Raw genomic sequence first — 57,671 nt, forward strand, 5'->3', positions numbered from 1 at the left:
CGGCGGCTTTTTCCCAGGCATCATATTTTTCGGCAAACTGCTCATAATTGACGACGATGAGCAGATCATAATCCGAGAGGTAGCCGCTCTTTCTATCCTCTACCCAGTTGCCGCGCGCGTAAGAGCCGAAGAGGATGAGCTTCAAGAGGCGTCCGCGTTTGGCCTTTTCCGAGAGCTTGGTTTTCAGGGACTCGTCAAATTCATCAAACAGGATTTGCGCGATGCGCTGCAATTCGCGGCGCTTCTTTTCGGGCAAATGGCTCAGACGCTCGATGTCCATTTCACAATCCTTGCAACTCCCGAAAGGTGGCAGGGCAAACGCTCACCTGCCCCAACCGCCTGTCTGCCTTAGCAGAACAATCCCGGTTTCGGGAAGGGCCGTTTCGTGGTGTTGGGTGGTGCGGCACAAACCGGCTCTGCTGCGTGTGGTTTGGTCACGCCGGGCTGGGAAGCCGTGCTCAGGCCGGAAAAATGGCCGCGGCGGCGGTGCAGCCGAAACATGGGCCTGCATGGCCCGGAGTTTCGCAGCTGCCTTCGGGTTCGATTTTCTGCTACTTCTCGAACGCTATGGGCGGCGGCATCCCGTTCCGCTCAAGATGCCATGCGCGCAAACTAAAGGTTCTGATAGGACCGACAATAACGCTCGACCATTGTTTCGGCGCGCATTTCCGCCTGATATCGCGCCGCAGCCTTGGCTCCGTGATCGACCCTATCAGCGCTACCATCGACATACGCATTCATGGCGCTCATCATCGCCGAGGCATCTTCTGGTGGCACAACGATGCCTGTCTCGCCATGCCTGTTTACAAAGCTTGTTCCCGTGCCGATCTCGCAGGATATCATCGGTTTGCCAAACATTGCCGCTTCCACCAGCGAAAGCCCATAGGCTTCAGACCTGAGGTGCGACGGAAAGACAAAAGCGGTGCACAGTTCCAGCAGCGCCGCCTTATCAAGGTCAGTGATGGAACCAAGAAAATGCACGTTGGTTAGGCCGGCCTCTGAAACCTGCGCTTTCAACTCGCGCTCCATAGGTCCTTCGCCAGCAATGAGAATATCAGCATTGACGTGCTTTGCCGCTTTGATCAGCGTATGCAGACCCTTGTAGTATCGCAGCACGCCGACAAACAGAAAGAACGGCTTTGGGAAGCGCATCTTCCAACCATCCTTCAGGGCTGTGGGTGCGCGGGGATAATCCGCTTCATCCAGGCCAATCGGTATGATTTCCGTCTTATCTCGGTAACGTTGCAGCACTTCGCTGCTTTCCAGATAATTTGGCGATGTCGCCACGATACGGGTGACGCTCGACAGAAACCGGTGCATTAGCGGCTTGTACAGCTGCAGCAGGAGCTTCTGCTTCACGATATCAGAATGGTAGGTGACGATCGTAGGCTTACCCGGTGGATGCAGCAGGTGCAGCAGATCCATAAACGGCCAAGGAAAGTGATAATGGACGATATCTGCCTTGGCGCTCAACGCCTTGAACTTCGAAAATGCATCGCGCGAAAAACCGGTTGACGCAAACTCAAATGTAAGACGAGCCTTGTAGGCCATATGGCCATCGAACTTGACGGTATTCCCTACCGGATCATGGCTGAGGGAGAGCACGTCTGACTGGATGCCATGCGCCAGGGCGCCTTTTGCTATGGCGTGAATCGTTCGCTCAACACCGCCAAATGAATCTGGATAATAGGTCTTAAAGACGTGAAGAATGCGCATTTTCAAGACCTCAAATTATCCGCTGTGGCGCTTTTTAAAGCGACGAAGCCGCACGTCAATACCATGGCAAGGCCCGCTTATGCATGAGACATCGACTGTTTCCCTGACAGAAAGGGAGGCCAGTCTGTCTCGGTCACTCATCGTAATTATCGTGTCGCTCTATCGCCTTTGCCACCACCAGATACCGTCGAGAGGATAAGCGCCAAATCGCTGAGGAGTCCTTGTTCTTCGATATACATCGCATCGGCCTCAGCTAACTGCGCGGGGGTGGACATATCGATCTCCCTGATTTGGGCAAGCCCCGTTACACCCGGCCTGACGGCAAAGACATTCCGCTGCCGACGCTCCGCGATGACGTCCGTTTGATTAGGCAAACACGGTCTTGGCCCGACGAGACTCATATCCCCCCTCAACACATTGATGAGCTGGGGTATTTCGTCCAGCTTACTGGACCTCAATTTTTTACCCAGCGGAGTAATCCAGGACTGCTGCGCATCATGCGAGCCGACGTGTGGTGTTCCAACCGCCATGGTGCGGAATTTTATGCAGGTAAACACGCGCTCGTTGCGACCTACGCGCTCTTGCAGGAAAAACGCACCGCCTGAGGAATCCCGGCGAATGAGAATGATCAGGACAATGAACACCGGCGAAAACACGATGAGTCCGGCTGCGGAGGCCACGATATCAAACAGCCGTTTGGTGAAGTTCTTCATGCGATCGGGCACCTGTTCGCCTTGGGTTTGGAGCAATGTCTGTCTGGATCAAGGAGCAATCTAGACCGAGCGGCGTAGCCCATCGTCAGTCGATAATGGGGGAGTCCAGCCTAATATTCGTTTGGTTTCAGAACAGTCTGCCTCCAGGCTATCCACGAGCCGGCCGACGACATCGCGTTTTCCTGTCACCGCTCCCACCGCTCGCAGGAATGAAGGTGGCACCGGAAACAACATCGCGCGGCGTCCGCTTGCCGCAGCGATCTTGCGGATTAAATCCGCTGTTGAAAGTGCGGCGCCGTCTGCGGCCATCAGGACGTGTCCGCCAGCTGAGGGTTCCAGCGCGGCAGTGACGATAAGATCGGCCAGATTGTCGACATGGATGACGGATCTTCGATTGTCTAGTGCGCCAAACGGAAGTGGGGCGCCGCTTTTGACCAGTTTGACCAGAGCATTGAAGCTTCCCCGCGCGCCCTTGCCATAGACCAAGGGAGGGCGAATGATGACAATCTCCATGCCGGTAGCCCGACCGATCTCTCTGATACGGTTTTCCGCTTCCAGTTTGGACCTGCCGTAATCCGTTTCCGGCGCTGGCAGGCTTTGCGCGGTAAAGGGTTTGCCCGTCTGCGAGCGTTCACCGTTCACCTTGATGGTGCTGACGAACACAAAACGCTTCACGCCCGCTGCCGCTGATTGCTCAGCGAGGCGTGTCGTGCCATCGACATTCACAACCCTCATCGTCTCACCTTCGGCGGTGGTGCCATCGATGACGTTCTGATTGTGGGCGGCCAGATGAAGGACGGTGTCTGCTCCCGCAAGAGCGCTGCGCCAGTCTGTCGAACCGTCTATATTGCCGACAGCAATATGGTCACCGCCAGGCTTCCGGCTGGTCGCAGCAAATGGCAAATTCCGCCCACGAAGCATCTGGACCAGAGATCTACCGACAAAGCCCGTGGCGCCGGTCACAAGAAACATCTTCGCCTCCTGAGTTTCGGCTTATGTGGGTGTCTTGGAAACGTCACAGTTTCTTTGCCCATCCTGCACAAACACGTGGTCTACGATCTTGTCAAAAGGTGTGTAGTCTTCCACAAGCTCGGAAAGAAGCAGCTTTACCGCTGCCGCATCACCGCCAGCAACCGTGGTGACAAGAGTGTCCAGCTTGGGCTTCAGCACCGGCCATGCGAGCAGTTTTTCCCGCGCCCGCATGACTTTAAGGTGCTCAGTCGGTTCGGGATTATTGCCAATGAGCATCTCCTCGTAAAGTTTCTCACCGGGGCGCAGGCCTGTCATGACGATACGGATATCGCCATCGGGATGGCGCTCATCCTGAACGGTGTGGCCGGAAAGCTCGACCATGCGACGCGCCAGATCCATGATCTTGATAGGCTCGCCCATGTCCAACACGAACACATCTCCGCCCGTGCCCATTGCACCCGCCTGAACGACAAGCTGCGTGGCCTCGGAAATGGTCATGAAGAAACGCGTTATATCCTGATGGGTCAGCGTAATGGGGCCGCCTTCATGGATTTGCCTTCGAAACAAAGGAACGACGGAACCGGATGAGCCGAGAACATTGCCAAATCGCACCATCGATAAAACCGTCTGCGAACCATCAGCAGCCAGAGCCTGCAAACACATTTCCGCCAGCCGTTTGGTCGCGCCCATCACATTCGTAGGCCGGACCGCCTTGTCAGTGCTGACAAGTATGAAATTCGATGCCCCCGCATCAATGGCCGCCTTTGCAACGGTCAGAGTGCCGAAGACGTTTGTCTTGACACCCTCTACAGGATTCTGCTCCACCAGAGGAACGTGCTTATATGCGGCAGCATGATAGATTGTCGCGGGCTTCCATGTCTGCATAATCTTCGAGATACGGGTCTCGTCGCATACATCGGCGAGCAAAGGAATGATTTGCGGGCAGCTATCACCGTGTTTCAGAAGCTCGGCTTCCAGAGAGTAGAGGCCGAACTCGCTTTGATCGAGCAGGATCAGCATCGAAGGCTCGGATTTTATAAGCCCTCGACACAACTCACTGCCGATTGAGCCAGCGGCGCCTGTGACAAGCACCACCTTGCCCCTGACGTTTCTATCAAGCAACTCCTGGTTTGGCAGTACCGGCTCACGCCCCAGAAGATCCTCAACATCCAGCTCCTGCATATCCGCTGTCTGGCCTTTTCCAATCGCAAGTTCGCTGACATTGGGCACAGTGCGAACCGCGACACGCGCGCCGCGCAGTTCTTCTATGATGTCATTGCGTCGCTTCCGATCTACTTTTGGAAGAGCAAGCAGAACAGTGCTGATGTCTAGCGCGCCACAAATATCGACTATTTGCTCTGGCTTAAAGACCTTGACCCCACCGATGAGGCTGCCCTGAAGGTTCTTGTCATCATCGAGGTAGCCACAGAGACAAAAGTCCAGGCTTTGATTGAGGACGCTGGCAAACTGCCTGCCTTCAAACCCAGCTCCGTAGATCAGAACGTTACGCCGACTGGATTGCTTCAGAATGCGGTTGTATGCCTCAGATAAGAAATATCGCGCCGTAAACCGTGACAAGGCTATTGCAATCAACAACAATAAGGGCTGCAAGATGCCGACCGTACGCGGTATCCCGGGAAAGCTCACCGCGGTGAATATGGCCATAAAGGCTAGACCATAAATCGCCACGGCCTTGATAACGGCGATGAAAGCAGCCCACCCCATAAACCTGAATATGGCCCGGTAGAGGCCCACAGTGATAAAAATGGGCAGTGCGATGGCAAGCGAGACCGGAATGGTCAGCAGCTGGATTCCAGAGAGCGCAACCCAGTCATTCAGGCGAAAGCAAAATGCCAGCCAGATCGTCAGCACGCAAAAAGAGGCATCAACGACAAGTGCCAAAGCGCGCTTCGTTGATCGCGGCAAATTAAGTATTTGCTGTATATATTTATCTTCGATCACGCGTATGTCTGCCTTTTGCGGTCCATACTTGCCTCAGCGACCGTAGCTCCGGATTGAGGAGTACTTTCAACGTCAGGGCGCGCCATTTTCATACTTATTGTACACGCAAAGCAGACAGCGCTAAAAAGCAGCACGTAAGATTCGCCCAGCGCTAACCGGTTATTTGAGTTGCTTAAAATCGTGAAGGCAAAATAGATGGCACAAACAAAGTAACACAAGAAAGCGCTTTTGCTGAGAAGCCCCTGTTTTGATGCACGAAAGACGCGATAGATGCTTGCTACAAATATCAGTCCATAAATGGCTAAGCCAACAAAACCATGCCGAACGAGAACCTCGAGGTAGCCATTATGCATGAGTGTATAAGGGATGCCTGCGTAGTGCGTCGTGTGCCAGATAGCCAGCCAATGATTACCGCTTCCAAAAATGGGCGATGCCGCAATGATTTCGGATGCATTTGACCACAGTTGAAGACGTTCATCGACACTGAAGGGCGTTTCAGGAGATGCAATGGCGTCGCCCAAAATGCTGGACACGGAGCGACCGCCCATAAAGTCATCATACAGCGTAACGACTGTTTTCGCTGTAGGGCCAACCACCGCCAGAATATTCTGGTGGGCAAGAAAAACGCCTGACCCCAGAAGCAAAACACCGGCCACCAGTGATACCAAAACCTCTTTTCTGCGTAGAAAAAGAAATGCGCTGGACACGATCAGGAGAAAGGTGGGTATGAGCGCCAGCCAGACCCCTTTGGATTTAGAACCCCAAATATTAAAAAGCGCGATTGCGATGACGAGCATCGCAATTGAAGTCACGGCGGTTCGCACAGCACGAGTGCTACCCACCTCATAATGGTGTGACGCCCAGTAGAAGGCACCAATGACGAGAAAGCCGCAGCCAACGGCACCGTGGATCGGGTTTTGATGGAACAGAGGGAAAATACGCTCGCCGGTGAGCGCCCGAGCAAAGTCGGTAGATATCAAAAGAAGCAAAAGCGCGACACAGAAGAAACAGGCGAGCACAACTCGCAGAATGCTCCTGCTGCCATATAGCGCTCTACCCAGAAGAGGAAAGAGCAAAGGAAAGGCATACAACCACTCCGAAGCGCCTTTTTCCCCTGTCATGATCAACTGATAGAGAAACCGGAAAAGCGCGATACTACCGCAGGCAACACATAAAACGGCAAGCCAATCATTGAGGTTTGCGTTATCTTCCTTCGGAAGAAAAAACACGAATATAATAATGACTGAAAGCGCAGCATATCTGTAGGCGTCGCTTTCAATCAACGTGACCGACATCATGACGAGCCAGCAAATACCCATCAAGGCATTGAGGACGAAAAGCCTGGAAAATGATGGACCGCTCACAACGCGTACCAAATGCGGCGCAAATATTCGATCGCCCTGATAACATGGGTCGACATCTTACGAAGCCCTCTGATCTTGACCGCGCGATATTGGCTGCGATCAGCGATTTGACTGTTAGTCGAATGTTTGGAGAGATTTACGATATTGTTGGCTACCGTGTAGACCTCTACCCCCGTCTTCCAGCCACGCTCAAGCGCAATGTCGTAAGGGTAGCGCATCGTCTGTATTTGATCGAGCAACTTTATAGCACCGCTGCGCGTAACCAAATAACAAGCGGCGGATCCTTGTGGCCCGTGAAGACAGCGACCGACCCGATCGCCGTAGGCCGTGACGATGGACTCTCTGAAACCTTTAGCACGGTGGTTCAGAAGTTTTACGAGTTCAGCAGATGGTAGGTGATCGCGGATCGCAGCCACACGAGGGAGAAAATTCTCCGTCAGATCGACATCGTCTTCGACAATGATAGCGGCGGAGTGAGGACTTGCGACAAACATCTCTAAAACAGAGAGGTGAGCCTTATAACACCCATATTCGCCGGGCAGTATTTTCCGCCCATTTCTAAGTTCAAATTTCTTTTCGTCGACGTTTATCCAATCGCCGCTGCGTATTGCACATCCATCAACACCGGGAACACGTTCAATGCTGACGCCGATACTATTTGCTTGAGAAAGTATAGTATTCCAACGATCTGGAGACCTCTCGAGATTAATAACGTATATGACGAACGTCTCCACAAGCTCCCCACTTCGTCGTACATCTGTTCTCAAACACGCGCTCACAGACGTTCACTTAAAATCGGCTGATTGGACTGAAACGTATTATAAACCGTATGCGTCCACCCAAATTACTAGCAGCAAACAATTGATTCAACTAGAGATATTAAGCACGTTTTCAACAAGAAATGAATATTACGCGAGAGTTGAAGTTAAACGGAGGGCCCTCAAATGGTTGCGGCATCTGATAACCCGGGGTGGTCTCCTCTCGGCTCCGGGAGCAAAACTGCAGACCAAGGCTAGGCCGGCTGTTGTTGGCCAAAAGCCATTCTTTAGCGATCGTGACGGTGTTTTCGTTGGCAACGCCGGCGGCTTCGACCTCATGATAAATCAGTCGATCCGATCGCCCTTCATGTCAAAGACATGCAGCTTTTCCGGCGGCAGACCGACGGTGATGGATTTGCCCGGCTGCAAGAGCGCCCTGTCTGACGAAAATAGCTTGAAGGGCATCCCGTGGACGGCCAGATGGAGGATGATGCCAAGGCCCGTCGGCTCGACAAGGTCCACCTTGGCCTCAATGCCTTCTGCGTCCGGAGCCACAATCACGTGCTCGGGTCGAATGCCAAGCGTTATCGCCTCGCCATCTTTAACAGCAATGCGCCGCTGAAGCGGCAATATGCTGCCATCCGGCAGAGCCATCTGGCTTGCCTCAGCCCCTTGAACGCAGCGCCCTTCAAGGAAATTCATTCCGGGTGAACCGATAAAGCCTGCAACGAACAGGTTGGCCGGACGATCATAAAGATCGAGCGGCGCGCCGATCTGCTGCACGTAGCCGTCATTCATGGCAACGATGCGGGATGCGAGCGTCATGGCTTCGATCTGATCGTGGGTCACATATACAGAGGTGGCACGCAAATCTGCCTGCATACGCTTGATTTCTGCCCGCATCTGCTCGCGCAGGCGCGCATCCAGGTTCGAGAGCGGCTCGTCGAAAAGGAATGCTTTGGGCTGGCGCACGATTGCGCGACCCATGGCGACGCGCTGGCGCTGTCCGCCGGAAAGCGCCTTTGGACGCCGTGCCAGATAGGGGTCAAGCCCAAGCTTGCCGGATGCAGCGGCAACCGCTGAGGCAATCACCTCCTTGGGGCTTTTGCGCAGACGCAGACTGTAGCTCATATTGTCTGCCACGCTCATATGAGGGTAAAGCGCGTAGGACTGAAAGACCATGGCGATATCCCGGTCCTTCGGCTTGAGGTCGTTGACCAGTTGCCCATCAATGGTCAGCGTGCCTGATGTGATCTCTTCGAGACCGGCGATCATGCGCAGAAGCGTGGACTTTCCGCAGCCGGATGGGCCGACGAGGACGACGAATTCGCCATCGGCAATGGTAAGATCGACACCGTGCAGGACGGGATGATCCCCATAGGATTTAGCGACGCGATTAAGCTCGATGGAAGCCATGGATTATCCTTTCACCGCACCGGCCGTCAGGCCCTGCACGAGGTATCGTTGAATGAGCAGGAAGAAGAGGCATGCGGGGATCAATGCCAGCACGCCGGCCGCCATCATCTGTCCAAAGTCGACTGAGAATTTCGAGACGAAGGTCAGCAGACCAACCGGGAATGTGGCGCTTTCGTTTCCCGAGATCAGCATCAGGGCAAAGAGCAGCTCGCTCCAAGCTGCGGTGAAGACGAAACCGAGCGTTGCGGCGATGCCCGGTAGCGTCAGCGGCAGAATGATCTGCCGGAACGCCTTGAACCGGCTGGCGCCATCAATCATCGCAGCTTCCTCAAGGTCTTTCGGAATGCCATCAAAGAAGGATTGCATGAGAAACGTCGCAAAGGGCACGTTGAAGGCCGTGTAGACGATGACGAGGCCCGTGAGGCTGTTCGTCAGGCCCAGCGGCGAAAGCATTTTGAAAATGGGCGCCACCAGCATGACGAGCGGAAACATCTGCGTGACGAGCATCAGTCCGATGACCCAGTATTTGCCGCGAAAACGGAAACGCGACAGCGCATAACCGGCCAGCGAAGACAGGATGGTGACCGCAAAAGCCGTGGAGCCCGCAACGATGACGCTGTTCTTGAAGAAGGTTGGAAACGCGCTGTTTTCAATGACGTAGCGATAGTGATCAAGCGTTGCATGCGATGGCCACATCCGCACGCCTTCACTGTAAAGAAGATCGTTGGGCGTGACCGACACCTTGAGGAGCCAGAACAGCGGGAAGAGCGCAAAGATGACGTAGAGAAGAAGTGCGAAACGATGCGCAATTGTCAGGAAAATCCTGCTGGTCATAGGTCAATCCTTCTCAATAAGACGCTGGCGCATGATGACGATGACCATGGAATAGGCGAGCAGAAGGACCAAGAGAGCCAGCGCGATGGCGGACGCGTAACCGAAATCGAGCCGCTTGAAGGCCTGCGTGAAGATGTAGCTTGCAACGATCTGCGTGCGGTCGGCAGGTCCGCCATTGGTCATGACGATGATGAGATCGGCGAAATTCGCGATCCAGACGGTCCGCAGCAAAACGGTGATTGCGATGGTTGGCGCAAGAAACGGCAGCGTGATGGATGTGAAGCGCTGGAGCGGCGTTGCGCCATCAATCGATGCGGCCTCGTAGAGATCACGCGGAATGGCCTGAAGGGCGGCCAGCAACGTGATGGCGAAAAACGGAATGCCCCACCAGACATTGGCAATGATCGGACCCCACATGGCCAGATGCGGATCCGCGAGAATGTTGTTGGGTGCGGAAAGTATACCGAGTGAGGTCATCCAATGCGGCAGCGGGCCGATGACCGGATTGAACAGCCATGCCCAATTGAGCCCGGCCAGAAAGGTCGGTACGGCCCATGGAAGAAAGACGAGCGCCTGCACCACGCCGCGGCCCGCGAACGGTTTGTCGAGAAGCAGGGCGAGAATAAGTCCGAAAAAGAATTGCAGAAAGACCGAAGCGCCGGTCCACCAGAGCGTGTTCTTCAGCGCGCGATAGAAGGCAACATCCTGGGAAAGCTCCCTGAAATGGTCGAGGCCGATGAACCCGCCGGAAAAAGGGTTGAGCAGTTGAACGTCGCGGAATGCGTAAGACAAGCCCAGAACCAGCGGCACCATCATGACCGTGATGATAAGGACCAGGACTGGCGCACTGTAGAGCCATGGCTCGGCGGCTCTTGCCAGACGCTGCAAAGCGGGTTTGCGCGCGGCCACGGGCCCGGCGGTTTGGGTATAGGACATCGAATGCTCCCCAGCGAAAGACGGCGAACGGGTGCGCCATGCGCTGATCTCGTTTGTTTCTGAACCGAAGCGGTGATCAGGCAGCGCGGATGGTCACGCGCTGCCCGTCTCGTTTATTTCGATTGCAGGAACTTCTGCTGAGCCTTGGTCATGTAGTCAGCCCACTGCTTGGCAAGTTCTTCCGGGGTGATGTCACCCAAAAGAGCCTCCTGCGATGACTTGATGACGAGCGAGTCCTTGAAGAATGCAAATTCCTCGAGATAGGTCGGCATTGTCGTCGGCACGGCATTCTTGTCTGCCAGTTCCTCGAACCAGCCCTTGAACTGCTCGCTGGCATAGAACGGATCTTTTTCTGCAGAGGTGTGAACGGGAAGCGCACCGGTTTTCTTGTTCCACTCGATGTTGCCTTCCGGCCCTTCCAGCGTCTCGATCAACTTCCAGGACAAGTCCTTGCTCTTGGAGGACGCCATCATCGACCAGCCCGCAAAGCCGATTGTGGGGAAGGTCTTGCCATCGGGACCCTTCGGCATCGTCATCACGCCGAAATCTTCCGCCTTCATGCGCTGGGCAATGGCAATCAGCGCATCCGGGTCCTGATCGAGGAAGGCGCATGTGCCGGAATAGAAGCCGGCCACGATCTCATTGAAGCCCCAGTTGACGCTGTCCTTTGGTGCATAGCCGTTCTTGTAGAGATCGATCACATAGGCCAGGCCCTTTATCCAGCCGGGGCTGTCAAAGGTGGACTGTCCATCCTTGGTGAAGAACTCGTTGGAGCCGGCCATGGACGCGCCGAACATGACCCAGCCATTCAGACCGCCCGGACCGCCGCGCAGGCAATATCCGTATTTTCCGGGGATGGCGGCAACCTTCTTGGAGGCATCGGCGAAGTCTTCCAGCGTCTTCGGCGGTTCCTTCACACCTGCCTGCTCAAGCAGCTTCTTGTTGTAGAACATGGCGCGCAGGTAAAAACCGTAGGGCAGCATGTAGGCCGTGTCCTTGACGTCGCGGCCAAGCTCCAGCGTGCGGGCGCTCAAACCGGCGGTGTGCTCCCACTTTGCCAGATAGGGTTCGAGGCTTTCGAGCATGCCGTTATTGGCATAGAGCGAAAGCCAGGTATCAGGCATTTCAATGACATCGGGAACGTCGCCAGCCGAAACCATGGTGGCGAATTTCTGGAATGCTTCGCTCCATGGAAGAGAGACGATTTCGACCTTCGTGCCGGGATTGGCGGCTTCGAATTTGGAGACGAGGCCCTTGAGGGTCTCGGTGCGTTCAGGGCTCGTGATGACTTCCACGAGCTTTAGAGTCGTGTCCGCCAGTGCCGTTCCGGCCATCAGGGCGGTGAAAAGTGTTGCTGCTACCAGTTTTTTCATTGCGTTCTCCCATTTTATTGTCGTCGTTGGTCAATGCGTCAGGCGGCGGCAGATGCCTCCGTGATCGCAGTATCAAGATCGTTCCAGAGCGCTTCTGTACCCTCAAGACCGACATGCAGGCGCACGGAGCGCGGGCTGATACCGAACGTATGCGCCGAATTCGGCTGCGCCTTCTGTTCGAGCACCACTTCGCCAGGGACGATCAGGCTTTCATGTCCTCCCCAGGAAACACCAAGTTTGAAAAGTTGAAGACGGTCGGCAAAGGCCCTGACATCAACGCCCTCGCGGAAGATGAATGAAAACAGGCCCGATGTGCCGTTAAGACCGGGCGGCAGGCGGTTCGCCAGACCCGGGTGGCAAACCGTCTCGACGACATCGAGCGCCTGCAGACGTGAGGCGATTGCCAGCGCCGATTCCTGATGCGCTTTCATGCGAATGGGCAGCGTGCGCAATCCGCGGATCAAAAGCCAAGCATCGAACGGAGACATCTTGCCGCCCAGATAGGGATAGGCCTCGGCACGGATGGTATCGATCATCGCTTTCGAGCCCGCAACGATGCCGGACACCACATCGCTGTGGCCGCCGAGATATTTCGAAGCGGAATGCACGACCAGATCGACGCCAAGCGAAACAGGCTTTTGAAAGATCGGGCTTGCCCAGGAATTATCGATGACCGAAACCGCTCCGTGGCGGCGCGCAATCGCAGCAAGCGCGCCGACATCATGCGCTTCCATGACCCAGCTCGTCGGGCTTTCCATGTAGAAAAGCTTTGCGCCCGGCATCGCCTTTTCGACGGCAGCCTCATCACGACCATCGACATAGGTCACGCCGATATTCATGCGCTTCATCAAGGTGCCGAAAAGACGGAAGGCATCCGGATAGACGTGGCGCACGGCAACGATACGGTCTCCCGGTGAAACGAAAGACAGAACTGTCGAAGAAATCGCAGCCATGCCACTGGCAAAGCCAAGCGCATCCTCCGCACCCTCAAGCCTGGCCAGCATTTCCTCGAACATCCGAACCGTCGGGTTCAGTCCACGTGTATAGACGGGGCGACTTCTCTCACCACGATAGGTGGCAACCATCTCGTCATAGCTTGAGAAGGTGAAAAGCGAGGTCTGGACGATGGGCGGCACCACAGCCTCAAAGGCATGCGTTTCATCATGGGCAACGATGAGAGATGCGGGATCGTAGAGATCATTGCCTTGGCTCATTTGGACATGTCCTTGATATCTTCCTCGACGATGGCGAGGATTTTCAGCGTTTCTTCGCGTGCAGAGACCGCGTCCGAAGCGACAATGGCGTTGAACAGCGTGCGGTGGAATGGAAAGGAGCGTGCGGCGAAATCCGGCCTGTCGAAGGGTTTCAACCAGAACCGCTCGAAGCCCTCACGCATCTGCTCCAGAAGCTGCTTGAACAGCGAATTGTGGGTGGCGTCATAAATGGAAAGGTGGAACGCGAGATCGGCCTTGCCGGAAGTACCCTCGGCAAGATGGACACATTCCATCTCCTCAAGCCGCAGGCGCATGGTCTCGATATCCTCTTCGGTTCTGCGGCGCGCCGCGGCCATGGATGCCTCGACCTCTATTCCGCGTCGAACCTCCAGCGTCATCAGCAGAGCATCGCGCAGGCTTTCCGCTTCAATGGAAATTGGCATGTGGACGGTTGCGCTTGATATCGGCTTGAGAAGGTAGTTGCCGCTACCCTTGCGGCTATCAATAACGCCAAGCGCCTGAAACTTGCGGATAACCTCTCGGATGGTGGAACGCCCGACACCCAGCGCTGTCATAAGTTCACGCTCTGCAGGCAGGCGACTTCCGGCCTTCAGCCCGGCCCGGTTGACAAATTCCGCAAGCGCAGCCTCGACCTGGCGCACTCTGTCGACCGCTGGCAGCGGCGTCATCAGGTGACTGTCTATTGGCTTGTCCATCCAAAAACCCCGACCGTGCAGACAATAAATTGGTCTGACATCTTACCGATTAACACATATTAGGATTTTATCAAGACGGTCTTGTATTTTGGCCGCCAGCCATTGTCCGAGCGAGCACACACATGCGGCTTCACACTCAAGGACCAATCGCCGGACAAACTGCCAGCGCTGATTTGCGAAGATCAGCATTGAAAATGAGATGATCTGCATATAAATCATGTCCATGCTTGACCATTCATCCGAGAAGTTACCGTCTCCAGATTTGCCCATGGACGCCCTGAGCGAAGTCCTGCGGGACTTTCGCTTGAGCGGTGTCAACTATGGACGTTGCGAGTTGCGGCATCCGTGGAGCATCGCCTTTCCCGAACAACCGTTGTTGCGCTTCCACTTCGTCAGCCAAGGCCCATGCTGGATTCATACGGAAGCGCAGGGTTGGCAGGCGCTGAGTGATGGCGATCTGGTCCTCTTACCGCAGGGTGTCGCTCACCGCCTGGCAAGCGCACCGGATGTAGAGGGCGATTGCCGTAAATCATGCCAGGTAACGAAGCTTGAAAGCAGCGTCTGCGAAGTCGTCCGAGAGGGAACGGGTGCCACCGCAACCCTGTTCTGCGGATCCATGGCTTTGGGCGAGCACGCGCTTCATCCTCTGATTTCTTTGATGCCACCCATCATCCGGGGCTGTGATGTGGCCGGTAACGACCCGCTTATAGGACCCTTGCTGGCTGCCATGTCTGTCGAGGCCTCACAGCCACAGATGGGAAGCGCGACGGTTCTTTCGCGTATGGCCGACCTGCTGGCTGCCCGGCTTATTCGCTGCTGGGTCAATTGCAGTGGGGCATCAACCACCGGCTGGCTTGCTGCGATACGCGATCCTCATATCGGACGCGTGCTGGCCGCCATCCACCGGCAGCCTGGCCACCATTGGACGCTGGAAAACCTTGCCATTGTAGCAGGTCAATCACGCTCCATCTTTGCCGAGCGGTTTAGTTCTGTACTCGGCGAAGGCCCGGCCCGTTACCTCGCCCGTCTGCGTATGGAGCTTGCAAGAGAACTTCTGTCTCGAAAAGGGGTATCCGTGGCTGAAGTCGCCACACGCTTCGGATACGAATCGGAAGCGTCATTTGCGCGGGCGTTCAAACGTGTAACGAACATTTCGCCGGGCACTGTGCGCCGCACAAATTCCGGACGAACGGATATGAATTTAGGATTTTAAGGCACAGATCATCCTGGAAACTCCGTCTATAGATGTCCTTAGTTTAGGAGAACCGAAATGACGGACACGACTTTGCAGCTCGACAAACCAATCACCGATTTAGAAACAGAAGAACAAAGCACATGGACGGCAGCGACTTGGCTTGCCGTCCTTTCCATGGCCGCGACCAGCTTTGCTCTGGTGTCGGCCGAGTTTCTGCCAGCCGGACTCTTGACGCCGATGGCGCGCGACCTGGGCATCAGCGAAGGGACAGCCGGGCAGGTCGTCACGGCCACGGCCTCCGTTGGCGCGATTACGGCGCTATTCAGCAATGTCCTGATCGGTAGATTGAACCGCAAGACAGTTTTGGTTGCTCTTACCGCACTCGCAGTCGGATCTAACATCCTTGCCGCTACGGCGAGCGAATTCTGGTTGTTGTTGGTAGGTCGAGCCGGATTGGGCATTGCACTGAGTGGCTTCTGGGCGCTTTCGGTTGCCGTCGTTGCAAGACTGGTGGGCACCAATGCAACGGGCCGCGGCATGGCGATCGTCACCCTCGGCGTTTCCTTGGCCACCATAGCTGCGCCTTCCATGGGAGCCCTGATCAGTGACTGGCTGGGTTGGCGAACGGCGATGGCGTTAACCGCTGGGCTTGCCGTCATAGCCATGGTGATGCAGGCGGTGAGCCTGCCATCCCTGCCTGCCAGCACAAGCAACAGCCTGATCGATGTGCTCAAGCTGACGCGGCGACGCGGCGTTCAGTTGGGCATGTTGGCCATCCTTTTGCTTATGACCGGACATTTCGCTGGCTCGATCTATGTACGGCCATTCCTCGAGCAGGTCACGTTGCTCGATACGCAATCAATCGCCCTCGCCCTGCTCGGTTTCGGCATCGCCTCCGTTGTCGGCAACGTCGCTGGTGGCAGGATGGCAGATGCCAGTATCAGCATGGCGCTCGTGGTCACCGCTGCACTGATGGCGTTGGCGGCAATCACTCTCGTCATTAGCGGTGCTTATGCTGCTGTCGCGTTCACTCTGGTCGCGCTCTGGGGCTTCGCCTTCGGCATGGCGCCAGTCGTGCTACCAACCAACCTGTCCCGCAGCGCACCTGATGATCTGGAGGCGGCAGGCAGCCTTATGGTTGTTTCCTTCCAGGTCGCAATCAGCATCGGGGCGGTTGTCGGTGGTTATGTCGTGGATACATACGGTGCCGCAGGGCCGCTGACCCTGACTGCCATCCTCGCAGCCGCGACCGTCGCGCTGGCGCTCGTTCAACCCCGCAGTTGACGGCTTGGCTTGAAGCAAGTGACCCTCATCAGGACAAGTCGATCTTGTCCTGATGTATGAGCTTGGAGCACATCTGCTGCCTCCAGGAAGCCCGGCGGGATTATAAAGACCCCAGCGCACTTCTGTTCAGCAGCTTTGCCACCCAGTCCACGAAAACGCGAACCTTGTTCGTCACGTGTCGCGTCTGCGGATAGACGATATAGATGGGCATGGCCTCGCTTTTCCACTCGGGAAGGATTTGGACCAGTTTGCCCTCCTTTATCTCCTTCCTGATAGAGAACGGCACCAGTTGCCCGACACCCATTCCAGCGAGAATTGCGTTTTGATATGTGCGGGCGTCGTTGGCGGAGACAATGTAGCGGGGGGTGATCTCCGTTGAGCGAATACCATTATCGAAGGCCATGCTCATGACTTGTCCTGCGCTGGCATTGAGATATCCAACGCAGTAGTGATCGATCTCAAGGTCTTCCGGCTGCTGGGGTATGCCGAAACGTTCGATATAGCCGGGTGATGCGCAGGTGATGAAATCGAGTTCTGATACTTTGCGGGCAATCAGCGACTGGTCGCGCAGGGTACCTACCCGCAAGGCGCAATCGACGTTTTCTGCTATATAATCGACCAGCCGGTCTCCGACACCGATATCGAGCCGGATCAACGGGAAGCGCTCGTGAAAATCGCAAAGGTTTGGAATGATGATGTCGTCGGCAAAGACACCAGCCATTTCTACACGCAGGCGGCCCGATGGCTGGACGTTGGCGTTGGAAAGGCTGCTGTCCAGTTCATCGATTTCCGACAGGATCTGGGTCGCACGTTCGTAATAAAGCGCACCGTCCGTTGTGACCATGACGCGGCGCGTCGTCCGGTTCAGAAGCGTGGTCCGCAGATGCGCCTCAAGCCCCTGCACCATATTGGTGACCGTGGTCTTTGGAATGTTGAGAGCGTTGGCAGCCCGGGTGAAATTCCCTGTTTCCACCACCCGTGCAAACACACGCATCGCCGCTAACTGATCCATTGGTGGCCTTTTCGTTCGATTGTCCGTGAATTTGGAATAGTGTTTTCAAAATTGCCAGCTTGTGCAATTTATCTCGAACAATAATATCTAATTCAGAAATTGCTGCAAGACCCGTTGCAAACGGGTTGCGAAGGAAACGAAATGAACACGCAGTGGCAAACGATCGAGAGCAGCGGGGCAACACAGCCACCCTTGTCCGTTCGTATCTACAAGGGTGAAGGTGAAAACCGGACGCCGCCGCTCGTGCTTTATCTTCGTGGCGGTTCTTTTCTGGAGCAAGGCGCTCGCTGTCCGGAGCTTCCGGTTGCACGAGCACTTGCCGACAAGGGTGCAGTCGTCATCGAAGCGGATTACAGCACAAGCTCGTGCAACGAGTTTCCAGCTGTCATCGATTGTGCGTTCGAGGCCCTGAATTGCCTGAGCAACAGCCGCAAGCAATATGGCAGCGCAAAATCGCTGCTGTTCGTTGCGGGTGAAGAGGCAGGCGGCAATGTGGCAGCCGGTCTGGCGCTAAAGGCGCGAGACAGGATGCCGGGAAAATTGGCAGGGCAGATTTTGCTCTCACCGATGATCGATCCGCTGATGGCGTCCATGTCCTTTCGGGATGCCGACAAGATCGGTATGCGGCAGCGCTGGGCTGAAGGCTGGAGCCGGTATCTGGCAAAGGCCTGCGGAGTGGCACATCCCTATGCCGCCCCCTGCCAGTGTACGCGGCTCGACCGGGTGGCACCGGCATTGATTTTTACAGCCGAGGACGATCCTCTGCATGACGAGACCGTCAATTACGCCGGTCGCCTGAGTGATGCAGGAATACGCGTTCGGCAGCATGTTTTCCCTGCCGGTTCCGGCTGGACGGGGCTTTATCGCGGTGAAGGTGGAACATGGCTTTCTGCTGTTTGCGCCGAGTTTGCGGATTTCGTTCAAGACCTGAAGCATTAGCATTCATTACACCAACTGATCGGCTTCTGATGAGGCCAAGGAGTATCCCATGACGCTCAAGAACAAGCGCCGTGCCCTTGCGGGTGCCGGCATCGGCCTTGCCGTGTCCGTTGCAACAGCGGCATTTCTATTCGATCTTCCCATGACCACGGGTGCCGTGGCAGCATCCGCTCCTGCGGAAACGCCGGCGATTCCCGTAACCGTCGCCACCGTTGAGAGCCGTGACATCACGCATTGGGAGCAGTTTTCCGGCCGTCTCGAAGCGGTGGAACGCGTCCAGATCCGCTCCCGTGTCGCGGGCCAGATCCAGGCAGTCCATTTCCGTGAAGGCGCATTGGTCAAGGCCGGTGATCTCCTCTTTACAATCGATCCCGCGCCGTATCAGGCGGCGGTTGCCGGTGCGGAAGCACAGGTTGCCTCTGCACAGGCCAAGGTCGGGCTCGCCGCAACCGAGCTTGAGCGCGGTCGCCGCCTCTCGGACAACCGCACCATCTCGCAAAGCGATCTGGACCAGCGCCAGAGCAATGTTGCGGATGCCGAAGCACAGTTGCGGGCCGCCCGTGCCGCGTTGACGACGGCGCAGCTCGATCTCAGCTATACACAGCTTCGCGCACCAGTCTCCGGACGCGTCGGCAAGCTGGATATTACCGTCGGCAATCTGGTTGCTGCCGGATCTGCCTCGCCAGCGCTTACGACACTGGTATCGGTCGACCCGATCTATGCCAGCTTCAACGCCAGCGAAGAGATGGTTGCCAAGGCGCTGTCGCAATTGCCCGTTTCCGATGGTGCGCTTCAGGCCTTGGAGCAAATCCCGGTCGAGGTCGGCACGCTTGCCGATGAGGGCACGCCGATCAAAGGCACGCTTCATCTCATCGACAATCAGGTCGATGGTGCAAGCGGCACTATCGGGGTGCGAGCCGTCTTTGCCAACACGGATGGACGCCTGATACCCGGCCAGTTCGTGCGGGTTCGCTTAGGCGAGCCGAAGTCGGAAAACCGCATCGTCATCACCGACCGCGCTATCGGCACCGATCAGGACAAGAAGTTCGTCTTCGTGGTGGATGGCGAGAATAAGGTGAACTACCGCCAGATAAAGCCCGGCGCAGCCGCAGATGGCCTGCGTGTGGTGGAAAGCGGCCTTGCCGCAGGCGACAAGATTGTCGTCAACGGTTTGCAGCGTATTCGCCCCGGTGCCGTTGTCGCTCCGCAGACCGAAGACAAGGTCGCAGCCTCGCAATAACATTCCGGCGGGCCTGCTCCCAAGGGGTCCGCCGTCCCCATTGATCAGAACAGGAAACGAAGACCTGCCGGTGGCCATTGCCGCCGGAGCGGTCCTTCGCGTCCAGATTTTCACCCGGAGAGGGCTAAATCATGAACATCTCCAGATTTTTCGTAGACCGGCCGGTTTTTGCCGGCGTCCTATCGGTCCTTATCGTGGTCGCTGGCCTTATCGGCATGCGCGCGCTTCCGATTTCCGAATATCCGGAAGTCGTGCCACCTTCCATCGTCGTGCGCGCCACCTACCCTGGCGCCAACCCGAAGGTCATTGCTGAAACGGTTGCAACACCGCTTGAAGAGCAGATCAATGGCGTCGAGGACATGCTCTATATGTCCAGCCAGGCGACTTCGGACGGCGTCATGACGCTGACCGTCACGTTCAAGCTGGGCACGGACCCGGACAAGGCGCAACAGCTGGTCCAGAACCGTGTTTCGCAGGCAGAACCTCGCCTGCCCGCCGAAGTCAGAAGCCTTGGCGTCTCGACCGTCAAAAGCTCGCCCGACCTGATGATGGTCGTGCATCTGGTGTCACCCGGCAATCAGTATGACCTGACCTATCTGCGCAACTACGCCGTCCTCAACATCAAGGACCGTCTGGCGCGCATCGAAGGTGTTGGCCAGGTGCAGATTTTCGGTGCCGGCGACTATTCCATGCGCGTGTGGATCGATCCGCAAAAGGCGGCTGAGCATAATCTTGCCGCCAGCGACATCAGCAACGCAATCCGCGAGCAGAACGTGCAGGCCGCGGCCGGAACCATCGGCGCCTCGCCAAGCCTTAACGGCGTTGATCTTCAGCTCAACGTCAACGCTCAAGGACGCCTTTCGACACCGGAAGAATTCGGCAACATCATCGTCAAAAGCGGTGCGAATGGTGAAATTACCCGCCTTCGTGACGTTGCCCGCGTAGAACTGGGTGCAGCCGATTACGCGCTGCGCTCGCTGCTGGATGGCGAATCTGCCGTTGCCATTCCCGTCTTCCAGGCGCCCGGCTCCAACGCGATTACCATCTCGGATCAGGTTTCTGCGACCATGCAGGATCTGCAGAAGGCCATGCCAAACGGCGTGAAATACGAGATCGTCTACGATACGACGCAGTTCGTCCGCGCCTCCATCGACAAGGTCATCGACACCCTGCTGGAAGCCATCGCGCTCGTCGTCATCGTCGTTATCCTGTTCCTCCAGACATGGCGCGCCTCGATCATCCCGCTCATTGCCGTTCCGGTATCCATCATCGGCACATTCGCGGTGATGTATGTCTTCGGCTTCTCGATCAACGCACTCAGCCTCTTCGGTCTGGTGCTGGCAATCGGCATCGTGGTGGATGACGCCATCGTGGTGGTGGAAAACGTCGAGCGCAATATCGAGAACGGCCTGTCTCCCCGCGATGCGACCTACCGCGCCATGAAGGAAGTCTCCGGCCCCATCATCGCCATTGCGCTGGTGCTGGTCGCCGTCTTCGTGCCGCTTGCCTTCATCTCGGGTCTGTCGGGCCAGTTCTACCGCCAGTTCGCGTTGACGATTGCGATTTCGACAGTCATCTCGGCCATCAACTCTTTGACGCTGTCTCCAGCGCTGGCTGCCCTGCTCCTCAAGGATCACCATGCGCCTAAGGACTGGCTGACCCGTGGCATGGACAAGGTGCTTGGCGGCTTCTTCCGTGGCTTCAACCGTGCCTTTGGTGCGGCCTCGAATGGTTACGGCAGAAGCGTCGGCGGCTTGCTCAATCGCAAGAGCATCGTGATGCTGGTCTATGTGGTTCTCGCTGGCGCGACCTATGGCATGTTCAATGCCGTTCCCGGCGGCTTCGTGCCCGCGCAGGACAAGCAGTATCTGATCGGCTTTGCCCAGCTGCCGGATGCCGCAAGTCTTGATCGCACAGAAGATGTCATCAAGCGCATGAGCGACATCGCCATGCAGCAGCCTGGTGTCGAACATGCGATTGCGTTTCCTGGCCTGTCCATTAACGGCTTCACCAACAGCTCCAATGCGGGCGTCGTCTTCGTGGCCTTGAGCCCGTTCGAGGAGCGCACGACACCGGAACTATCAGGAGGCGCCATTGCCATGGCACTGAACCAGAAATTCGGCGCCGTTCAGGATGCCTTCATCGCCATGTTCCCGCCACCGCCGGTTAACGGTCTTGGCACAACGGGCGGCTTCAAGCTGCAGATCGAAGACCGGGCGGGCTTCGGATATCAGCAACTGGACGAGGTGACCAAGGCCTTCCTTGCGAAAGCCTATCAGACACCTGAACTGGCCGGTCTGTTCTCCAGCTTCCAGATCAACGTGCCGCAGCTTTATGCGGATCTGGACCGCGCCAAGGCCGAGCAACTGGGCGTTTCCGTCACCGATGTTTTCGAGACGCTGCAGATCTATCTCGGCTCTCTCTACGTCAATGACTTCAACGCCTTCGGTCGCACTTACAGCGTGCGGGTACAGGCTGACGCGAAGTTTCGTTCGCAGGCGGAAGATATCGGACAGCTGAAGGTTCGCTCGTCCAATGGACAGATGATACCACTCTCGGCACTGCTGAAGGTGGATGCAACAACAGGACCGGAGCGGACCACCCGCTACAATGGCTTCCTCTCTGCCGATATCAATGGCGGTCCTGCGCCGGGCTTCTCTTCCGGCGAAGCGCAGGCAGCCATAGAACGCATCGCCAACGAGACCTTGCCATCGGGTATCGCTTACGAGTGGACGGATCTGACCTATCAGCAGATCCTTGCCGGAAGCTCGGGTTTCCTCGTCTTCCCACTCGCTCTGCTGCTGGTCTATCTGGTGCTTGCCGCGCAGTATGAAAGCCTCACCCTGCCGCTCGCCATCATCATGATCGTGCCCATGGGCGTGCTGGCGGCCATGACGGGCGTCTGGTTGACAGGGGGTGACAACAACATCTTCACCCAGATCGGCCTCATCGTCCTTGTGGGACTATCAGCGAAAAACGCGATCCTGATCGTGGAATTCGCCCGGGAACTGGAGTTCGAAGGCCGCTCGCCGGTTGCCGCAGCCATCGAAGCAAGCCGCCTTCGCCTGCGCCCGATCCTGATGACGTCACTTGCCTTCATCATGGGCGTGGTGCCGCTGGTCATCTCCACCGGTGCAGGTGCGGAAATGCGCTCGGCCATGGGTGTCGCCGTGTTCTCCGGCATGATCGGCGTCACGATCTTCGGCATCTTCATGACACCGGTCTTCTACGTGCTGGTCCGAAAACTCTCCGGTAACCGCCCGCTGATCCAGCACAAGGAAGAACCTGCCAATACCGACTACAAGATGCACGAAGCCGTTTGATGGCTGCATCATGAAAAACCAAGCCCTGGGACAACACGTTCCGGGGCTTTTGTTTTGAACGGCGCTCAGGCTTTCTGGGTTGAGAGACGGGCCGCAGCTCACATCCCGCCAAAGGCGCCAAGCAGTAGGCTGCGTAACTCGTCCATTCGCGGTTCACCTCTCGCTCCAGATACCGTCATGCCATCCGTGAAGCCAGCCTCCAGAAACGGGGCCAGAAGCTTCGCGTCGTCCGCGACGATATGTACAGGTACGGCTCTGGATGCACCGGGGCCGGTAATGATGGATGCGGGCTGGTGATCTCCAATGATGATATAGATGGCGCCCCGTCCCTGCCGCGCCATGAAATCTCCAAGAGTTGCAAGGGAATAATCGATGGTCTGGGTATATTGCCGTCTTACCCGATCGGGATTGGCCCAGACTACGGAGGGAGGATCCCCGCTGGTTGCCTGCTCGTTGAAAGCTGAGCCATCGCCCACCTCGTTCCAGTCAATGAGCCTAGGCACCGGTGTCCAGGGCGCGTGGCTGGAAATGAGAGCGATTTCTGCCATGACGTTCTGCCCGCGCTCATGCGCAGGCTTTATCGCCAGTCGATCAAGCGCAGACAGGGTATACTGATCCGGCATGGTGACCCAGTTGAACGGCTTGCCCCGATAGTCGAGGTCAGATGCCGCCAGGATCTGGTCATAGCCGAAATAGTTGGCCTCCGGCCATGCCATCGTGATTGCAGGCATGACTGCCACACTGTGCCAGCCAGCTTCAGAAAACAGCCGGTTCAGGCTCGGTTGTCGGCTGATCATCAATCGGTCGTAACGGGCCTGACTATCGACCCAAAGGCCGGACAGCAACGTGCCGTGCGCCAGCCAGCTTAATCCGCCCACTGTGGGAGACGTGATCCAGCCGCTGGCAGACTGAAGCCCGACGGCTTGGATCTGCTTCTCGATGGCGGCGAGTCTTGGCGACGTTACGTCTTTATATTGCGGATCCTCGACGGCAGATCGCCCGTAGGATTCCACAAAAATAACGTAGATGTCCTTGCCTTTTACGGCTTTAAAGAGGTTTCGCCCGTTTTGCGGACCGATGCCCTTTGCCAGCTCCTTTTCAAAGACCCGCATATCCGCAACAGAGCGGACAATAAGGTCGAGCCTGGAAGAAAGGTAGGTGGGCGTTGCGAACGTGACCTGTGGCGCTCCGAGCAAAAGCAGACAGCCAGATGCAACGGTGACCAGGGCGAAGATCCCAGCCAGCAGGTGTCGCATGCCTTGCGGGGCTTGGGTCATCCACTTCAAGGACTTGAGAAACAGGGCTGCCACCAGAAGGATGAGGAGTGCACCGCAAATCAGAGCGACAACGGCTGCTGCATTGCCTATCGTACCGGAAATCAGGTTCCAGCCATCGGTCAGCATCTTCAAATCGAGATAAGGATTAAACTGTCTCTGAAAGGCGCTCTGGACGCCGATATCTGCGACCTTCAACAACAAGACGAGAAAGACAATGAAGCCGGAGACAAAGACAATTGTACGCCTGAGCCATCCCCGCGATATCAGCACCAGAAGAGCGATGAGCGACCATTCCAGCGGCAGGCGGGCGAAGTTGCTTGCACTTAGGGTGTCTGGATGGTCAGGCAGCGTGAAGGCGACAAACGCGGTTGCAGAGAATAGCAGAGCGCCAATCAACGCTTTCAAGGTAATGTGATCCCATCCTGCCCTGATTGTGCTGCTCACTTCGATCCGCTCCTCACTATGTTATGCAAAGGTCTGCTAAATAACCGCAGAGAATATAAGGGCCTCAACGCTTGAACACACTGCGCATAATCATATCGGTCATAACGCTGATCGCGCTTGCCGCTATTATCGTCCAGACTGATCTGTCGGCACTCGAGCAATCTCTGTCGCGCATTTCGTGGGTAGCTATCATCGCCTGTCTCGGCTTGGTGCAGGTGCAGATTATCGTCTCGGCCTTGCGGTGGCGGTTTACCTCCCAACGGCTTGGGCATCACATAGGGCTGCCTATGGCAATCCGGGAATATTACGTCGCAAGCTTTCTCAACCAAACTCTGCCGGGAGGAGTGACGGGCGATGCCATAAGAGCGTGGAGAATGCGTGGCGATGAACCTGGGGCCTGGAGGCAACCCGCTAAGGCGGTTCTTTTTGAAAGACTGTCCGGCCAGATCGTATTTTTCGGGCTGGCATTGATTGGGCTCGCTGTCTGGCCATTCGTGACCACGAGCAGTTTCGGCCAGGATACCAACCATTATGTCTGGGTCGGTGTCGCGTTGAGCGCGATCGCTTTGATCGTTGTGCTTCTGGTGAAGCGTAAGGGAGCGGTCATCGGCACGTTCAGTGAAGAGCTTTTGGAGGTCTTTCTTCGGCGAAGGGCTTGGCTTTTTCAGGCAGTCACAAGCATCGCCATTCTTGCCAGCTACGTCGGTGTATTCTTTATCGCCGCGACGGCTACAGGATCTGACTTGCCCTGGACTGCGTGTCTCACGATCATCCCCTTCTGCCTCGTTGCGATGTTGATACCAACCGGCTTCGGGGGATGGGGGACACGCGAGGCGGCGGCCATGGCGCTCTGGCCCATGCTCGGCGCATCGGCCGTCGACGGACTTGCCGCGAGCATTACCTACGGATGGCTGTCGCTTGCGGGAGCAGCGCCGGGAATCGTCTTTCTCGCAGCGGCTGCCTTTCGAAAGCGGCCAAGCCATGCGTGACACCGATTTCACTCGCGGCTGACCCTGGCGTAGACATCGCCCGATAAAGCGTCTTGCGGCATCGCTTTCAGCTCCGCGAGGATCTCTGCGCCGGTTTTCCAATCCGGAGATACAAACCGATGCGTTTCACCCTCGACGCGATTGAAGCGGTAGTCGGCAAGTGCCTGCAAAATAGCGATGGCGTCAGATGCAACGGACGGCATTGCGGGAATATATTCGAAAGCAACGAGATTGATCGGCCTCGTGAGACCGGACAGCACTTCCGCTTCCGCACCCTCCACATCGATCTTGCAGAAGGCTGGCAGGCCATATGTGTCAATGAGGTCATCCAGCGTTTTCATGGGCACGGTGACTTTCCGATCCCATTCGACGTGGGCAAAGCCTGCACTTTGCTTTACGGCATCGACAAAGCTTCCCGAAACACTTGTCACGGTCGGATGGCGGCTGGAAATCAACAGTTCCACCTCGCCCTGCCGCCGACCAACCGCTACACGTTCGAAACCCTCAAGCTCCCGGCCAAGACGCCGCTCCACGAAATCAGCGAACAAAGGCTGCGGTTCGATTGCTACAACTTTTGCACCGATGTCTAAGAGCGTCCGCGAGCGGCTGCCAACGTGAGCGCCGATATCAAATGCGAGCTCACCGGGAGCGACAAGAGAACGGTAAAAGCGTTTCAGTGCGTATCGTCGCCATGGCTGGCCATAATAGACGACGAGGGAGCGTGCGAGCCCCAACGAGGAAGACAGGCTGGCGGCAATTTTCATATGCCCACCCGCCGCCGTGTGAGATAGACAATATCCAGTGTGAAGGAATAGGCCAGCATGGCGAGGGCGATAGCCGCAAGATACCCGGACAATGGCACCGTTACTGCCGGAACAAGTATCAGGCAGAGGACCGACACCTGTACGACGCAAACGAATTTTCGTCTGAGGGAAGGTGGCAAGTCAGCGCTGAGGAAGGGTGCAACCCAGCCTGCAGCGACGAAAGCGTATCGCATGAGCCCTATCATGAGCACCCAAGCACCGGCTTTATCCAGCATTGCAGCGGCGACAGAGAGGATGAGGATAAGTAAAGCATCCACCTCCATATCGAAGCGAGCGCCGAGTTCCGATTCCTGATGGTATCGCCGTGCGAGATAGCCATCTATGCCATCCAGCGAGAGTGCAAGCGCAACGACGCCAACGAGTATCCAGAGAACCGTGTCGGCGTTGTGCAGGCTTTCGAAACACAGGACGGTAGCGCCGGTGAGGCAGACAAGCGTGGCCCGGAAAGCTGTGACGATGTTTGCATATCCAAACCGTCGATGCGGATAATCCGGCAGAAGATAAACGACAAAGCCAAAAACGATAGATAAAGAAAGGATGGCGGCCGCGACGAAGTCCCATCCGAGAGACATTTCTGTGCGAACCAGTAGCGCGACGATGATTGTTCCGAGCATCAAATAGCCAAGATGCCCAAGCGTGTTTTGCACAAGCGGCCGTCTTCCCTTGAGGCCGCCAGGTACCTCGCCATGGATCAGTGCCATTCAGTCCTCCCTACGCCCGCATTCACTCGGCCGCAACCAATGCATTGAGATCCATGAGGTGACCAGCACGAAGTGTTTTGGTGCGAAGGTAGTTCTGGTTTTCCAGGGTCACCGTACCAGTTACCGCAGCGCGGGCATCGACTTCGATACCACCTGCCCTCAGCCCGTTGATCTTCGTTGGATTGTTCGTATAGACCGCGACCTTGGTGATGTTCAAATGGCGGAGAATTGCGACCGCCGCTTCATAGCGTCGGTGATCATCTGCCAGACCGAGTTCGGCGTCAGCGTCAATCGTATCCAGGCCCTGATGCTGATAGCCATAGGCACGCATTTTTGCGCCAATGCCGGTGCCACGCCCTTCCTGATCGAGATAAAGCAGCACACCGCCGCCCGCCTGCTTCAACAGGGCCAGACCGTTGCGAAGCTGATCGCCGCAATCGCACTTCAAGGAGCCGCAGAGATCGCCCGTGATGCAGGACGAGTGGATACGGATCGGTACCGTTCGTGACACGTCGGGTTTGCCAACAATGACTGCAACCTGGTCCTTCTGGGCAAGACCGCCGCGGAAGACGACAAATTCGGAATCTCCGAGATCCTTGAGAGGGACCCGGGTGCGCACCACCTGTTCGAAGCGCTGACGCGCTGTCTCCGCACCCTTCAGCCTTGACGCGGATACCTCACAGCATCCGGCAAAATCGTCCTGGAAAGTCGAGACGTCGGCCAACACCATTGCGGGGAGAAGGAGAGCTGTCCTTGCCAGCTCTGCTGTTTGCGACGCCAGATCATCTGCCTCCATCCAGGTGTCCGGCTTGTCCGCGCCGAGCACGTATGAGAATGTGGACGCCTGCTCGAAACTCACACCAGCGAGGGGCGCCAGTATATCGCCATTGCCGACAATGCCGAGCCGGGTGGCGCGGGGCGCCGCGAGGAGCAGTGAGTGCGTGTCCCTCGTTGCCGCGGCGAACTGATCGTATAAAGACGGCGTGACAGCGTCGAGTGCCATGACGGCGATCTTTCGTTCTCCCGATGCCATGAGGACAGGGCGACCGTAGCGAAGCTCAGCCACGGCGCGTTCGACCTCCATCTCAGGAGTTGCAAGTCGGAAAGCTGACTGATTGATTGGCGGCATATGACATACTCTCCCTAAGCTTTATTGTTTTTTACGGAGAGGATCGCATCTGGATTTCTCTCACGTCATAAATTTATTTTGGCAGTGACCACGGAACAAAACGCGCGTCTCGGCAATACGCTCCATTCAACACGCATTAATCGGGATCACCCTTTTGGCATCTCCTATCGGCACCGCCACACAGTCCGGACACACCCCATGCCGGGCACTTTGGATCGAGCGCGCAGAACATTGTGAATTGAAAGAGGAGCAGCTCAGGCAACGCCGCGATAATGAGGTGCTCGTACGCACTCTTTACACCGGTATCAGCAGGGGTACGGAAGCGCTGGTGTTCAAGGGCGCCGTGCCCAGCACCGAATTTGAGAGAATGCGTGGCCCGCATATGGAAGGCGACTTTTCGTTTCCCGTCAAATACGGTTATTCCTCCGTCGGGATTGTGGAAGAAGGGCCAGCCGACGTGGTCGGCAAGGCGGTCTTTTGTCTTCACCCCCACCAGAACGTCTTCGTTACGGCGAAGGACATGGTCACTGCATTGCCGGAGAGGCTTCCGCCCGCTCGGGCCGTGCTCGCCGCCAATATGGAAACGGCGCTCAACATCGTCTGGGATGCTGTCATTCAACCCGGAGACCGCGTTGCGGTCTTTGGCGGTGGTGTTGTGGGCACAATGGTCGCCAATCTTTCCAACCGGATTGCAGGGACAGACACTGTCCTTGTCGATACCAACCCAGAGCGTCGTCATCACGCCGAAGCCATTGGTTTAGCCTTCATCGAGGCCGGAAATCTGGAGGGAGACTTCGACGTCCTCATCAATGCCTCGGCATCCGGCGAAGCACTTGCGCAGGCCATCCTTCATGCAGGAATGGAAGCGCGCATCGTGGAGGCCAGCTGGTACGGCGACAAATCCGTCACGATCCCTCTGGGCGGCAGCTTTCACTCCAGACGGCTTTCGCTCGTCAGTTCGCAGGTCGGTTCCATTCCCAAATTACACAGCGCGCGTTGGACGTTCGGGCGGCGAATGGCGAAAGCACTTGAACTCCTCCTCGACGACACACTCGACCACCTGATTTCCGGCGAGACAGCCTTTGCTGATCTGGCGGGCGATTATCCACGTATCCTGTCATCACAGGACACGCTTTGCCACCGCATCCATTACTGAAGAAAGAGAGACCATGTTCGCAGTCGAAGTCAGAGATCACATCATGATCGCCCATAGCCTTCCACGCCCCGTTTTCGGCCCGGCCCAAGGGATGCACGGCGCGACCTTCGTCGTCGATGCAGCGTTTTTCACCAAGGATGTGGACGAAGACGGACTTGCGGTGGACATTGGAGCGGCAACGACTGTCCTTTCAGAAGTCCTCAAACCTCTGAACTACCAGAATCTCGACGAAGTGGACGTTTTCAAAGGCAAGATCAGCACCACTGAGGTCATCGCCAAGCATATTTTCGAAGAGCTTTCCGCAGCCGTGGCAGACAAACGCCTCGGTCCCGGCAGTCACCGGATCGCGCGCATCAAAGTCACGCTGCATGAATCTCACGCTGCACGCGGTTGGTACGAGGCAGACCTTTGAGACCAAATCTCACTCTCGCCTATCCCGGGGACCTGGACCTGAAGACCGGCGGATATGGATATGACCGGGAAATCGTCAAGGGTCTGCGAAAGCTGGGCTGGAATGTCGAGCTTCTAGCCCTCGGCGAGGGCTTTCCCTCTCCATCGGCTGAGGCGCTTCATGAAGCGGAAGCACGGCTTTCGGCTCTGGAAGACGGCGCCCTCGTCCTGATCGATGGCCTTGCTTTCGGTGTGATGGACGAATGGGCACAGAGGGAAGCGGGGCGGCTTAAAATCATCGCGCTTGTGCATCACCCTCTTGCCCTTGAGACCGGCTTGAGTGACGAGGAGCAGGACCCTCTTCGCAGGAGCGAGACAGCGGCGTTGGCCGCCACGCAACACGTCATCGTGACGTCACCGATGACAGCAGGTGAACTGGCAAAGAATTTTGGCGTCGCCGCTGACAAAATTACGGTGGCTGTTCCCGGCACCGTGAAGCCAGCTTCTGGAAGTGTGACGCGGAACGATATCCCGCATATCCTTTCTGTCGGGTCCCTGACCAAACGCAAGGGACATGACGTTCTGATTGCAGCGCTGAAAAAGCTCGAAGATCTCGAATGGCGCACAACGATTGTCGGTAGTCCGCATCTGGATCTGGCAGTAGCGACTGCCCTTGCCCAGCAGATCGAAGCCGCAAAGCTATCGGACCGCATCATCCTGGCTGGTGAATTTGACGAGCTTGGGCCATTCTATACCCAGGCAGATATTTTCGCCTTGGCGAGCCGCTACGAGGGCTATGGCATGGTCTTTGCCGAAGCCTTGGCCTACGGCCTGCCAATCGTTGCCTGCAAGGCAGGTGCGGTGCCGGATGTCGTACCGGGCGATGCGGGAATCTTGGTGCCGGTTGACGACATAGACGCAACAGCAGCTGCCATCAGGACATTGCTGACCGACAGCCAGGAGCGGGCACGTCGCGCGGAGGCCGCAGCGCGCGCGGGCAAGCTGTTACCGAGTTGGGAAGAAACCTCAGAAATCATCTCTAACAGATTGAAAGCATTGGCATGAGTGGCTTCGACAAGGACTGGCTGACACTCAGGGAGCCGGCAGACCGTGACGCGCGATCACCGTCACTCCTGCAGAGCTTTAACAGGTACATATCCTCCGCGCCGCCGCCGCGGACTATCCTGGACATCGGATGCGGGACAGGATCGACCTATCGGACACTCGCCCCCGCATTGCCAGACGCAACCTGGAAGCTTATCGACTATGAGGCTACTCTGCTGGAAGAAGCAAAGCGGCAGATCGGTGAAAAGGACAGCGTGGAGTTTCTCTGCCGAAATCTCAATCAGCTGGACAATGCCGTGCTCGATGGTGTGTCAATGGTGACGGCATCGGCTCTCTTTGATCTTTGCTCGGCAGAATTCAGCGACCGGTTTGCGGCCCAGCTTGTCGGTCGAAACATCGGGCTCTATGCCGCTCTTAATTATGACGGCCAAATGCAGTGGACGGTTCGACACCCCCTCGATGAGCAGGTGGTAGAGGCCTTCAACCGCCATCAGCACTTCGACAAGGGGTTCGGCACTGCACTTGGCCCAGACGCAACCGACCACCTGTCCTCCCTATTTGAGGCGAGCGGATTTTCCGTTAGCGTGGCCACGAGTCCCTGGCAGCTGCGCGGCGACATGGCCGAACTTCAAATGGCTTTTCTGGTAGGCCTGAAGCGGCCAATCCTCGAGATTGGCAACATCGAAGAGGCGGCGTTCAGTGAGTGGCTTGACTTCCGTCTGTCACAGATTGGCAGCGACGATAGCGTATGCATCGTCGGCCATACGGATCTTCTCGCTCTTCCGAACCTCTGACCGGTCCTCTGATTTAAGGCGACAGTCAAACAAAACGTCGCTGCCGAGCGAATAGACCTCGGCGGCGGGTCGGTGGGCGTTGCAGAGTTGGGCGATAGGCGGCAGCGAGATGCCGCAGGGGCCTGACCCAATGATGACGGGAGCGATTGCGACGTGAAGCCGATCGACGAGGTTGGCGTCGATGAAGCGGGCAATTGTCCTTGCGCCACCCTCCACAAGAATGCGTTTCAAGCCCCGCTGGGCAAGACTTTCAAGTATGTCGTTAGGATCAAGACCGGCGGCTCCGCGAGCGAGCTGTACCACATCGGCGCTATGCATCGTTTTTTGCGCGTCATGTCCCTGGATAACGATGACCGGCGCGCCGCCATCGTGGAACAGGCCTTCGTCGCCTGTGAGCTCTCCGCGGCAGTCGATAACGACGCGTGTTGGGCTCGGCCCACTGACCTCCCTCACCGACAATCGGGGGTTATCATTCTGCACGGTGCCAATGCCAACGATGACGGCATCCACCAGTGCGCGACAACGATGGAGGTGAGCCAGACCGTCAGGCCCGGATATGTCCCGGGCGTCCCCGCTTGGGGTCGCTACCCGGCCGTCCAGCGATTGACCGACCTGTGCCAGAACAAACCCGCCGCGAGCGGAAGCAACTGGTCCATACAGCGTCATTGCCGCCTCTGCCTCGGTTCTTCTTAGAGCATCCGCGCCATTGCGAATTGAAAGAAGCCGGTTCCAGAGCCTGTCAGTCATGTGAAGATTGCGCATCGACGTCCCTGTCTAGAGAATACGGTAAAGCGTGGTATCCCGGCGGATCACATGGTGGAAGATGACCGCCAACAGGTGTAACGCGAAAAGCGCCAAAACGATCCATGCGCTCCACTCATGTATCGCTGACAGAAGCGGGGCTATCTCGGGAGATTTCTCAATCGGGCTCCAGACAGGAAACAAACCGAACCATTGCAATGGAAAGCCGTGGGCGTTGGTGGCGAGAAAGCCCGACACCGGCATTATGATCAGAAACATGTAGATGAGACCGTGGACCGTATGTGCAGCGACGCGCTCGCCAAAACTCCCCTGAATAGGAGGGGCCGGCGCATAAAGCCGGGCGCCAACCCTCAGCAGCATGACCCAAAGCACGAGAAAGCCCAGACTTTCATGGACGAGATAAAAATCGAGTTTCACCTCGTCCTTTACGAAGCCGATCATAAGCCCCATCGGCCAGGTCATGAACACCAACAGGGCCACAATCCAGTGAAGAGCCCGCGAGACCCCGCTATATTTCGGCAACTGGTATGTCGAGTTATCGGCCATCATCTTCCTCCTCCAGGAATTGACGAGCCACATCATACCGGGAGAGGAGACGCTTTACGAGGACGGAAAAGAGCCTTCGGAAATCAGGGCCCTTCTGACGCTTCGATTAATCTGAAGACCTGCAGAACTTTGGCTTCAACCCTTGCTTAGTCTGGCGCATCAGAAGCTCATACGGCCAGGAAGCCACCATCCACGCTCAAAACGGCGCCGTTGACCATGGCCATATCAGACGACAGCACAGCGGCGATCGTGCGTGCGACATCGTCCACTTCGGCAAAACGACCGACCGGGTGACGGACCATCATCGGCTGGGATTTCACCGGGTCGCTCCATGCGGCCATTGCCAGTTCGGTGAGTGTTATGGTTGGCGCAACGGCGTTGACGCGAATGCCGTGCGGGCCAAACTCCTTGGCAAGAACGCGGGTCGCCCCCTCAAGACCTGCCTTTGAGGCGGCGTAGCACAGATGTTCGGCAAAGCCACGGTGCCCGGCAATCGAGGTGATGTTGACGATGGCACCGCCGCCGCCCGCGGCAACCCGCGCGCGCCCGAACTCCTGGCAGGTGATGAGGGCTGCCCGTAGGTTGATGCCCATAACGGCGTCGTAGCCTGCCTCGGTCATGTCGAAACTGGATTCCAGCACATTGATGCCGGCGCTGTTAATTAGAAAATCCGCAGTTCCGGCCTGTGCCATTGCCCGACGCGTCGCAGCCGGATCTGCAAGATCCACGACCACAGAGCGCCCGCCGATTTCAGCGCGAAGACTGTCGAGATCCGACGCAGTCCGGCTCAGCGCGATGACTTCGGCTCCACGCTCCGCCATGGTTCTGGCGCAGGCGCGACCGATGCCCTTGCCCGCGCCGGTGATGATGACGGATTTGCCTGAAAACTGCATGATATACTCCTCCTGATATGCATGTATTGCAGCGGATTAATGAGAGCCTGCGGTCAAAAGCGGTTCGATGTCGTCCCGCACCACTCGCGCAAGTTCCTGAATTTTGAGGAAGGCCTTGTAGCGTGCTTCATGCAAAGCCCGGACGGGGCCAGAGGCCGGTATACTACGACCCCAAACACTGGACATGGCGGGCATTGCGGTTTGCAAATCCGGATATGTTCCCGCAGCAACGGCAGCCAGCATGGCCGAACCCAACAGCACCGGCTCAGGGCATGCGGTTACCTCAACAGGAATTCCGGTTGCATCCGCGAGAATCTGACGGGTCAGCTTATGAGTACCAGCACCGCCAGAGACCGAAATGGAGGAAATGGAAATGCCATGTCTGGCCTGCGTATCGATGATCTGGCGCAGACCGTAACCAAGGCCGCACAGCCCGGCGACATAGAGTGCGACCAGACTGTCAACACCGGTTTCCATTCCCAAACCCATTACCACAGCACGCGCGGCGGGATCGGCGAAGGGGGCGCGGTTACCGAGAAACTCCGGAACGACGTTCAACTGTCCCGCAACGAAAGCGGCGTTGGATGGCTCATCCACAGATGCCAGCGCTCGTGCCGCCAGCCACTGCGGCAATCCAAGGCCTTCTTGTCCTGCATTGGTTCTTGCCTTGTCGGCATAGGGGTGGAGGCTGAGCAATTGGTCGATCGCAGCGCCAGCGGCGGACTGGCCACCTTCATTGAGCCACATGCCGGGCACCATGGCGGAGTAGTATGGCCCCCACACGCCTGGAACGGAGACTGGCTCCGTTGTGGTCGTCATCGTGCAGGATGACGTGCCGAAGACATAACCCAGACAGGCAGCGGGATTTTCTGCGCCGCCACGAGCAGCGACGGTACCGATACCGCCAGCATGGGCGTCGATGAGCCCTGCCCCGACGGCGATGCCTGGGCGCAAGCCCATTGCCATGGCTGCATCATCGTTCAGCCCCGCGCCAAGCGGCGTGCCGGGAGGAACGACACGCGCACCGATCCGCCTGAAGCCATCTGCGGAAAGGTCGCCCAAGCCTATCTTTGCGAAATAGTCTTCGTCCCAGCGGTTCTCATGAGCGAGATAGGTCCATTTGCAGGTGACCGTGCAGGAGGAACGCTCCAGTGCGCCCGTGGATTTCCAGGTCAGGAAGTCCGTGAGGTCGAAGAAATTGCGGGCGCTTGTATAAACCTCCTCACGGTTTTCCTTGAGCCAAAGGAGTTTGGGTGTTTGCATTTCTGGCGAGATGACGCCGCCGACATAGGACAGAACGGCATGGCCCATCTGGTTGATGCGTCGAGCCTGCCCGATGGCCCGATGATCCATCCAGACGATGATATCGCGTTCAGGGTAGGCTTTATCACCCACCCCGCCACTTGCGCCCTCGACCACCAAGGAGCAGGTCGCATCAAAACCAAGGCCGACAACGGAGGCCGCATCAACGCGGGCTGCATCCACGGCGTCGCGAACAGCGGCGCACACCGCATTCCATATCTGAGCGCTCGATTGCTCCACATGCCCGTTGTCGTCGCGAAATATCAGGATGTCATGCTTGGCCGAGGCCAACATCGTGCCGGTAGCATCGAAAACGCCAGCCCGGGCAGAGGCTGTGCCGACATCGACGCCAACAAAATATCCACTCATAACATCCTCCTGTTAAACTCGTCGCGCCGTGTCCACAGGACAGGCGCGACGACACTTTCCTCAAGCTTAGACGCGATCAAAATTGGTCGGCAACACCAGCATATCGCGGATCGTGACATTGCGATTGCGTGTGAGGATATATTCCACAGCATCAGCGACTTCGCTCGGCTCGATGATGCTGCCGGATTCCTTGGCGGCGCGGAGATTTTCCTCCGGCCAGTCTGCCAGCAGCGCGGATGATACGGGACCCGGCGACACCTGGGAGACGCGTACACCATGCGGGATCATCTGACGGCGCATCGTCTGCACGAAGCAGGTGATCGCCCATTTGGAGCCAGCATAGACGGGCTCCCAATGGGTTGGAAAATGGCCCGCGATTGAACTTGTGACGATGATGTCGCCGGTCTTGCGTTCGCTCATATGCGGCACGACGGCGTGGACATTCTTCATGACGGCGTTGATGTTGAGGTTCAACATGCGGTCGATTTCTTCTGCCGTCGTTTCGGTGAGATCGCCGCCGATGTAGGTTCCGGCGTTGCAGTAGAGAATGTCGATATGATCGACCTTCTCAAGGACCTCAGGGATCATCGCGGCACAGCTTTCGGCATCGAGCAGGTTGGTCACTTGCGGAATGGCATTTTTACCGAGTTTGGCGACGAGTTCATTCAGGGCTTTCTCGTTCCAGTCGACCATGACGACGGTGCAGCCATTGGCTAGCAGCTTTTCGGTGGTCGCAAGGCCGATGCCCGAGGCAGCGCCGGTAATGACGGCAATCTTGCCTTCCAGTGATTGGGCCATGTTGGTTCTCCTGTGATTTTAAGGTTGGGAGGTAGTCGATCAGCGCCATTCGCGGGCAATGTAGATGGCGAGAAGGATGATGAAGCCGCGAATAATGTCCTGCAGGTATGGGTTGATCCCCATGAGGTTGAGGCCATTATTGAGGATGCCAAGCAGCACGGCACCGATGAGCGTTCCGAGTATGAGCCCCCGTCCGCCCGCAATTGCGGTGCCGCCGAGAACGACCGCCGCGATGGCATCGAGTTCGAAGCCCACGCCGGCATTCGGCTGTCCGGACATAAGACGACCAGTCAGAATGATGGCGGCAAGGCCGGCAGTCAGACCGGAGATGACGTAAACGGCAAGCTTGATGCGTCCCGTCTTGACGCCCGACAGTTTCGCAGCCACCTCGTTGCCGCCGATGGCATAGACATGCCGCCCGAAGGCGGTGCGTTCCAGAAGGACCCAGGCCAGCGCGTAGACCAGGACCATTGCGATAACCGGAACTGGGATGATGCCGATACGGCCGACGCCGAACCATGAAATCCACGATGGCAAGCCGGAGATCGGATAGCCGCCCGAATAGATCAGACCCGCGCCGCGGGCAATGCCCATGGTGGCAAGGGTGACGATGATGGCAGGCATACGTCCCCAGGCAACCAGCGCCCCGTTGAACAGTCCCAGCGCGACGGCGAGGCCGACACCCGCAAGCAAACCCACCCAGCCTGGCATACCGAACTTTACCATCAAGCCAGCGGCGATTGTGCCTGCAAGCGCCATGACGGCACCCACGGACAGATCAATGCCTCCGGTCAGGATGACGAAGGTCATGCCGACTGCGAGGATCGCCACGATTGAAACCTGCCTCAGCACATTGAGAATATTTGATACGGAAAAGAAGTTATCCGAGGCAAAACCCATCAGCAGCGAAACCACGATCAGGCCTGCCAATGGCAAGGCCAGCGGCGAGTGAATGATGGATTTCCAGACGGGCGTCGCGGCCTCCTGCGCCTGCGCGCCAGTGATAGCGTCAGCATCATGCGACATGTTGTGTCCTCCCGGTTGTTGCGTGGGTCATCACCGTCTCGGAGGTGATCGCGTCGCCTTCCACGGTGGCGACAATGCCTCCCGAGCGGAAAACGCAGACCCTGTCAGACATGCCGATCACTTCCGGCAGCTCCGACGAAATCATGATGATGGAATGGCCCTGCGCGGTGAACTCGCGCATCAGCTGGTAAATCTCGGTTTTGGCGCCGACATCGATGCCGCGTGTCGGCTCATCGAAAATCAGTACCTTCATGTTGTGGTTGATCCAGCGCGCAATCACGACCTTTTGCTGATTGCCGCCTGAGAGCGTGTCGACCCGCACATGCGGGTGCGGCGCCTTCACACGGACGCTGTGCATCGCAGTGCGGGTGTCGCTCAATTCGCGGCGGCGGTTGATAAAGAAATGGCCGAGGAGATATTTGCCGTAATTGTTAAGCGAGACGTTTTGGAGGATGGGAAAGCTTGTAATAAGCCCCTGTTCCTTTCTGCTTTCCGGCAGCAAACCAATACCGGCGGCGAGAGCCTCCGAAGGATCGGCAAAGCGTATCTCGACTCCATTCATTCGCAGCTTGCAACGCGCTGCCGGATAAGCACCCAGCATGGCGAGTGCCGTTTCCGTCCGCCCGGATCCCACAAGCCCGGAAAAGCCAAGAATTTCTCCCTGCCGGAGTTTAAAGCTGGACACGGGGCCACCTTTGGCAAGTTGAACCTCCTCGACATCAAGGACGGTCTTGGCCTCAGCGGGAATGACCGGCTTTGGCGGAAAACTGTTTTCGATCCGGCGCCCCACCATCATCTCGACAAGCCGCGACTGGTCGACGTCAGCGACATCGCAGGAGGCGACATATTCGCCGTCGCGGAGCACCGTAATGCGGTCGCAAATCTCGAAGATTTCCTCCAGATGGTGCGAGATGAAAATGATGGAAACACCCTGAGCACGAAGGCTTCTCATGACATGGAAGAGGTGTTCCACCTCCGTTGGTGTCAGTGTTGCCGTCGGCTCGTCAAGCACGAGGATGCGTGCATCGAGCGCCAGCGCCTTTGCAATCTCTACAAATTGCTGTTCGGCGACGGAAAGGTTGCGAATGGGAACCCCGAGCGGAATTGTGATGCCAAGCTGCTTCATGATTTCGCCAGCACGCTTGCGCATGGCAGCGCGCTTCATGAAGCCCAGACCATTGCAGAGTTCGCGCGCGAGAAACATGTTCTCGACCGCGTTGAGATAAGGAACCAGCGAAAACTCCTGGAAAACCACGCCGATACCAGCATTGATGGCCTCGTTATAATCGGCAAACTGGCGCTTCTCTCCATCGATCCAGATCTCGCCTTCGCTGGGCTTGAGAATGCCGCACAGGATCTTCGTCAGCGTTGACTTGCCAGCGCCGTTCTCGCCCAGAAGCGCATGAACCTCGCCCGCGTTCACCGTCAGATCGACACCGTGCAGGACCTCGATCTTGCCGAAGCTTTTCTTGATGCCTCTTAGTTCGAGCATTGTTTCCTCCAGCAATTACATGGACAAGCATCACCCCCGCCCTAAGGCGAGGGAGATGCAGGCGAAGCCGCTTACCAGCTAAAGCCGGCAGCGTTTTCCTTGGTGACGGGGCGCACGTCGATTGGAACTTCCTTTGGCACGACGCGGGCACCCCACTTCTGGGCAAGCGCCATGGCAAGGCCGACACGCACCTGGTCACGTGGGAACTGCGCCGTGGTCTGGACGAATGGCGTACCCTCAGCGATGGCCTGTACTGCCTCCGGGGCACCGTCGACGGATGTCAGCTTGACATCACGACCAGCCCCCTGGATTGCCGCAAGAGCACCCATTGCGCCGCCGTCATTGACGGAGAAGATGCCCTTTAGGTTTGGACGCGACTGCAACATGTTCTCGACCACGCCGAGCGCGACCGAGCGATCCTGACGACCGTTTTGCGTATCGACCAGCTTGATGCCCTTGAATTCCGCAAGAGCTTCCTTGCAGCCTTCGACGCGCTGAAGAATTGGTACGACGGGAATACCATCTAGGATGGCGACCTCGCCCTCGCCGTTTATTGCCTTGCCGAGCGCCTGGCACGACTGGTAACCGGCATCCTTGTTCTTGGACCCAACAAACGTATCGACGGGGCCGTTTGCGTTGGCATCAACGGCAACGACAATCACATTTTGTGCCTTGGCGGCCTGCACGGCGGCTTCGACGCCAGCTGAGTCAGTGGGGTTGATAAGGAGAATGTCGATCTTCTGTTGCAACATGTCCTCGACATCGGAGATCTGCTTTGCAACGTCGTGTGCAGCGTCGGTGACGATCACCTCAGCACCGATGGCCTTTGCGGCTTCGTCCAGAGCTTCTTTCATGGACACGAAATAAGGATTGTTCATTTCCTGAAAGGTCATGCCAATCTTGAGTTTGGCGTCCTGCGCAAGAGCCGAACTTGCAGCTAACGTCGCGACGGCAATCGACAAAGCGGTCAATGTCTTTTTCATCCCGGTTTCCTCCCTGTGGACGACGACAGGCAAAGCCTGTCCGTTTCCGGAAAGCACCATGCCTCCCGAATTGATGATCCCCGCGGTGGGGTATGGTTGAGTTTCGCTTATCCGGTGGCTCTGAAGGCCTCGTTGGCGTTAAAGGTGGCGCGGAATTGCGAAGGCGGCATTCCCTTCAGCTTCTGGAAATGCCTGTTGAAATTGGACAGGTTGGAAAAGCCGATCTCATAGCAGATTTCGGCAATCTTCACCTCGGGTCGCGTCAGGAGCGCAAGGCACGCCAGATCGACCCGCAACTGGTTGCGGTAACGGACCAGCGTCGTACCGGTATGGCGCTTGAATGCCCGTGAGAATGAACTTGGACTGCGTCCCACCATCTCGGCCAGATCGCGCTCATCGATATCGTCGGTCAGATGTTCACGCAGATAGGCAATCGCGCGGTTGACGCCGCCCTCATTGATGTTGGAAAGATCGAGTTCGTAACTCAAGCTGGCCAGAACTTCCGGTTCAGGCGCAGTTGCCAGCACATCGAGAATTTCCCAGAACAGCGCCAGACGTTTGAGACCGCGCGTTTCAATCAGCGTCTCTATCAACGGCCGCACCGTATCGCTCGTGCCCTTGTCGAATAGCAAACCACGGCGGCTGCGCTCCAGAAGCGGAACCACCGCCTCCATCTCCGCCATGCCGGCAATGCTATCTTCCACGAATTTCTGCGGGAACTGGATGACCAGCGAGCGAGCGGGCACGATTTCGCCCGGCTCAATGTCTGATATCCAGTTCTGCGGCAGGTTCGGACCGGTGACGATCAACTGCCCCGGCTCGAAGCGACCGATATGATCGCCGATATAAAATCGACCCGATGTCGCAACAACCAGATGGATTTCATATTCGGGGTGGTAGTGCCAGCGGACGGTCCGAAATGGATAGCCGTGCGTCCACGCTGCGAAGGATTCGCCTTTGCGGATATGAACGAGTTCCAGATCGGGTTGCACAGCGTCTCCTCCTACCGAGCGCGAAATCCAGCTATCCAAAACTGCAAACCTCCGATTTTGCAGTTTTTGTCAGCACGGAGATATTAAGCACTGATATTGCTACGCATCTACATCAACGCGGAATTTAAGCTGATACTTTTTTGACAATTGAATGCGCAAGAACTTCCAGCAAAGTGTGCAAGCCATGCAAGGAATTTGCTGGGCGCAGCGCGGATTCTGACATTGCCAACAAGGCCTTATCTCGGTGCCGTTGGCTGTCGGGAGCGCGTATTTGTGAAGGTATTCGCCGCAAATGGCGGCCGGGTGTAACGGTGGCGACTTGTCCCACCGTTACAGTTTTTGTCCAGATGTCAGTGACCGAGCACGAAGCGGGAGAAGGCGAGCGAGTTTCTCGCAGCCTCATCCATCCGCGCCTCGTCAGCGCCATTGCTGAGATCTCGCCAGACCCGGATATCTGAACCGATGGTGCCGCCTGTCTTGACGAAGGGTTCCATGACGACAGCGCCGGTATAGTTGATCTCGCGAAGCGCTGTACCGATTTCATGCCAAGGCATTCTGCCTGTGCCTGGTACACGACGGTTGCTTTCGCCGGTGTGGAAATGGCCAAGCAAGGGCCCTGCGGTGCGGATCGCATCGCCGAAGCTGTCTTCCTCGATATTCATATGGAACGTATCGAGCATGACCTTGACGTTGGACTTGCCAACATCCTTCACGAAAGCGACGCCCTCGGCAGCGGTGTTGAGAACGTGGTTTTCAAAGCGGTTGAGGACTTCGATGCACAGATTGATGCCGAGATTGCTGGCGAAATCGGCAATGTCGTGAATGCCTTCCACGCCGCGCGCGCGATCACCCACCTTATCGACAGGCTGTGAATAATCGACCGGCCAATAGGAATGCAGCGCGCCGCCGATCGTCTTGATGTCGAGCTTGGCAACATTGGTCAGCGTCTGTTCGAAGAATAACTTGCCTGCCTGACGCACAGCGACGTCTGGCGAAGACAGGTTCTTGCTCTTGGAAGGGCCGATGCCAGCGGTCAGGATAATGCCGTTATCTTTGGCACTCTGCTTGATCTCGGCCAGTTCCGCATCGCTGTATTCATTGATGTGATGGGCCGCGACTTCGATGACGTCGAAGCCAAGCTTGGCGACCTTTTCCACATAGGGGCCGAACTTGGCGCTCCACTCATGTTCCCAATAGGAGTAATAAATGCCGTGTTTCATGGTAACTCTCTCGATTAACAGATGAGGGATAAGCTATTGAAATAGTTTGGAAGGTTCAGTGCGATCACTCGCAGGTTCTAGCCAGCGTCGGGGTTCTTTACCCGCATGTCAGGCTCGTCGCTGCCGGAGATGATCGCGCGACCATTGGGAAGGTCGTTTTCCTCGACCTTCCTGGTGATATCGGCGTCACCAAGCCCAAAGCTGCGCCATCTTTCGCGGAGCCCGCTGCGGAGGTCATCCTCGGCGACATCAACGAAGACAGTGAGATCGAAAATCGGCTTCAGCAGGTTCCACGGCTCCTGCCGTGAGAGCAGGTAATTGCCTTCACACACAATGATGTTGACGGATTGCGAGATCAGCCTGCCTCCCGCGCGGGCAATCTCGATTGAGCGATCAAAGACAGGGACCGCCACCACATCATCCTCATTCGCCTTCAGGCGCTTGAGCGTATGACGCAGGCCATGCGCATCAAACGTATCGATTGCGCCCTTGTAAGGCAGGCGGCCCATGTCTTTCAGAACAGCATCATCGTAATGAAAGCCATCCATGGGGAAGAGTGCCGCCGAGACGCCGCTTTCACCGTTCAGAACGTCGACGACCTGCTCGGCAATCGTTGATTTTCCCGAGCCCGGTGCTCCGGCAATGGCGATCATGAGCCGCCAACCTTTATTCTCCGCAAATTGCTGGAGTGTCCGTGCGGCAATCTCGCGTGCACTATCTTCTACGCTACTCAATGTGACCTCTTCACAATCCGAAAAACAACGGTGACTGGCGTGCCAACGAAGGCTCAGAAAATTCCGTACTGATCCGCCTTGTCGCGCAGGAAGGCGACGCCCTTGTCCAGAACCTCGTCCCTATCGCGCGCGACGGGACGCCAGGTGGAAATGGAACCTGCCATCTCTGCCTGCATGGTAACGAAGCTCTCAAGCGTCAGCAGGCCCTTGAAGCCAATGGCCGCGAGCGCCGCGAAAATCTCATCCCATGCAATATTGCCAAAGCCCGGCGTGCCGCGATCGCTTTCCGACATGTGCATGTATTTCAGGTGATCGCGCGCAGCGATGATGCCGTTGGCGACACCCTTCTCTTCCATATTCATGTGGAATGTATCGAGGTGGACGAAGACGTTATCCAGTCCGATGCGCTCGACCATATCCACCGCCTGCTGCGCCGAATTGATGAGGTGGCTCTCATATCGATTGACGGCCTCGACGCCGAATTGCAGGCCGAGCGTCTTGGCATGGCGAGCCGCAGCGCCGAGTGCACGGGTCAGATTATCATACTCGCGCTCAGTCGGCGGAAAGCCGGTCCGCTCATTCGTGCCGCCGAAGGTAACGCCCGTCAGCGCCACAGCACCGATTTCAGATGCCTTGTCCAGAGCGGCAGTCAGATGCTCGATTGCAGCGTCGGGGCGAACGGAGGCCCAGGCATGTTCCGGCAGAACCAGCGAGCATGCTGCACCGATCTTATGCTTTTCGAGAAGCGCACGGCTGTGCTGTGCATCGACAGTTGGAATATCGATCAGCGGTATTTCGATGTAGTCCTGGCCGTAGCTTGCAGCACCGGCAATCGCCCGCTCAGCGCCCTCGTGGTCCCACTTGGTCGACCACACCATTGCGTGAATGCCAAAACCCTTCACGTCACACCTTCTTTCTACGAGACAGGAAGTAAGAGGATGCGATTGTGCGTGCCGCCATGACGACGATCATCAACACACCCCAGAGAGCCGTTGCCAGATGCTGATTGGCACCCATCAAATTGAGACCCGATGACAGAAGCTGCAGCACGACCAGCGCGACGAAGACCGGCAGCACGCGTCCAAAGCCCCCGAACGGATTGATGCCGCCCAGAAACGCCGCCAGCACCGTGATCAGCAGGTAGGATTCACCGTGGCCTATGCGCACCGAGTTGAAGCGGGCCATCATGATGATACCAGCGACGGCGCACATCATGCCTGACAGCGTATAGACGAGAATGAGGATGCGGCGCGTGTTGAGGCCGGAATAGGCCCCGGCTTCGATGTTTGACCCGATCATCAACAGGCCAAAACCAAGCTTGCTGCGCGTCAATAACACCTGCCAGAGCGCCACACAGGCGATGAAAATGAGGAGCGGCACGGGGACGCCGAGGATCAGGCCATGACCGATTGGGGCGACATATTCGGGAAAGCCGGAGACGTCTCCGCCGTGCGTTAGAAACTCCCCCAGACCGCGCAGGAAGATCATCATGGACAGCGTGATGAGGATCGGATGGGCGCGGGTGTAGGCAATCGCCGCGCCGGTCATCAAGCCTGCGGCACCACCGGTCGCAAGTGCGGCTACGACGGCGAGCGCGAAGGCGCCGGCTGGCGCATCTACGCCGCCATACATCTGAAGCACACCGGCAGCGGCAAGGCCCGACAGGTTGGCCGTGAAGGTAACGGAGAGGTTGATACCGCCAGTCAGAAGCGGCAGCAGCATCGCCAGCGTCAAAAGCCCAAGTTCAGGCAGCTGGAATGCCACTGAACCGAAGGTGCCAAGCGACAGAAAGTTATCCGCGCCTAAGCCAAAGATCACCGTCACGGCGAAGAACGCGATGATCGGTCCGGCCATGTCAGCGCCGAATGCGCTGTTGAATTTCTGGATGAGCGACGACATCAGCGTGCACCCCTCTTCTGTAGATTGCCCTTGGAGAAGAAAGGCAGAAGTTTATCGATGCGTGAGGAGGAAAGCGTGATGGCCACGAGAATGATGGCACCGACGATCATTTTGAAGGCGAAGGGCGAGACGCCCATCAGGTTCAGGCCGTTCTGCGTAATCGAAACCATGAGAACGCCGAGAACGCAGCCAATGACAGAACCCTTGCCGCCGCCAAGACGCGCACCGCCCAGAACAGTCGCGGCAAGCACGTCCAGTTCACGGCCATAGAGCGCATTGGGCACGACCTCTTCCGCGTAATGCGCCTGCATCAGCCCGGCAATCCCAGCCATCAGGCCCAACCAGCCGAAGGAAATGTAGTGCATGGCGCCGATATTGATGCCGAAGCGGCGCGCACCCTCGGGATTGTCGCCAAAGGCATAGAGCTGGCGGCCGATCGTGGTGCGGGAAATCATGAACCAGGTGGCGATGCAGCAAAGGATCATCACGACGACGGGTAGCGTCAGTTCCAGCCAGGAGCCATCGGCCATCTCGCGTTCGTAGAAGACGACGCGTGTCGTGAGCCAGTCCGGCAGATTGTAGATGGAAACACCCTTCGTGAAGAACATCAACAGGCCGAAGAAGATGTTGAAGGTGGAAATCGTCGCGACGATGGAGATGATCCGCAGCTTGTAGACGAGCAGCGCATTGATGAGGCCAAGGCCAATGCCGACCGCGCCTGCAATGATGAAGCCTTCCGCCCAGTTGCCGCCACCCAGCGCGCCGATAGCGAGAGCCGTGACATATTGCACGACCGAGGCAGCGACCGCGAAGGATATGTCGATCCCGCCTGAGATCAGCACGACGAGAAGGCCGACGGCGAAAATGATGTTGACGGAAGAGACATTGAGAATGTCGAAAGCGTTGGAGATCGTAAAAAAGCGGTCCGTCGCCAAGGACAGGGCGGCGGACAAAACGATCATCACGGCCAGAAGCGTGAACTCTGTCGTATGGCCCAGCATCAACCTACGCATAGACTGCTCCTTCCAGATCCGTCAGCGACATCTGCCGCGGATCATATGTCGCCTTGATCCGGCCCTCGGCCATATGGATGATGCGATCGGTATTGAAATAGACTTCCGGCGGCTCATCCGAGATGAGGATGATCGAAAGACCATCGGCGGCGAGCTTGCGCACGATATCGAAGATGCCTGCCCGCGCACCGACATCGACGCCGACTGTAGGAGCATCGAGGATGAGAAGCTTCGGGCCGATGGCCAACCACTTGGCAATCGCCACGCGTTGCTGGTTGCCGCCAGACAGGGTCCGGATCGGATCTTCCGGCTCGCCGATCTTGACGCCAAGCGCGGAAATCCAGTTAGAAACGACACTCCGCTTCTTCTGAGGCGAGATGAGCCCGGCAGACAGGATGCGATCCAGCGACGCCATAACCAGATTGTCGGCAATGGATTGCGGCTGGTTGAGGCCGAGAGAAAGCCGGTCTTCGGAGAGATAGGCTACCCCCGCACGAATCGCATCGCGATTCGAGCCAAAGCTTACCTTTTCTCCATTCAGGATGATTTCTCCGGAATGCGGCTTGTGCATTCCAAACAGCGTCAGCGCAAGTTCCGTGCGTCCGGCACCCAAAAGGCCGGTGACGCCTAGGGTTTCGCCGCGCCGCAGTTCAAAGGAAATATCCTCGAATTCATTGTTTCGGGAGAGATTGCGCACGGACAGGACGACGGGCTGGTCGTCGTGATCAGCAGCCACGACGGCGTTGTCGAAATTCCGTCCGGTCATCAATTCCGTGACACGAGACTGCGTCATGCCTTCTACCGGAAACACGCCGACGAGCTCGCCATCGCGCAACACGGTCATCCGGTCGGAAATCTCAAGCACTTCCGCGAGGCGGTGCGACACGAAGACAACCGCAACGCCCGAGGCCGAGAGGTTGCGGACGATGTCGATGAGGTAATCCGTCTCCGATTGCGTCAACGATGCCGTCGGCTCGTCCATGAAGACCAGCCGCGCTTCACCAACCAATGCGCGGGCAATGGCGACGATCTGGCGCTGGGCAATCGGCAATTCTTTCAGCGGCAGATGGAGATCGAGCGAAACGCCGAGGCGGGCCAAAGCCTTCTCTGCGGCAGCTTCCATGGCGCGCTTGTTCACAAGACCGTATTTGCCGCTGACGGCATATTGGAAGCCGATGTTTTCAGCGACCGTCATTTCACCAAACAGCGCCAGATCCTGCCAGATCACCTGAATTCCAAGTGACTGCGCCAGACTCGGCGTCATGGCGGTAATGGGCTGGCCGTCGAAGAAGAACTCGACACCCTCTTCCGGTTTGTAGACGCCGGTGATGATCTTGATGAGCGTGCTCTTGCCGCAACCATTTTCACCGGCAAGGCAGTGCACTTCGCCCGGATTGACTTCGAAGGCAACGCTTTTCAAAGCGCGAACACCACCGAATGTCATCTTGACGTTTTTGAGGGACAGGAGCGGTCCGGCGCTCGTCATGGCAAATCTCTTCGCTCAGCCGCCTTTAAGCGGATGCTGTTGATCAGATGTTGAAAGGGGGCCGCGCCAAACAGAGTTGACGCGGCCCAGGCCTTCGGGAGGAACTAGAGGCCCATGGAAACCAGCTTGTCGATGCTTTCCTTGTCGATCTTCAACAGCTGATCGACCACGATGGTGTTGCCTTCAGGCGCAATCTTGCCAAGGCCCGGAATGTCGTCACCCGCCTTCGGCACCTGGCCCTTGGCGATAAGGTCCGCAAGCGTGATGAACACTTCACCGGCCTGCTTCGGGTTCCACATAAAGCCGCCCGTCAGAGCACCTGATTTGATGAGCTTTGCGCCCTGCCCCGGCGAGAACGGTCCGATGACGAAGACCTTGCCATCCTTGCGACGCTCTTCAACGGCGCGACCTGCGCCAATCGGGCCCTGCGAACCAAAAGCGAGGAAGCCCTTGAGATCGGCATTTGCCGCCATCAGATCAAGCGCCGTGGAACGGCTCTTGTCGACGTCTTCGGCCACGCCGTAACGGTCGCCGATCAGCTTCATGTCGGGATAGTTGGCCTTGATATAGGCAATGGCGCCATCGGCCCAGGCATTGTGAAGCGGCACGGTCAGCGAGCCGACGAACACCGCGTAAGAACCCTTGCCGCCCATCTTCTCGGCCAGCAACTTGCCGTGCGCTTCACCAAAACCCTTGGCGGAAGCGAGTTCGAAATCCCAGTTCGCGCCAACCTGCTTTGGCGATTCATGGGTGATGACCTTGATACCGGCATCCTGAGCTTTCTTCAGGACAGGCTCCAGCACCTTTGCGTCATTCGGCACAACGCCGATAACATCAACCTTCTGCGCGATCAGGTCTTCGATAGCGCGAACCTGAAGTGCTGGATCAGCGCTCGTTGGGCCGACCATGAAACCCTGTACGCCGAGCTTGGCGCTCTGTTCCTTTATACCGGCTTCCATGGCGTTGAACCAGGGAATGCCACCAATCTTGACGACGACACCGACCTTTGGCCCATCGGCCAATGCGGTGGACGCGAGTAACGCAAGCGAAAGGCCGACTGCGGCCGCAATTATCTTATTCATGGATGCTCCTCCTCCAAAAACATTCCAGCGAGCAAGGATAGGCGCTCCAACGCCTTAACCTCCAGCCTCGAAACCCGAGACACTGCTCTGCCACTCCCATAGCAACAACCATCTGCGCAATCGGTATTGCAAAGTTGCACAATCGATGGTGCATTGAACATAACACGGTTATGCCTTTCGTCAAGAGGACGAATATCCTAACAATCGGAATCATTCGGAGGATGTGATGACGGACCAGAGCTCCAAGAAAGCCACTATTTACGACCTGTCGGTTTTATCAGGCGCATCGGCATCCACCGTCAGCGCCGTTTTGAACGGATCGTGGCGCAAACGGCGTATTTCACAGGAGACTGCGGAAAAGATTCTCTCGCTTGCCAAGGCCGAGCGCTATACAGCCAATCTTCAGGCCCGTGGCTTGAGAAGCTCCAAATCAGGGCTCGTCGGTTTGCTGGTACCCGTCTATGACAACCGCTTCTTCTCATCCATGGCGCAAACCTTTGAAGCTCAGGCGCGGTCGCGTGGTCTGTCGGCGATGGTCGTGTCAGGTCGGCGTGATCCAGATGAGGAGCGCAGGACTGTCGAAACACTCATCGCCTATTCCATCGACGCGCTGTTTATCGCTGGCGTCAAGGACCCGGATGGTGTCCACCAGATCTGCGCCAGCGCGAAGCTGCCGCATGTCAACATCGACCTTCCTGGCAAATTCGCCTATTCGGTGATTTCGGACAACCGCAATGGCGCAGAAGCGCTGACCGACGCAATCCTTCGCCACGCATCCCGAAACGGCGACTTCAGCGCGGAAGAAGTCGTGCTGTTTGGTGGCCATGACGACCACGCGAGCCGCGAGCGAATTGCGGGCTTCCATGCAGCAAAGCGAGCGTTTTTCGGCACCGAAGGCAGCGGCGACATTGAGGTTACGGGCTATTCGCCGCGCATGACCGAACTGGCCTTCGAACGCTTCTTTTTGCGCGAAGGCCATTTGCCGCGGTGTCTGTTCATCAACTCGTCCATCAATTTCGAAGGGCTTCTACGTTTTCTCGGACGGTACGATGTGGACATGTTCAAAGACATCGTCGTGGGATGCTTCGACTACGACCCCTTCGCATCCTTTCTGCCATTCCCTGTCTATATGGCAAAACCGAACATTTCAGAGATGCTGGAGCGGGGGTTTGAATTGCTTGAGGCGGCGCCCGATCATCCGGAGATTACCGTGATCATGCCGCAACTGGTCCCACCACGCACAGCACTGACCGGACCACTCGATGAAATCAAAGACCCAACGCAAATGTAAGCGTTGGGACAAGGCAAAGCGACGATTATCGGTAACGAGCCGGACAGGCGATCAGGGCCGACGTATGTCTTCCTGCATCACACCAAAATGGTCGAGAATTATCTGTACGTTTCTGCGGTGAGATTTGAAATACAGATCGAAGACGTCTCCGAGCAGAGGGACGCTGCCTACACAGGCATCCAGCGCAATGTTTCCCACCATCCGCGAAAGCTTCTCTTTGGGAACACCAAGACGACGCGCTTCATTGACGATGTAAAGACCAATCATCGCACCTGCGCCGTCACCGATCACAGGCACGAGTCCGAACACCGAGTCGGCGCCAAGACGAAGTTTCGTTCCGGGGATGCCGATGGCTGTATCCATCAGTCTCGCTATCCGCGCGAGGCGGCGGATGCGTTGCAGGCGTTGTTCGCCGCCCAATGCGGTGTACGCTGCACCCTTGTCAAAATCGCTTGCGCTCCATGAACCTGCCAATGGCATAGCCTCCAAATCGGGACATTTCCCGTCATAAAGGAATGGGGAGTGCGAGAATTCGTTTCAAGGGCTTCAGTGTGACTTTCGCCACCGAGCCACATAGCGGCACATAGTGCCCGCTCAGGTAAAATGACGCCTGAAAAGGAAAGGGCCGCAATTTGCGGCCCTTTGAACGATTAGAACTGACGGCGGAAGCCGACTGTCAGAGCGTGGCTGCTGAAGTCTGTGCTTGAGGTGGTGCCGTCGACAGCCGTGAAATCGAAATCATCGGCAGCTGTGTAGCGGTAACCGATATCGAATGTGGTGTTGGTGAACAGGCTCACATCACGGAAGAAGGAAATCGAGCTGAGCTCGATGCCCACGCCTGCGTCAAGGTGGTAAGCAAACTTCGTGTCGTCATCATCAAGTACGACGCCGGTAGCGGAAACGCCCTGACGACGAAGCTCGAGGTTCATGGCACCGACGCCGCCGCCGAAGTAAGGCGTGAAGGCCGTGCCAGTCGGGACGTCCATGTAAGCATTGACATAGCCCTGGATCGCACGGGCCGAGCCGAAGGAATCATTGCCTGCGCCAAAGCCGCCCACGAAATGCTCATCAACATCTGCGCGGCCATAGCCGACTTCAAGTTCGATACGTGGAGACACGAAGCCGTAGGAGCCGAAGCTGTAACCTGCACGCAATGCGCTGTAGGTGCCCATGTCGTATTCGCTTCTGATATCAGTGCCAAAAGCGGAGAAATCGAGGTCGTCCATGAATGTCAGGCTGCTGACAGAGCCAAGATAGAACCCACCTGGGTTTGCCACTGTCGCTGCAGGTTCGGTCTGAACGGCGAGATCTGCGGCAGAAGCAGACGAGCCGAGCAATGCCAAAAGGCCCGCGCACTTCAAGAGATATCTCATTTGAAAACCTTTCTGAATCAGCCCCCGCCGATGCGGCCAGATTGGTTGTTCCCGCGGTTGCTGTCCACTTCGACTTTCATTTTCTAATGTTATTGAAAACTAAAATCAGAGGCGCGTTGCAGCTTGGCAACGCATTTCCCTTGAAAGCCGCAAGCACGCCCCTGATCAAAAGCTCAGATTTCCTTCAAAGCCGCAAACAGGCTTTGGTGCGCGGACCCGGCTTTGTAGAAGATAGCGGGACGACCGAGAGGGGCAGCAACTGACACCTCGACGCCGCCCGAAAACTCTTCACCACTCCACACATGAACCCAGTTTTCACCGTTAGGGAGATAGAGCACACGGTTTTCCTCACCCGCTTTCCATACGGGCGCGACAAGCAGATCTGCGCCGTAGAGATAGCTGTCCTGAATGGTGTAGGTCTCGCGGTCATGCTGATAATGCAGGAAGAGTGGTCTTTGCACCGGCAGTCCCCGCGCGACGGCCTCCGCGGACAGAGTTTTGAGATAAGGCGCAAGATGGCGATAAAGCCGCGTCATGCGGGCAAAATGCGAGAGGACAACAGGGTCCTGATCCAGCTGCATGTTGTCGCGCGGGCGGTTTCCTTCGTGACTGCGCATGACCGGCGTAAATGCTGCCATCTCGGCCCAGCGCATCAACAGCTCCGGCGTGCGAACATTGCCGAAAAGGCTGGTGTATCCGCCGATATCCGAATGGTGGTAGGCATTGCCGAGCAGGCCGGACGACAGCGCTCCGCACATGACGGTTACAAGACCGTCGTGGCGTGAGAAATCAACCGACTGATCGCCACCCCACAGAAGCGGGCAATGTTTCTGAACGCCGGTGAATCCAGCGCGCATGAAGAACAATGCCTCTCCGGTCTTGCCACGCGAGGCAACCGCTTTTGCATTCACCTCTGCCCACAATGTTGGCCAGGCATTGTGCATGAGCTTGGCATCGATACCATTCGAAAGGTGCACGTCGATGGGCAGGTATTCGCCAAAATCGGCCATCCAGCCGGAGAGGCCGAAATCCAGCATGTTCTTGCCAATGATGTCTTCTGCAAACCAGTCGGCGGCCGCCTTGTTGGTAAAATCCACGACACCACAATCGAATTCACCGAAATCGACGCGAGCCGTATTGCCGTTTCCATCGGTGGCAAAATAGCCCTTGTCCTCTGCGACCTTAAAGAGCGGCCCGTCAACACAGAGATATGGATTGACGTAGCCCAGAAAGCGAATGCCGCTATCGTGCAGCTCCGCTATCTTTTCTTTCAAGCCGGGATAGCGAGTCTCATTTGCCTGCCAGTCCCAGAACAGCCTCGCGCCGAAGCTCGTTTGGCGCAATCCCACCCAGTCTTCGCACCAGAGAGCAGATACCTGAACGCCAGCCTTGAGCATGGTATCCAGCCGCGCAAAGGAGTTTTCGCCATCCTTCAGGCCGATAATGGCGCCATTATAGACCCAATCCGGCAAGGGCGGCTGGCGTCCGAAGCGCAGAGACAAGGCCTCGACCAATTCCACGAAGGTCGGAGCTGCGAAAAATTCAAGCCGTTCAGGAATGGCCCAGACTTCTATTTCGTGGAAGCCCTTCTGCCGGAAATCGAACACGGAATAGGCTGTCGTTTCGACATGCAGTGCATAGAGCGCCGAGGACACATATGTCGGCTGGGGGTAGTTTGTGTTGTAGTAGTCACCGCCAGCCTTGTCCTTGACGTTGGCCTTGAAGGTGATTTCACTTGTGGGGTCGCGACCAACGCCAGGCTCTGACGTCCACAGGGGAAAGCGGCGACCGCGCATGTCGAAATAGGACATCTGCTCGCCACCGCCCCAGACATGCTCATCCTCATCAGCCTGAATGCGGATCCAAAAACGGTTGAGGCCGGGGTCGAATGCTTCAAAACTGATGGCGTTATCGCCGATGGTAAGAGCAAGACACGCTGGCTGACCCGCAGCATCTGACAAGGAAACCCGGTTGCCGTCCAGCTCCGCGAAGGATAGCGGGCGTCGCTCGATGACGTAATCTTCGATGTCAAAGTTACCGCGATACATATCCATCCGCTCTTCGCCCCGACCGACGAAAAGGGCTGGTGCGGTCTCGCTATGGTCGAGGATCGTTCTGCCGTTGAGCGAAAGGGTGAATCCGGTCGCGGTGCGTTCGAGTTTCATTCCATTGTCTTTCAATAATTCCGAGCGGTCATGCACTGTCCGCCTCAAGGCGTCAGCCCTTGATGCCACCTGCAGTCAGCCCGGATACGACACGTTCCTGGAAAATGACGATGAGGATCGCCACGGGGACGATGCCAACCACCAGCGCTGCAGAGATGACGGGCCAAGGGAAGGCGAACTCGCCCTGATAGAGCTGGATGCCGACCGGCAGTGTTCGCAAAGTGGGATTGGAGTTGAAGGAAAGCGCCAGCAGGAACTCGTCCCACGCGTTGACGAAAGCGAGAATGCCTGCAGTAAACACGCCCGGTGCGCAAAGCGGAACAACGACCTTGAACAAGGCGCCGAGGCGGGTGCAACCATCGATCATGGCTGCATTTTCCAAATCACGCGGGATGCCCTCAAAGAAGGATACCAGCATCAGGGTGCAAACAGGCAGGCTCAGCACGGTGTAGGGCAAAACCAGTGCGGTCCAGCTGTTGAGCAGGTTGAGCGCGCGCATGATTTCAAACAGAGGCACCAGCAGTGTGACGAGCGGGAACGTGGAAACGGCAATGATCAGGGAAAGGATCAAGCCGCGATAGGCCAGATTGAGACGCGCCAGTGCATAGGCAGCCAGCACCGAAACGAGCAGGGTCAGCGCTGTCGACAGAAGTGCGACCATGAAGCTGTTGAACAGGAAGATGTGCAGTGGCTGATCCGAAAAGGCCTGCATGTAGTTTTGCAAAGTCGGCGCGTGCGGCACCCATGTGATTGGCTTCGCCGTCAATTCGGCTTCTGTTTTCAGGGATGTAAACAGAATCCACAGGGCGGGGAACATGCCGTTGATCAACAGAATGCCGGCGGCGATGAAGCGAAGAGGCATACCCGACAGAAAGGACATGCGGCCATGCGATGTGTGTGTGCTCATGGCGACTACTCCTTTGTCCGGATCATGCGCAGATAGACGGCTGTTACGCACATCGACAACACGAACATCATCACGGCAAGAGCCGAACCATAGCCGAGATCGAGGAATGAAACCGTGTTTTGGTGGATGTACATCGCGAGCGTTGCCGTGGATGTGCCTGGCCCGCCGCCGGTCATCATGTATGGAATATCAAAGGTTTGCAGCGCGGTGATCGTGCGAAAGATGAGCGCGACGACAATGGACGGCTTGAGCAACGGCAGAGTGATTTCGAAAAACTGGCGCAACCGTCCGGCACCATCCACATCCGCAGCCTCATAGAGCGAGCGGGGAATGGTTTGCAAACCCGCCAGAATGATCAACGCCATGAATGACGAGGTTTTCCAGATGATGGTGAGGCAGATTGCAGCAAAGGCCCAGTTGGGCGAATTGAACCAAATAATTCCCTCAAAGCCAAAGCGATTGAGTACATCGTTCACGACGCCATATTCGGAGTGAAAGAACCACGCAAAGATAAGACCTGCAAAGGACAGTGGCAGCGCCCAGGGAATGAGCAGGGACAGGCGGACGGGCCACTGGATCGCGAATGGCAGATTGGCCATCAGCGCAAGGCCGAGCCCCATCACCAAGGCACCCGGCACGGTGATGAGGGTGATAAGGACCGTGTTCCAGGTCGTTTCCCAGAAAACCGGATCTTCAAACATCAACTGATAATTTTCCAGCCCGACAAACTCTGCTGGCAGTCCCGATGTCAGGGACAGGCTGAAGAAGCTTGTGTAGATCAGCCTGCACACCGGGTAGACGATGATCAGGGCCAACAGGATCGCCGCTGGCGCGAGAAGCAGGACGGCCAGGGACCGGTCGCTCAGGTCAAGCCAGCGCGTCCAGTTCGGAGACGGTGCCGCAGGTCTCTCGTCTGCTTTCGATAATGTCGTTGCCATGGTTCTGTTCCGAGCATTGGATGATCTGGGGGCGACGGACCACGTCGCCCCCAGTGGCAGGGCCACATCTTGTGAAGGTTCCAGCCCACCGCCCAAACACTGCGGCAAGCACCTCAGGCATTATCCTAGCGCAGGATGCGCTTCAGGCGGGCCTCGATCTGATCGGCGCCCTGCTCCGGTGTCGAGACACCTGCCAGGACGGAGTTGACCGTGGTGCGGATGACTTCACTCACCTCATTGTAGCGTGGCGTGACAGGACGCGGCTTTGCGGTCTCGACAACCTGGAGGGCGTCGGCAAACCATGGCGCGCTTTTCAGGACATCGGCGTCCTTGTAAAGCCCGGCATAGGTTGGCAAGAGCGAACCGTTAATGGCCATGAACTTGGAAACATCCTGCGAGGAGAGATATTCCACCAGCTTCTTTGCTTCATCCTGATGCTTGGAATAGGCGGAAACACCCCACTCCCAACCGCCGAGGCAGGTGGCCTGTTCTCCACCTGTGATCGCAGGCAGACGTGCCACGCCGACCTTATCGACGACAGCCGATTCCTTGCCCTGCGCCTGTGCCCAGGCATAGGACCAGTTCACGGCGAAGATCGCATTGCCAGCCTGGAATTCCTTGCGGGTGTCGTCGGTGCCGACTTCGGCAATATTCTTCTTGGAAACACCCTCATCAACGAAGCTCTTCCACAGGCTCAGCGACTTGATCGCGGCATCACGGTCAAATGTGAGGCGGCCATTCTCCGTAAGGTTTTTGCCCTGGCTCCAGTAAGGCAACAGGAAGGTGCAGACTGCGCCTTCGATTGCCTTGCCCTGGAATGACAGACCCTGAAGATTGGCGTTGCCCTCACCTTCCGAGATTTTCTTGGCGGCAACCTTCAATTCGTCCCAGGTCTTTGGAGGCTGAATTCCGTATTTCTCAAGCAGATCCTTGCGATAATAAAGGAACTGCGAGTCTGCGAAGGCCGGAAGAGCGATGACCTTGCCATCGACGGTATTGGCGCCAGAATAAGCGGGCAGATAGGCCGACATGTCCTTGTTGGCAAAGTCGCTTGTCCAGCCAGCAGCGGCAAACTGGGCCGGGCGGATGACGTCGAGGATCAACACGTCGAGCGAGCTGTCCTTTGCCGACATAACCGTATTGAGATACTGCGCCTGCGCTTCGGAGGTGTTGCCGCCGGTTTCAATCTTGACCTTTACCTCAGGATTGGCGGCCTCATACTTGTCCAACGCCTGACGCCAGACATTTGGCTGGTGTTGGCTGGAGATATAGATGCTGAGCGTTGTCTCAGCTGCTGCCGGCATCGCAAAGGCCAGCATGGTGCCGCAAAAGAATGCACCGGTTAATTTCGTAAAGTTCATTGCTTCCTCCCGTTGTTATCTCTTGTGTGCGGTCAGCGACCTCCCAACACCAGAACGCGATGCTAGATTGCACGCTCTGTCTGCGCGTCGAACAAATGGATCTTTGTTGGATCCACCGCGATCTTCAAAGTCTCCCCTGCCAGGATGCGCGTTTCCGGCGGCATTCTGGCGGTCAGAGTTTCGCTGCCAATGGCGAAATGGATCAAGGTATCCGAGCCCAACGGCTCAACGACCTGAACGTCGCAGGTCAGCGAAACGCTGGACGTGCCGATGGCGAAATGCTCCGGCCGGATACCGACAATAACGTTCCGGCCTTCCGTCGCACCCGACTGACAGTTCTGCCGCAGCGCGGATACGGGAATGCGATCACCGTTAGAGAAAACCAGATCGTTGCCCTGTACCAAAGCCTTAGCAAAGTTCATCGCCGGAGAGCCGACGAAACCGCCAACGAAAACACTTGCAGGCTTGTTATAGACCTCATCAGGCGTGCCGACCTGTTCGATCTCGCCGCCCTTCAGGATAACGATCCGGTCCGCCAGGGTCATGGCCTCGACCTGATCGTGGGTCACGTAGATGATGGTCGTGCCGATGGCCTGATGCAGTTTTTTGATCTCGGTGCGAACCTGACCACGCAGCTTGGCGTCGAGGTTCGACAGTGGCTCATCGAACAAAAAGACCTGCGGGCGGCGAACGATTGCCCGCCCCATGGCAACACGCTGGCGCTGACCACCCGACAACTGACCGGGCCGGCGGTCCAGCAGGTGAGAAATGCCAAGCATGTTCGCCGCCTCGTCCACACGCGCCGCTGCCTCACCCGCTGCTATGCCGCGGACCTTGAGGCTGAAGCCCATGTTTTCCCTGACGGTTTTGTGCGGGTAGAGCGCATAATCCTGAAACACCATGGCAATGTCCCGTTCACGCGGGGCCAAGCGGTTGACGACGCGGTCCCCGATCTTAACCTCGCCGCCTGTAATCGTTTCAAGACCCGCGACCATGCGAAGCGTGGTCGATTTTCCGCAGCCGGACGGGCCGACGAAAACGACGAATTCGCCATCGCTTATCTCAAGGTCGATGCCTTTGACGATGCGAAGCGCGCCATAACTCTTCTCAAGCTTTGAAAGCTTAACTGATGCCATTGATAATCACCCAACCCTCGGCCACGATGCTCCGGGCTCCTCTGACAAAGAGCATACGTTAGGAACGAATGAAAACAATAGTGTATCAATTTAATTTATTCCGTTTGAAATTTAATTCCAAGCGTTGTTTAAAAAAGGAATTTTCCGTTTTTTTTAAATTCTTCCAT

Annotated in this window: 52 protein-coding genes; 11 read left to right on the top strand and 41 right to left on the bottom strand. The window is 57.0% G+C overall.

All coding sequences use genetic code 11. The annotated features are described in order from the left end of the window. The 13 genes from ASF69_RS23600 to ASF69_RS12040 form a co-directional block, all read right to left on the bottom strand. Positions 1–280: nucleotidyltransferase domain-containing protein (locus ASF69_RS23600; protein WP_244475458.1), on the bottom strand; the 280-nt coding region annotated here is incomplete at its 3' end. A gap of 332 nt (positions 281–612) precedes the next feature. Further along, positions 613–1,716, bottom strand: a complete 1,104-nt coding sequence (locus ASF69_RS11985) for a glycosyltransferase (RefSeq protein ID WP_062587767.1) — start codon at positions 1,714–1,716, stop codon at positions 613–615. 146 nt (positions 1,717–1,862) lie between these two features. Further along, entirely contained in the window at positions 1,863–2,429 is a 567-nt protein-coding gene (locus tag ASF69_RS11990; RefSeq protein ID WP_062587769.1) for a sugar transferase, read from the bottom strand. Positions 2,430–2,489: 60 nt separating this feature from the next. Beyond that, positions 2,490–3,401, bottom strand: a complete 912-nt coding sequence (locus ASF69_RS11995; RefSeq protein WP_062587771.1) for an NAD-dependent epimerase/dehydratase family protein — start codon at positions 3,399–3,401, stop codon at positions 2,490–2,492. A gap of 21 nt (positions 3,402–3,422) precedes the next feature. Further along, on the bottom strand, positions 3,423–5,369 hold the full coding sequence (locus ASF69_RS12000; RefSeq protein ID WP_062587772.1) for a nucleoside-diphosphate sugar epimerase/dehydratase: 1,947 nt from the start codon (positions 5,367–5,369) through the stop codon (positions 3,423–3,425). After that, positions 5,360–6,727, bottom strand: coding sequence for an O-antigen ligase family protein (locus ASF69_RS12005; RefSeq protein WP_244475459.1), 1,368 nt, complete (start codon positions 6,725–6,727; stop codon positions 5,360–5,362). The genes ASF69_RS12000 and ASF69_RS12005 overlap by 10 nt, the downstream gene beginning before the upstream one ends. Next, complete coding sequence (locus ASF69_RS12010; protein WP_062587774.1) at positions 6,724–7,461, bottom strand: glycosyltransferase family 25 protein; 738 nt, start codon at positions 7,459–7,461, stop codon at positions 6,724–6,726. The genes ASF69_RS12005 and ASF69_RS12010 overlap by 4 nt, the downstream gene beginning before the upstream one ends. Positions 7,462–7,830: 369 nt before the next feature. Next, a complete protein-coding gene (gene ugpC, locus ASF69_RS12015; RefSeq protein ID WP_062587776.1) occupies positions 7,831–8,901 on the bottom strand; it encodes a sn-glycerol-3-phosphate ABC transporter ATP-binding protein UgpC in 1,071 nt (356 codons plus the stop codon). A 3-nt stretch (positions 8,902–8,904) separates the two neighbouring features. Next, a complete protein-coding gene (locus ASF69_RS12020) occupies positions 8,905–9,735 on the bottom strand; it encodes a carbohydrate ABC transporter permease (RefSeq protein ID WP_062587777.1) in 831 nt (276 codons plus the stop codon). Between the two features lie 3 nt (positions 9,736–9,738). Next, the gene (locus ASF69_RS12025; RefSeq protein WP_062587779.1) at positions 9,739–10,671 is read right to left on the bottom strand and encodes a sugar ABC transporter permease; all 933 of its coding nucleotides are present in this window, start codon (positions 10,669–10,671) and stop codon (positions 9,739–9,741) included. 113 nt (positions 10,672–10,784) lie between these two features. After that, positions 10,785–12,044, bottom strand: coding sequence for a sugar ABC transporter substrate-binding protein (locus ASF69_RS12030; RefSeq protein WP_062587782.1), 1,260 nt, complete (start codon positions 12,042–12,044; stop codon positions 10,785–10,787). Between the two features lie 38 nt (positions 12,045–12,082). Beyond that, positions 12,083–13,258, bottom strand: coding sequence for a PLP-dependent transferase (locus tag ASF69_RS12035; RefSeq protein WP_062587784.1), 1,176 nt, complete (start codon positions 13,256–13,258; stop codon positions 12,083–12,085). After that, complete coding sequence (locus tag ASF69_RS12040; RefSeq protein WP_062587787.1) at positions 13,255–13,947, bottom strand: FadR/GntR family transcriptional regulator; 693 nt, start codon at positions 13,945–13,947, stop codon at positions 13,255–13,257. The genes ASF69_RS12035 and ASF69_RS12040 overlap by 4 nt, the downstream gene beginning before the upstream one ends. 250 nt (positions 13,948–14,197) lie before the next feature. Between ASF69_RS12040 and ASF69_RS12050 the strand changes: the two genes are divergently transcribed. Both ASF69_RS12050 and ASF69_RS12055 read left to right on the top strand, forming a co-directional pair. Continuing rightward, entirely contained in the window at positions 14,198–15,187 is a 990-nt protein-coding gene (locus ASF69_RS12050) for an AraC family transcriptional regulator (RefSeq protein ID WP_062588377.1), read from the top strand. A gap of 57 nt (positions 15,188–15,244) precedes the next feature. Continuing rightward, positions 15,245–16,453: an MFS transporter gene (locus ASF69_RS12055; protein WP_062587792.1), complete on the top strand. Its 1,209-nt coding sequence runs from the start codon at positions 15,245–15,247 to the stop codon at positions 16,451–16,453. A gap of 100 nt (positions 16,454–16,553) precedes the next feature. On the opposite strand, the gene ASF69_RS12060 is transcribed toward ASF69_RS12055, so the two are convergent. Beyond that, positions 16,554–17,465 (bottom strand): LysR family transcriptional regulator, encoded by a 912-nt coding sequence (locus ASF69_RS12060; protein WP_062587794.1) that lies wholly within the window; start codon positions 17,463–17,465, stop codon positions 16,554–16,556. Between the two features lie 141 nt (positions 17,466–17,606). Between ASF69_RS12060 and ASF69_RS12065 the strand changes: the two genes are divergently transcribed. The 3 genes from ASF69_RS12065 to ASF69_RS12075 all read left to right on the top strand — a co-directional run bounded on the left by ASF69_RS12065 (position 17,607) and on the right by ASF69_RS12075 (position 22,967). Beyond that, positions 17,607–18,404 carry an alpha/beta hydrolase gene (locus tag ASF69_RS12065; RefSeq protein WP_062587796.1) on the top strand — a complete coding sequence of 266 codons (798 nt, stop codon included), beginning with the start codon at positions 17,607–17,609 and terminating at the stop codon, positions 18,402–18,404. Between the two features lie 49 nt (positions 18,405–18,453). Continuing rightward, complete coding sequence (locus ASF69_RS12070; protein ID WP_062587798.1) at positions 18,454–19,644, top strand: efflux RND transporter periplasmic adaptor subunit; 1,191 nt, start codon at positions 18,454–18,456, stop codon at positions 19,642–19,644. A 131-nt stretch (positions 19,645–19,775) separates the two neighbouring features. Further along, positions 19,776–22,967 carry an efflux RND transporter permease subunit gene (locus ASF69_RS12075; protein ID WP_062587800.1) on the top strand — a complete coding sequence of 1,064 codons (3,192 nt, stop codon included), beginning with the start codon at positions 19,776–19,778 and terminating at the stop codon, positions 22,965–22,967. Positions 22,968–23,065: 98 nt separating this feature from the next. On the opposite strand, the gene ASF69_RS12080 is transcribed toward ASF69_RS12075, so the two are convergent. Beyond that, entirely contained in the window at positions 23,066–24,688 is a 1,623-nt protein-coding gene (locus ASF69_RS12080; protein ID WP_156462054.1) for a sulfatase, read from the bottom strand. Between the two features lie 71 nt (positions 24,689–24,759). Between ASF69_RS12080 and ASF69_RS12085 the strand changes: the two genes are divergently transcribed. Continuing rightward, on the top strand, positions 24,760–25,677 hold the full coding sequence (locus ASF69_RS12085) for a lysylphosphatidylglycerol synthase transmembrane domain-containing protein (RefSeq protein WP_156462055.1): 918 nt from the start codon (positions 24,760–24,762) through the stop codon (positions 25,675–25,677). Between the two features lie 8 nt (positions 25,678–25,685). Here the strand turns inward: ASF69_RS12085 and ASF69_RS12090 are convergent, their stop codons facing one another. The 3 genes from ASF69_RS12090 to ribA are packed head-to-tail and all read right to left on the bottom strand — an operon-like array spanning position 25,686 to position 28,331. Next, positions 25,686–26,441, bottom strand: a complete 756-nt coding sequence (locus ASF69_RS12090; protein WP_062587802.1) for an FkbM family methyltransferase — start codon at positions 26,439–26,441, stop codon at positions 25,686–25,688. Further along, positions 26,438–27,202, bottom strand: coding sequence for a CDP-alcohol phosphatidyltransferase family protein (locus tag ASF69_RS12095; protein WP_062587804.1), 765 nt, complete (start codon positions 27,200–27,202; stop codon positions 26,438–26,440). Before ASF69_RS12095 ends, ASF69_RS12090 begins: the two co-directional genes overlap by 4 nt. Before the next feature lie 22 nt (positions 27,203–27,224). After that, the gene (gene ribA / locus ASF69_RS12100) at positions 27,225–28,331 is read right to left on the bottom strand and encodes a GTP cyclohydrolase II RibA (RefSeq protein ID WP_062587806.1); all 1,107 of its coding nucleotides are present in this window, start codon (positions 28,329–28,331) and stop codon (positions 27,225–27,227) included. A 277-nt stretch (positions 28,332–28,608) separates the two neighbouring features. On the opposite strand from ribA, the gene ASF69_RS12105 reads away from it, so the two are divergent. Genes ASF69_RS12105 through ASF69_RS12120 form a run of 4 tightly spaced genes read left to right on the top strand, consistent with a single transcriptional unit; the run spans position 28,609 to position 31,736 of the window. Next, positions 28,609–29,487, top strand: coding sequence for a zinc-binding alcohol dehydrogenase (locus tag ASF69_RS12105; RefSeq protein ID WP_244475460.1), 879 nt, complete (start codon positions 28,609–28,611; stop codon positions 29,485–29,487). A gap of 13 nt (positions 29,488–29,500) precedes the next feature. Further along, positions 29,501–29,899, top strand: a complete 399-nt coding sequence (locus ASF69_RS12110; RefSeq protein WP_062587808.1) for a 6-carboxytetrahydropterin synthase — start codon at positions 29,501–29,503, stop codon at positions 29,897–29,899. After that, the gene (locus ASF69_RS12115; protein ID WP_062587810.1) at positions 29,896–30,942 is read left to right on the top strand and encodes a glycosyltransferase family 4 protein; all 1,047 of its coding nucleotides are present in this window, start codon (positions 29,896–29,898) and stop codon (positions 30,940–30,942) included. Before ASF69_RS12110 ends, ASF69_RS12115 begins: the two co-directional genes overlap by 4 nt. Then, on the top strand, positions 30,939–31,736 hold the full coding sequence (locus ASF69_RS12120) for a class I SAM-dependent methyltransferase (protein ID WP_062587812.1): 798 nt from the start codon (positions 30,939–30,941) through the stop codon (positions 31,734–31,736). Before ASF69_RS12115 ends, ASF69_RS12120 begins: the two co-directional genes overlap by 4 nt. Here ASF69_RS12120 and ASF69_RS22750 read toward each other — a convergent pair. The 16 genes from ASF69_RS22750 to ASF69_RS12200 all read right to left on the bottom strand — a co-directional run bounded on the left by ASF69_RS22750 (position 31,665) and on the right by ASF69_RS12200 (position 48,333). After that, positions 31,665–32,483 (bottom strand): RibD family protein, encoded by an 819-nt coding sequence (locus tag ASF69_RS22750; protein ID WP_244475461.1) that lies wholly within the window; start codon positions 32,481–32,483, stop codon positions 31,665–31,667. The genes ASF69_RS12120 and ASF69_RS22750 overlap by 72 nt on opposite strands. 27 nt (positions 32,484–32,510) lie before the next feature. Next, entirely contained in the window at positions 32,511–33,047 is a 537-nt protein-coding gene (locus ASF69_RS12130) for a cytochrome b (protein WP_156462056.1), read from the bottom strand. A gap of 164 nt (positions 33,048–33,211) precedes the next feature. After that, a complete protein-coding gene (locus tag ASF69_RS12135; protein WP_062587816.1) occupies positions 33,212–33,937 on the bottom strand; it encodes an SDR family oxidoreductase in 726 nt (241 codons plus the stop codon). 36 nt (positions 33,938–33,973) lie between these two features. Continuing rightward, positions 33,974–35,608, bottom strand: a complete 1,635-nt coding sequence (locus ASF69_RS12140; protein ID WP_062587817.1) for an FGGY-family carbohydrate kinase — start codon at positions 35,606–35,608, stop codon at positions 33,974–33,976. 66 nt (positions 35,609–35,674) lie between these two features. Continuing rightward, on the bottom strand, positions 35,675–36,406 hold the full coding sequence (locus ASF69_RS12145) for an SDR family oxidoreductase (protein WP_062587819.1): 732 nt from the start codon (positions 36,404–36,406) through the stop codon (positions 35,675–35,677). A 39-nt stretch (positions 36,407–36,445) separates the two neighbouring features. Continuing rightward, the gene (locus ASF69_RS12150; protein ID WP_062587821.1) at positions 36,446–37,432 is read right to left on the bottom strand and encodes a hypothetical protein; all 987 of its coding nucleotides are present in this window, start codon (positions 37,430–37,432) and stop codon (positions 36,446–36,448) included. Continuing rightward, complete coding sequence (locus tag ASF69_RS12155) at positions 37,422–38,924, bottom strand: sugar ABC transporter ATP-binding protein (RefSeq protein ID WP_062587823.1); 1,503 nt, start codon at positions 38,922–38,924, stop codon at positions 37,422–37,424. The genes ASF69_RS12150 and ASF69_RS12155 overlap by 11 nt, the downstream gene beginning before the upstream one ends. Before the next feature lie 71 nt (positions 38,925–38,995). Beyond that, the gene (locus tag ASF69_RS12160) at positions 38,996–39,907 is read right to left on the bottom strand and encodes an ABC transporter substrate-binding protein (RefSeq protein ID WP_062587825.1); all 912 of its coding nucleotides are present in this window, start codon (positions 39,905–39,907) and stop codon (positions 38,996–38,998) included. A gap of 107 nt (positions 39,908–40,014) precedes the next feature. Next, entirely contained in the window at positions 40,015–40,899 is an 885-nt protein-coding gene (locus tag ASF69_RS12165; protein ID WP_062587827.1) for an AraC family transcriptional regulator, read from the bottom strand. 350 nt (positions 40,900–41,249) lie between these two features. Continuing rightward, positions 41,250–42,119 carry a sugar phosphate isomerase/epimerase family protein gene (locus tag ASF69_RS12170; RefSeq protein WP_062587829.1) on the bottom strand — a complete coding sequence of 290 codons (870 nt, stop codon included), beginning with the start codon at positions 42,117–42,119 and terminating at the stop codon, positions 41,250–41,252. Positions 42,120–42,196: 77 nt separating this feature from the next. Then, on the bottom strand, positions 42,197–42,853 hold the full coding sequence (locus ASF69_RS12175) for a nucleoside triphosphate hydrolase (protein WP_062587831.1): 657 nt from the start codon (positions 42,851–42,853) through the stop codon (positions 42,197–42,199). A gap of 53 nt (positions 42,854–42,906) precedes the next feature. Continuing rightward, entirely contained in the window at positions 42,907–43,755 is an 849-nt protein-coding gene (locus ASF69_RS12180) for a sugar phosphate isomerase/epimerase (RefSeq protein ID WP_062587834.1), read from the bottom strand. Position 43,756: 1 nt separating this feature from the next. Then, positions 43,757–44,752 (bottom strand): ABC transporter permease, encoded by a 996-nt coding sequence (locus ASF69_RS12185; RefSeq protein WP_062587836.1) that lies wholly within the window; start codon positions 44,750–44,752, stop codon positions 43,757–43,759. Next, on the bottom strand, positions 44,752–45,765 hold the full coding sequence (locus ASF69_RS12190) for an ABC transporter permease (protein WP_062587838.1): 1,014 nt from the start codon (positions 45,763–45,765) through the stop codon (positions 44,752–44,754). The genes ASF69_RS12185 and ASF69_RS12190 overlap by 1 nt, the downstream gene beginning before the upstream one ends. Beyond that, positions 45,758–47,251: a sugar ABC transporter ATP-binding protein gene (locus tag ASF69_RS12195; protein ID WP_062587839.1), complete on the bottom strand. Its 1,494-nt coding sequence runs from the start codon at positions 47,249–47,251 to the stop codon at positions 45,758–45,760. Before ASF69_RS12195 ends, ASF69_RS12190 begins: the two co-directional genes overlap by 8 nt. Before the next feature lie 104 nt (positions 47,252–47,355). Continuing rightward, entirely contained in the window at positions 47,356–48,333 is a 978-nt protein-coding gene (locus tag ASF69_RS12200) for a substrate-binding domain-containing protein (RefSeq protein ID WP_062587841.1), read from the bottom strand. Between the two features lie 226 nt (positions 48,334–48,559). Here ASF69_RS12200 and ASF69_RS12205 point away from each other — a divergent pair, with 226 nt between their 5' ends. After that, complete coding sequence (locus ASF69_RS12205) at positions 48,560–49,624, top strand: LacI family DNA-binding transcriptional regulator (RefSeq protein WP_062587843.1); 1,065 nt, start codon at positions 48,560–48,562, stop codon at positions 49,622–49,624. A gap of 51 nt (positions 49,625–49,675) precedes the next feature. On the opposite strand, the gene ASF69_RS12210 is transcribed toward ASF69_RS12205, so the two are convergent. From ASF69_RS12210 to ugpC (ASF69_RS12240), 7 genes are all read right to left on the bottom strand, one after another. Next, complete coding sequence (locus tag ASF69_RS12210) at positions 49,676–50,044, bottom strand: DUF4112 domain-containing protein (RefSeq protein WP_062588388.1); 369 nt, start codon at positions 50,042–50,044, stop codon at positions 49,676–49,678. A gap of 230 nt (positions 50,045–50,274) precedes the next feature. Then, a complete protein-coding gene (locus ASF69_RS12215) occupies positions 50,275–50,997 on the bottom strand; it encodes an outer membrane beta-barrel protein (protein ID WP_062587845.1) in 723 nt (240 codons plus the stop codon). Between the two features lie 173 nt (positions 50,998–51,170). Continuing rightward, positions 51,171–53,162: an alpha-glucosidase gene (locus ASF69_RS12220; RefSeq protein ID WP_062587847.1), complete on the bottom strand. Its 1,992-nt coding sequence runs from the start codon at positions 53,160–53,162 to the stop codon at positions 51,171–51,173. A gap of 52 nt (positions 53,163–53,214) precedes the next feature. Beyond that, positions 53,215–54,069, bottom strand: coding sequence for a carbohydrate ABC transporter permease (locus ASF69_RS12225; protein WP_062587849.1), 855 nt, complete (start codon positions 54,067–54,069; stop codon positions 53,215–53,217). Between the two features lie 5 nt (positions 54,070–54,074). After that, entirely contained in the window at positions 54,075–55,007 is a 933-nt protein-coding gene (locus tag ASF69_RS12230; protein ID WP_062587851.1) for a sugar ABC transporter permease, read from the bottom strand. A gap of 125 nt (positions 55,008–55,132) precedes the next feature. Beyond that, positions 55,133–56,368, bottom strand: a complete 1,236-nt coding sequence (locus ASF69_RS12235; protein ID WP_062587852.1) for an ABC transporter substrate-binding protein — start codon at positions 56,366–56,368, stop codon at positions 55,133–55,135. A gap of 62 nt (positions 56,369–56,430) precedes the next feature. After that, positions 56,431–57,504 carry a sn-glycerol-3-phosphate ABC transporter ATP-binding protein UgpC gene (gene ugpC, locus ASF69_RS12240; RefSeq protein WP_062587854.1) on the bottom strand — a complete coding sequence of 358 codons (1,074 nt, stop codon included), beginning with the start codon at positions 57,502–57,504 and terminating at the stop codon, positions 56,431–56,433. Between the last annotated feature and the right edge of the window lie 167 nt (positions 57,505–57,671).

This window comes from Rhizobium sp. Leaf311 (assembly GCF_001423445.1).
GTDB lineage: Bacteria > Pseudomonadota > Alphaproteobacteria > Rhizobiales > Rhizobiaceae > Agrobacterium.

Excerpts from the sequence above, each read along its gene's own strand:
- ribA (WP_062587806.1), bottom strand. The coding sequence starts at position 28,331 with ATGCCGCCAATCAATCAGTCAGCTTTCCGACTTGCAACTCCTGAGATG.
- ASF69_RS12030 (WP_062587782.1), bottom strand. The coding sequence starts at position 12,044 with ATGAAAAAACTGGTAGCAGCAACACTTTTCACCGCCCTGATGGCCGGA.
- ASF69_RS12055 (WP_062587792.1), top strand. The coding sequence starts at position 15,245 with ATGACGGACACGACTTTGCAGCTCGACAAACCAATCACCGATTTAGAA.
- ASF69_RS12220 (WP_062587847.1), bottom strand. The coding sequence starts at position 53,162 with ATGAAACTCGAACGCACCGCGACCGGATTCACCCTTTCGCTCAACGGC.
- ASF69_RS12025 (WP_062587779.1), bottom strand. The coding sequence starts at position 10,671 with ATGTCCTATACCCAAACCGCCGGGCCCGTGGCCGCGCGCAAACCCGCT.
- ASF69_RS11995 (WP_062587771.1), bottom strand. The coding sequence starts at position 3,401 with ATGTTTCTTGTGACCGGCGCCACGGGCTTTGTCGGTAGATCTCTGGTC.
- ASF69_RS12195 (WP_062587839.1), bottom strand. The coding sequence starts at position 47,251 with ATGACGAGCGCCGGACCGCTCCTGTCCCTCAAAAACGTCAAGATGACA.
- ASF69_RS12110 (WP_062587808.1), top strand. The coding sequence starts at position 29,501 with ATGTTCGCAGTCGAAGTCAGAGATCACATCATGATCGCCCATAGCCTT.
- ASF69_RS12070 (WP_062587798.1), top strand. The coding sequence starts at position 18,454 with ATGACGCTCAAGAACAAGCGCCGTGCCCTTGCGGGTGCCGGCATCGGC.
- ASF69_RS12075 (WP_062587800.1), top strand. The coding sequence starts at position 19,776 with ATGAACATCTCCAGATTTTTCGTAGACCGGCCGGTTTTTGCCGGCGTC.
- ASF69_RS11990 (WP_062587769.1), bottom strand. The coding sequence starts at position 2,429 with ATGAAGAACTTCACCAAACGGCTGTTTGATATCGTGGCCTCCGCAGCC.
- ugpC (WP_062587776.1), bottom strand. The coding sequence starts at position 8,901 with ATGGCTTCCATCGAGCTTAATCGCGTCGCTAAATCCTATGGGGATCAT.
- ASF69_RS12205 (WP_062587843.1), top strand. The coding sequence starts at position 48,560 with ATGACGGACCAGAGCTCCAAGAAAGCCACTATTTACGACCTGTCGGTT.
- ASF69_RS12190 (WP_062587838.1), bottom strand. The coding sequence starts at position 45,765 with ATGCGTAGGTTGATGCTGGGCCATACGACAGAGTTCACGCTTCTGGCC.
- ASF69_RS12235 (WP_062587852.1), bottom strand. The coding sequence starts at position 56,368 with ATGAACTTTACGAAATTAACCGGTGCATTCTTTTGCGGCACCATGCTG.
- ASF69_RS12140 (WP_062587817.1), bottom strand. The coding sequence starts at position 35,608 with ATGAGTGGATATTTTGTTGGCGTCGATGTCGGCACAGCCTCTGCCCGG.
- ASF69_RS12120 (WP_062587812.1), top strand. The coding sequence starts at position 30,939 with ATGAGTGGCTTCGACAAGGACTGGCTGACACTCAGGGAGCCGGCAGAC.
- ASF69_RS12135 (WP_062587816.1), bottom strand. The coding sequence starts at position 33,937 with ATGCAGTTTTCAGGCAAATCCGTCATCATCACCGGCGCGGGCAAGGGC.
- ASF69_RS12150 (WP_062587821.1), bottom strand. The coding sequence starts at position 37,432 with ATGTCGCATGATGCTGACGCTATCACTGGCGCGCAGGCGCAGGAGGCC.
- ASF69_RS12130 (WP_156462056.1), bottom strand. The coding sequence starts at position 33,047 with ATGATGGCCGATAACTCGACATACCAGTTGCCGAAATATAGCGGGGTC.
- ASF69_RS12095 (WP_062587804.1), bottom strand. The coding sequence starts at position 27,202 with ATGGCACTGATCCATGGCGAGGTACCTGGCGGCCTCAAGGGAAGACGG.
- ASF69_RS12230 (WP_062587851.1), bottom strand. The coding sequence starts at position 55,007 with ATGGCAACGACATTATCGAAAGCAGACGAGAGACCTGCGGCACCGTCT.
- ASF69_RS12065 (WP_062587796.1), top strand. The coding sequence starts at position 17,607 with ATGAACACGCAGTGGCAAACGATCGAGAGCAGCGGGGCAACACAGCCA.
- ASF69_RS12040 (WP_062587787.1), bottom strand. The coding sequence starts at position 13,947 with ATGACGCCGCTGCCAGCGGTCGACAGAGTGCGCCAGGTCGAGGCTGCG.
- ASF69_RS12050 (WP_062588377.1), top strand. The coding sequence starts at position 14,198 with ATGCTTGACCATTCATCCGAGAAGTTACCGTCTCCAGATTTGCCCATG.
- ASF69_RS11985 (WP_062587767.1), bottom strand. The coding sequence starts at position 1,716 with ATGCGCATTCTTCACGTCTTTAAGACCTATTATCCAGATTCATTTGGC.
- ASF69_RS12035 (WP_062587784.1), bottom strand. The coding sequence starts at position 13,258 with ATGAGCCAAGGCAATGATCTCTACGATCCCGCATCTCTCATCGTTGCC.
- ASF69_RS12215 (WP_062587845.1), bottom strand. The coding sequence starts at position 50,997 with ATGAGATATCTCTTGAAGTGCGCGGGCCTTTTGGCATTGCTCGGCTCG.
- ASF69_RS12170 (WP_062587829.1), bottom strand. The coding sequence starts at position 42,119 with ATGAAACACGGCATTTATTACTCCTATTGGGAACATGAGTGGAGCGCC.
- ASF69_RS12200 (WP_062587841.1), bottom strand. The coding sequence starts at position 48,333 with ATGAATAAGATAATTGCGGCCGCAGTCGGCCTTTCGCTTGCGTTACTC.
- ASF69_RS12225 (WP_062587849.1), bottom strand. The coding sequence starts at position 54,069 with ATGAGCACACACACATCGCATGGCCGCATGTCCTTTCTGTCGGGTATG.
- ASF69_RS12155 (WP_062587823.1), bottom strand. The coding sequence starts at position 38,924 with ATGCTCGAACTAAGAGGCATCAAGAAAAGCTTCGGCAAGATCGAGGTC.
- ASF69_RS12060 (WP_062587794.1), bottom strand. The coding sequence starts at position 17,465 with ATGGATCAGTTAGCGGCGATGCGTGTGTTTGCACGGGTGGTGGAAACA.
- ASF69_RS12145 (WP_062587819.1), bottom strand. The coding sequence starts at position 36,406 with ATGGCCCAATCACTGGAAGGCAAGATTGCCGTCATTACCGGCGCTGCC.
- ASF69_RS22750 (WP_244475461.1), bottom strand. The coding sequence starts at position 32,483 with ATGACTGACAGGCTCTGGAACCGGCTTCTTTCAATTCGCAATGGCGCG.
- ugpC (WP_062587854.1), bottom strand. The coding sequence starts at position 57,504 with ATGGCATCAGTTAAGCTTTCAAAGCTTGAGAAGAGTTATGGCGCGCTT.
- ASF69_RS12020 (WP_062587777.1), bottom strand. The coding sequence starts at position 9,735 with ATGACCAGCAGGATTTTCCTGACAATTGCGCATCGTTTCGCACTTCTT.
- ASF69_RS12160 (WP_062587825.1), bottom strand. The coding sequence starts at position 39,907 with ATGAAAAAGACATTGACCGCTTTGTCGATTGCCGTCGCGACGTTAGCT.
- ASF69_RS12185 (WP_062587836.1), bottom strand. The coding sequence starts at position 44,752 with ATGTCGTCGCTCATCCAGAAATTCAACAGCGCATTCGGCGCTGACATG.
- ASF69_RS12090 (WP_062587802.1), bottom strand. The coding sequence starts at position 26,441 with ATGAAAATTGCCGCCAGCCTGTCTTCCTCGTTGGGGCTCGCACGCTCC.